The organism is Enterobacteriaceae bacterium ESL0689, assembly GCA_029433525.1.
Taxonomy (GTDB): domain Bacteria; phylum Pseudomonadota; class Gammaproteobacteria; order Enterobacterales; family Enterobacteriaceae; genus JAQTIF01.
This window is the reverse complement of record JAQTIF010000001.1, coordinates 2,249,188-2,306,858: the sequence shown is the minus strand read 5'-3', so window position 1 is coordinate 2,306,858 and position 57,671 is coordinate 2,249,188. Positions and strand designations below refer to the sequence as shown.

The following is a 57,671-nucleotide window of genomic DNA, read 5'->3' as shown; positions in this document are numbered from 1 at the left end:
TCCAGACTGGCTAAGGCTTTCTTCAGTTCGATACGATCATCGCCCTCGATGCGCCGGGAAATGCCCCCGGCACGCGGATTATTGGGCATCAGTACCAGATAGCTTCCCGCCAGGCTGATGAACGTGGTGAGCGCGGCCCCTTTGTTGCCACGCTCTTCTTTATCAATTTGTACAATAACTTCCTGGCCTTCACGCAGAACATCCTTGATATTTGGCCGACCGTGTCCGTGATAGCTGGTGGGAAAGTATTCGCGGGCAATTTCTTTCAGGGGGAGAAAACCATGACGTTCAGCGCCATAGTCAACAAACGCGGCTTCAAGACTGGGCTCAATGCGGGTAATTTTGCCTTTGTAGATATTCGCTTTTTTCTGTTCATGTCCTGGGCTTTCGATATCCAGGTCGTACAGCCGTTGCCCATCGACAAGAGCAACACGCAACTCCTCTTGCTGAGTTGCGTTAATTAACATTCTTTTCATTGTAATTTACTCATTATTCTTACATTGACGATGCAACTGCGGACAGAGTAATTCCTTACCGGGGAAGACCGATGGCCTCGTGTCTGTTTCACGCCGCCAACCTCGCGGTTGTCGTGCGTTTAAGAGGCGCAGTGTGTCGGTTGCCTGTCTTTCAAATGGAAACACAGCGCAGTTAGCAGGGAAATCCTTCTGGATATAACGCCAGTGCAGACTTCTTTTATCTCAATTGTCTTTCACTGAGGTATGAAATTCATCGAGACCTGTACCGATAAGGACTGCCACTTGCAGTCTGTTAATTGTCTGAAAAGTCAATACGTCTTACGCCATTGCTGCGTAGATGATTCATCAGACAAAACTGTTTAATTCGCTGCTTTCTTGCTCTGGCAAGAGTCAACGCGGAAAACGATCTATTATTCCATTGCTAACCTTGTTATAGCAAGTTGACTTTCATTTTTTATCGTCTGTGATTGTCGATAAAAAATGGCGGCTCTCAGCGCACTCAGGCTGGCGATAACGCCAGTGATAAAAAACAGTCAATGATAAGTATAAGCCGATAAAAATGAGTAGCGCTAATACGTCAGGCTAATTAGAATCGCCAGTTATGAAAACTGAGACTATAAGCGTACAAAAGGTTGTTATCACCGCCGAACAGGCGGGGCAACGTATTGATAACTTTTTACGCTCCCGACTGAAGGGAGTGCCGAAGAGCGTGATTTATCGCATTTTGCGTAAAGGTGAAGTGCGGGTAAATAAAAAGCGGATTAAACCGGAATATAAACTGATCGAGGGGGATGAAATCCGTATCCCGCCGGTACGCACGGCGGAACGTGATGCACCAGCGATCTCGGTGCATCTGCAAAAAGTGGCGGCGCTGGCAGCGGCCATTCTCTATGAAGATGATCATATCCTGGTCCTGAATAAACCCTCGGGTACTGCGGTGCATGGTGGCAGTGGTTTGAGTTTTGGCGTCATTGAAGGGCTGCGGGCCTTGCGCCCCGAAGCGCGCTTTCTTGAGCTGGTACATCGTTTAGATCGCGATACATCCGGCGTGCTGCTGGTGGCGAAAAAGCGTTCTGCCTTGCGCGCACTGCATGAGCAACTGCGCGACAAAGGCATGCAAAAAGATTATCTGGCACTGGTGCGTGGTGAATGGCCTTCACATATCAAAGTGGTCAGCGCTCCGTTACTGAAGAATATTCTGCAAAGCGGAGAGCGTATCGTTTGTGTCAGTCAGCAAGGAAAGGCTGCAGAGACGCGCTTTAAAGTCGAGGTGCGTTATCCCCAGGCGACGCTGGTGCGCTGTAGTCCGGTCACCGGACGCACGCATCAGATTCGGGTGCATACACAATACGTGGGGCACCCGATTGCATTTGATGATCGCTATGGGGATCGTGACTTTGATAAGCAGCTTGCAGGCACGAGCCTGAACCGTCTGTTCCTGCATGCGTTAGCGTTGCAGTTTACGCATCCCGCTTCCGGTGAGGTGATGCGTATCGAAGCGCCACTGGATGATGTGATGAAATCCTGCCTGCAATTATTACGTCATCAATCATAAAATAAACGGGTGATGTCATGAATCACCCGTTTACCTTAGCAACGGGTCACAATTTTCACGGCGCAGCATCTGACACAACGCGATCAATGGCAAACCGACCAGCGTGTTGGGATCGCGCCCCTCCAGCTGATCGAATAAGCTAATCCCCAACCCCTCACTTTTAAAGCTACCTGCACAATTCAGCGGTTGTTCTTTATCAATGTAGTTGTCTATTTGTTGTGAACTGAGCCTCAGGAAATGGACATGAAACAGTTCACAGTGGGTCTGTAATCGGCCACTGGCGGAATGATACAGTGCCAGACCGGTGTAGAACGTGACCACCTGTCCACTGGCCTGCGCCAGCTGTTGTCGCGCATTCGCTGCATTATGTGGTTTTCCGGTTATTTTTCCGTCCAGCATGCAGACCTGATCACTGCCAATAATCAAATGCTGTGGGTAATAGGGTGCGAGAGATTGCGCTTTCATCTGTGCCAGACGCAGCACCAGATCAGTGGCCGATTCACCGGTCAGGGGTGTTTCATCAATTTCAGGTGCGGCACAGGTAAAGGGGAGCGCCAGTTTTTGCAAAAGCATTCGCCGCGCCGGTGACGTGGAGGCCAGAATAAGTTCAGACATATTTTTTTATCTTACATATAGCACTTCGTAGCGCATCATTTTAAACTATGCGCCGCAATGTGTGCGAATATAATGGTGAAAGGTCAGCTGAGGCTGCCTTTTTCTTTGACTCAATGAGATTACACAGTTAATATGCGCGCCCTATGCAAAAAGTAAAATTACCCCTGACTCTTGATCCGGTGCATGCGGCTCAAAAGCGTCTTGATTACGCAGGTATTTATTCTCGTAATCAAGTTGAGCGTATCGCCAGTTCTGTAGTCAGTGTGGACAGCGATGTGGAATGCAGTCTGTCATTCACTATTGATAACCAGCGTCTTGTCGTTATTTATGGCGATGCGCAAGTATCAGTAACTCTGGAGTGTCAGCGCTGCGGGAAACCGTTTTCTCATCGTGTGCACACAAAATATTGTTTTAGTCCCGTCACCCGTGGTGAACAGACTGAAGCGTTACCGGAAAGTTATGAGCCGATTGAAGTGAATGAATTCGGTGAAATCGACTTACTGGCGATGATCGAGGATGAAATTATCCTCTCTTTGCCGATTGTTCCGGTGCATGATTCTGAACACTGTGAAGTGTCCGACGCGGAGAGAGTTTTTGGTGAATTGCCTGAAGAGGCGCAAAAACCGAATCCCTTTGCCGTATTAGCTAGCTTAAAGCATAAGTAATTGAGGAGTAAGATCCATGGCCGTACAACAGAATAAACCCACTCGTTCTAAACGTGGTATGCGTCGTTCTCATGATGCGCTGACCGCAATCACTGGCTTATCGGTAGATAAAACATCAGGTGAAAAACATCTGCGCCATCACATTACTGCTGATGGTTACTACCGTGGTCGTAAAGTTATTGCGAAATAATCACGCATTAGCGTGATGGCGCTTAGTGAGCATTTTCCCGACTTAGCGGGAGAAGTCATCGAAGCGGCCAGTGATGATACTGTAACAGGTCTGACGCTGGCGTTAGATGTCATGGGGGGAGATTTTGGCCCATCTGTGATAGTGCCTGCAGCATTGCAGGCACTGAACGCAAGCTCGCAACTCACACTTCTTTTGGTCGGTTGTCCCGACGTGATTATGCCGTTACTTGTCAGAGCGGATCGGCAGCAGCGTGCGCGTTTACAGGTTATTCCGGCACAGTCGGTGATCACCAGTGATATGCCACCTGCAAAAGCTATCCGTTGCAGTCGTGGCAGTTCGATGCGTGTGGCGCTGGAGTTGGTCAAAGAAGGGCGAGCGCAGGCCTGTGTCAGTGCCGGTAATACTGGCGCGCTGATGGGACTGGCAAAGTTATTACTCAAGCCGATTGCAGGAATAGAACGTCCGGCGCTGGTGACGCTACTACCACATCAGCGACAGGGAAAGACGGTGGTGCTTGATTTAGGGGCTAACGTAGATTGCGATAGCACCATGCTGGTGCAGTTTGCGATTATGGGATCGGTACTGGCAGAAGAAATTGTCGGCATTAAGGATCCTCGCGTTGCCCTGTTAAATATTGGCAAAGAAGAAATAAAAGGGCCGGGATGTATCCGCGATGCTGCAGCGGTTTTAGAAGCGTTACCTTCCTTTAACTATATCGGTTATCTGGAAGCCGATGAGTTACTGACCGGTAAAGCGGATGTACTGGTTTGTGATGGTTTTACAGGCAATGTCACATTAAAAACGATGGAAGGCGTTGTCAAAATGTTCCTTTCGCAACTGAAATTGAAGCGCGAAGGTAAAAAATGGTCGCGGTGGTTATTGTTATTGCAGCATGGACTGCAAAAAGGTCTGATGCGTCGATTCAGTCACCTCAACCCCGACCAGTATAATGGCGCTTGTCTGTTAGGATTGCGTGGTTCTGTGATTAAAAGTCACGGTGCGGCGAATCAGCGAGCCTTTAGTGTGGCGATAGAACAGGCAGTGCAGGCTGCGCAGCGTCAGATCCCTCAGCGGATCGCTGCTCGTTTGGAATCTTTATATCCGGCGGGTTTCCCGTTGCCTGACGATAATCATCGCAAAAAATTCCGCTAAACAACCGGGATGAATAAAACAGATGATTGCCCAGGTAGTATGAATGAAAGCCGGGTATATTACCCAAGAGTGACTGAGCGTACATGTATACGAAGATTATTGGCACAGGCAGTTATCTGCCCGAAGAAGTACGTACTAACGCCGATCTGGAAAAAATGATAGATACCTCTGACGAGTGGATTGTCACTCGTACAGGGATCCGTGAACGCCGTATCGCTGCAGTCGATGAAACCGTTGCGACGCTAGGGTTTGAAGCTGCCAGAAATGCGCTGGATATGGCAGGTATTAAGCCAGAACAGATTGGCCTGGTGATTGTGGCGACCACCTCGGGCACCCATGCGTTTCCTGGCTCAGCCTGTCAGATTCAGGCTATGCTCGGTATCCATAATGGTTGTCCGGCGTTTGATGTGGCAGCAGCATGTGCCGGATTCACCTATGCGCTGAGTATCGCCGATCAATATGTAAAAAATGGCATCGTGGAAAATGCGCTGGTGATTGGCTCGGATGTGCTGGCTCGTACCTGCGATCCCACTGATCGTGGCACGATCATTCTCTTTGGTGATGGTGCCGGTGCCGTGGTATTAAGCGCATCTGAGACACCGGGCATTATTTCCACTCATCTGCATGCCGATGGCCGTTATGGTGATCTGTTAACCCTGCCTCATGTCGATCGGCTGAACCCCGAAAATCCCATCTACTTAACCATGTCGGGCAATGAAGTCTTTAAAGTTGCCGTGACGGAACTGGCGCACATTGTTGATGAGACGCTGGCCGCTAATCATCTGGAACGCTCTGCCATTGACTGGCTGGTACCACACCAGGCCAATCTGCGGATCATCAATGCGACTGCGAAAAAGCTGGGGATGTCGATGGACAGTGTCGTGGTGACCCTTGACCGCCACGGAAATACCTCGGCCGCCTCCGTTCCTTGTGCGCTGGATGAAGCGGTACGCGATGGTCGCATTCAGCGTGGTCAACTTATCTTGCTGGAAGCTTTTGGTGGCGGTTTTACCTGGGGCTCCGCACTAATTCGTTTTTAGTATAAGGATTTAAGCATGACGCAATTTGCTTTTGTGTTTCCGGGGCAGGGTTCTCAGACGGTAGGTATGCTGGCTGATATGGCGGCGACCTGGCCTGTGATTGAAGAAACTTTCCGTGAAGCCTCTGCAGCGTTGAGTTATGATCTGTGGGCGCTTGTCCAGCAAGGGCCAGCGGAGGAGCTGAATAAAACCTGGCAGACACAGCCCGCATTGCTGACCGCGTCTGTGGCGTTATACCGTGTCTGGCAGCAACAGCAGGGCAGAACACCACAATTACTGGCCGGTCACAGCCTGGGGGAATATTCTGCGCTGGCCTGTGCGGGAGTGCTTGATTTTACTGATGCCGTGCGACTGGTCGAAATGCGTGGTCAGTTTATGCAGCAAGCGGTGCCGGAAGGAACTGGGGCAATGTCAGCGATTATCGGTCTTGATGATGCATCGATTGTACAGGTTTGTCACCAGGTTGCCGAAGGTCAGGTGGTTTCTCCGGTGAATTTTAACTCACCCGGTCAGGTGGTTATTGCCGGTCATAAAGAAGCGGTTGAGCGCGCTGGCGTGGCCTGTAAGGCTGCGGGGGCGAAACGTGTCATGCCGCTGCCAGTGAGTGTGCCATCTCACTGTGACCTGATGAAGCCTGCGGCGGAAAGACTGGCGATTGAACTACAAAAAATCACTTTCAGTGCGCCGCTTATTCCGGTGGTCAATAATGTTGATGTGCGGTGCGAAAGCACACCAGAGGCGATACGTGATGCCTTAATCCGGCAGCTGTATAGCCCGGTGCAATGGACGAAAACGGTTGAGTTTATGGCTTCACAGGGAATAACATCGCTGTATGAAATCGGGCCAGGTAAAGTGCTTACTGGATTGACAAAACGGATTGCCAATACTCTGACCGCCTCTGCGCTTAATGAACCTGCGACGATGTCAGCGGCGCTGGCACAATAATAATTAGCGAGGAACATCATGAATTTTGAAGGGAAAATTGCGCTGGTTACCGGTGCAAGTCGTGGTATTGGTCGGGCGATTGCTGAAACACTGCTGGCTCGTGGTGCGACAGTTATCGGTACGGCAACCAGTGAAAAAGGTGCGCAAGCGATCAGTGATTATCTCGCTGCCCGGGGAAAGGGCATGGTATTGAATGTGACCGATCCGGCATCCATTGAGTCGGTACTGGAAAATATTCGAACAGAATTTGGCGAAGTGGATATTCTGGTTAATAATGCCGGTATTACGCGCGATAATTTATTAATGCGCATGAAAGATGATGAGTGGAACGATATTATTGAAACCAACTTGTCATCTGTTTTCCGTTTGTCAAAAGCCGTCATGCGTTCGATGATGAAAAAACGTTATGGTCGCATTATTACTATCGGCTCTGTGGTGGGCGTTATGGGCAATGCCGGTCAGACTAATTACGCTGCGGCGAAAGCAGGGCTGATCGGTTTTAGTAAGTCGCTGGCACGCGAAGTCGCCTCCCGTGGCGTGACGGTCAACGTTGTGGCTCCGGGTTTTATTGCCACCGACATGACCCATGCGCTGTCGGATGAGCAGCGTGCCGCTATTCTGACACAAGTTCCGGCAGGTCGCCTCGGTGAGGCTAATGAAATCGCCAGTGCCGTAGCGTTCCTGGCTTCTGACGAAGCGGGTTACATTTCTGGTGAAACCCTGCATGTCAACGGCGGGATGTATATGGCCTGAGCGGAATTTGCGTAAAATATTCCTGTATTGTGTGAGCTATGCGCTATTATGGGTATTTTATGCAAAAAGATTTGCATTTTATGGATAATTAGCCGCAAAATAGCATAAAATCATGGCAAAATCTGCCGGGATTTAGTTGCAAATTTTTCAACATTTTATACACTACGAAAACCATCGCGAAAGCGAGTTTTGATAGGAAATTTAATAGTATGAGCACTATCGAAGAACGCGTTAAGAAAATTATCGGTGAACAGCTAGGCGTTAAACAGGAAGAGGTGACTAACAACGCTTCTTTCGTTGAAGATCTGGGTGCTGATTCTCTTGACACCGTTGAGCTGGTAATGGCTCTGGAAGAAGAGTTTGATACTGAGATTCCGGACGAAGAAGCTGAGAAAATCACCACCGTACAGGCTGCCATTGATTACATCAACGGCCACCAGGCGTAAGTGAGCATCTCCAGGCGGTCACTCGACCGCCTGAGTTTTATCTTTTTCCTACAAGAATTTATATCCCTCCCTGGAGGACAACCGTGTCTAAACGTCGTGTAGTTGTGACCGGACTGGGCATGTTGTCTCCTGTCGGCAATACCGTAGAGTCTACCTGGAAAGCTCTCCTTGCCGGTCAGAGTGGCATCAGCCTGATCGACCATTTTGATACCAGTGCTTACGCAACCCGTTTTGCAGGCATGGTAAAAGACTTTAATTGTGATGACATTATTGCGCGTAAAGAGCAGCGCAAGATGGATGCTTTTATTCAATATGGAATTGCTGCTGGTGTTCAGGCGATGCAGGATTCCGGGCTGGAAATTAACGAAGAAAACGCTCCCCGTATTGGTGCAGCGATTGGTTCGGGGATCGGCGGACTTGGCCTGATCGAAGAGAACCATGGCGCGCTGGTGAAAGGGGGGCCACGGAAAATCAGTCCGTTCTTCGTGCCATCAACGATTGTCAATATGGTAGCAGGTCATCTGTCTATTATGTACGGTTTGCGTGGGCCGAGTATCTCCATCGCCACCGCCTGTACATCAGGTGTACATAATATCGGTCATGCAGCACGGATCATCGCTTATGGTGATGCCGATGCCATGCTCGCAGGTGGGGCTGAAAAAGCCAGTACCCCATTAGGTGTCGGTGGCTTCGGCGCAGCGCGAGCATTATCTACCCGTAACGATAATCCCCAGGCGGCCAGTCGTCCGTGGGATAAAGATCGTGACGGCTTTGTGTTAGGTGATGGCGCGGGGATCCTGGTACTGGAAGAGTATGAACATGCCAGAGCGCGCGGTGCGAAGATCTATGCTGAAGTGGTTGGTTTTGGCATGAGCAGCGATGCTTATCATATGACCTCGCCCCCTGAAGATGGTGCCGGTGCTGCGCTGGCAATGGTTAACGCCCTGCGTGATGCGGCTATTAAGCCGGAGCAGATTAGCTATATTAATGCCCACGGCACCTCGACTCCGGCGGGAGATAAAGCAGAAGCGCAAGCGGTTAAGTCGGTCTTTACCGATGCGGCCAGTCGAGTGCTGGTCAGCTCCACCAAATCGATGACCGGTCACTTATTAGGTGCAGCAGGCGCAGTAGAGTCTATCTTCTCAATTCTGGCATTACGTGATCAGGCGGTTCCACCGACGATCAATCTTGATAATCCGGATATCGGCTGTGATCTGGACTTTGTGCCACGAGAAGCGCGTCAGGTCAGCGGAATGACATACACCCTGTGTAACTCCTTTGGTTTTGGTGGAACCAATGGCTCGCTGATCTTTAAGAAAATTTAAGCCGGGCGCTATTCAGCACCTCACCCGGACTCAGGTCTGCATTGATGGAATGCAGACCTTTTTTCATTCCGTTTTTCTGCTTGCCCTGTGTCACTTACACTGAGACACTGGTGAGCTCTGGATCGGACGCTGTTTCGAGAATAACGGGTTACGGTGCGCGGCGGTGGCTGGCACATGACCGTTTCTGTACGCTTATCATTTGCTAACACCACTGCGTAAGCTGTTGACTGAGTTTATGAAAAAAAAATTACGTTTCATCCTGCCACTCTTGCTCCTGTTATGTGTCGGCATGAGTGCAGTCATATGGAAAATTCGTCAGTTTGCAGATAGTCACCTTTTGCTGAAACAAGAGATGATTTTCATCCTTGCATCAGGCACCAGCCGTCAGGCGTTAAGTACGCAACTTTATGCGGATAAGGTGATTGACCAGCCGCGTGTTTTTCAATGGCTGCTATATCTGGAGCCTGAATTATCCCATTTTAAAGCCGGAACCTATCGCCTGACACCGCAAATGACGGTGCGCGACCTGCTGCAACTCTTTGTCAGTGGCAAGGAAGCGCAATTTTCACTGCGTTTCATTGAAGGGATGAGGGTCAGTGATTATTTGCGTCAGCTGCGAACCGCACCCTATGTCAAACATACACTGACTGACGATGATTATGAAACGCTGGCTAACGCCCTCCATCTTGAGCATAAAGATTGGGTGGAAGGCTGGTTCTGGCCGGATACCTGGATGTACACCGCGAATGCCAGTGATGTCATGATCCTCAAACGCGCCCATCAAAAGATGGTCGATCAGGTGGATAAAATATGGCAGGAACGCATGGATAATTTGCCTTATCAGAATCAAAATGAGCTTCTGACGATGGCGTCAATTATTGAAAAAGAGACCGCAGTTGCCGAAGAACGCAGCCGCATCGCGTCGGTATTTATTAATCGCTTGCGAACCGGCATGCGTTTACAAACCGACCCGACCGTGATTTACGGTATGGGAGAGCGCTATAATGGAAAGCTGACACGACAGGATCTTACGACGCCCACCCGCTACAATACCTATCTGTTTAGTGGGTTGCCTCCGGGGCCTATCGCTGTGCCGGGGAAGGCATCATTGCAGGCGGCAGCGCATCCGGAACAGTCATCCTATCTCTACTTCGTCGCGAATGGTAAAGGTGGCCATACTTTTAATACCAATCTGACCAGCCATAATCGTTCTGTTCAGGTTTACCTGAAAGGGCTTAAGGAAAAAAATGCGCAGTAATTATATCGTCATCGAAGGTCTGGAAGGAGCCGGAAAAACCACCGCACGTAACACGGTAGTCGATGCCCTGGCACAGCATGGTATTCGCGATCCCCTGTTCACGCGCGAGCCAGGAGGAACTGTTCTGGCGGAGAAACTGCGTAATCTGATCCTCGATCTGCAGTCGACAGAGGATGAGCTGATTGACAGCCAGGCAGAAGTGCTGATGTTTTACGCTGCCCGGGTTCAGCTGGTGGAGAAAGTGATCAAACCCGCACTGGCGCGCGGACAATGGGTGATTGGTGATCGGCATGATTTATCCACCCAGGCTTATCAGGGTGGAGGACGTGGTATTGACCAGACCATGCTGACGACCGTGCGTGATGCTGTGCTGGGTGATTTTCGCCCGAATCTGACCTTATATCTGGATGTTGAACCTGAAGTCGGCTTAAAGCGGGCACGGGCGCGTGGAGAACTTGATCGTATTGAGCAGGAGTCGCTGGCTTTTTTCGAGCGCACCCGTGCGCGCTATCTTCAGCTGGCAGCCCAGGACCCGACGATTTATACCATTAATGCAACCCAACCTCTGGCAGCCGTCACCCGCGACATACACAGCTCTATCACCCGCTGGCTCAGGGAACAGCAGCCATGAAGTGGTATCCATGGCTGCGCCCCGCTTTTGAGCAATGGATCGACAGCTATCAGGCGGGTCACCGTCATCCGGCGTTGCTGCTTCAGGCGTTACCCGGAATGGGGGGCGAAGCACTGATCTACGCCTTGTGCCGCTATCTGTTATGTCAGCATCCACAGCAATATAAAAGTTGTGGTCATTGTCACAGTTGTCAGTTAATGCAGGCTGGAACTCACCCCGATTATTACACGCTGATAGCGGAAAAAAACAAAACGGCTCTGGGCATTGATGCGGTGCGCGATGTGAATGAGAAACTGTATGAGCATTCGCATCTGGGCGGCGCAAAAGTGGTGGCGGTGAGTGATGCGCAATTACTCACCGATGCGGCAGCCAACGCATTATTGAAAATTGTCGAAGAGCCACCCGAAAATAGCTGGTTTTTCTTTATCTGCCAGCAGCCAGCGCATTTACTGGCGACATTGCGCAGCCGTTGTCGGCACTATCATCTTGTTCCACCGTCAGAGTCCTGGGCGCTGGCATGGCTGGCACGTGATCTCCCCCTGTCGCAGGATGTGCTGCTGACCGCGTTGCGCCTGAGTGCTGGCGCCCCCGCCGCGGCTCAGATGTTACTTGAGGAAACCCATTGGGCGCCCCGGCAACAATTAATTCAGACCCTGGAAAGCGTTCTCTTTGACGGTGACTGGCTGGCATTATTGCCGATCCTGAATCATGAGCAGGTCGCTTATCGCCTCTACTGGCTGGCATCACTGTTTTTCGATGCACAAAAGCGGCAACAGCGGGTCACTCGCCTGACCAACCCTGATGCCAGCATGCTGATCGATAAGCTGGCGCAAACGCTGTCGATCGCCTGTTTACAGGCCATCAGCAGTGATATCTTTCGTTGCCGTCATCAACTGCTAACGATTGCCGGTATCAATCGGGAATTGTTGTTAACCGAGCGTCTTTTGCGCTGGGAACATTATCTACAACCGGGGGTGGTACTGCCCGCCCCCCATCTCTGAGCGAAATATTATGTTTTTGGTTGATTCTCATTGCCATCTGGATAGTCTCGATTATCAAACGCTGCATAAAGATGTCGATGATGTGCTGGCGAAAGCGGCAGCACGTGATGTCAGGTTTTTGCTTGCGGTGGCTACCACATTGCCGGGATACCGGCAGATGCGTCAGCTGATTGGTCAGCGTGACAATGTCGTCTTCTCCTGTGGCGCTCACCCGCTTAATCTTGATGAAGAGTACGATCCCGCCAGATTGCATACCCTGGCGGCAGAAGAGGGCGTCGTGGCATTGGGTGAAACCGGACTGGATTACCATTACATGCCAGAAACCCGGCAACGTCAGCAGGATGTTTTTCGTGATCATATCCGCGTTGGTCGCGCATTAAACAAGCCGGCGATTGTCCATACCCGTGATGCCTGTGCCGATACGCTGGCTATCCTGGAGGAAGAAAAGGTCATGGATTGCGGCGGGGTGCTTCACTGTTTTACTGAAGATAAACAGGCGGCCGGAAAATTGCTGGATATGGGATTCTATATTTCATTTTCCGGAATTGTGACCTTCCGTAATGCAGAGCAATTACGTGATGCCGCACGTTATGTTCCTCTTGATCGCCTGTTAATCGAAACCGATTCACCCTATCTGGCGCCTGTCCCGCACCGGGGAAAAGAGAATCAGCCCGCCATGGTACGCGATGTTGCCGAGTATATGGCGGTACTGAAAGGGGTATCAACAGAACAACTGGCACAACAGACTACCGCTAATTTTGCCCGTTTATTTCATATTGAGACACTGATCCAGGATCGAACATAACGCGGTATTGAGCTTGAAAGAGATAGCGTCACTCGCTCATACTGTTACAGGAAATGAATATACTTGCCCTGATTGTGACAGGGTCACCAGGACACAGCATAAAATAAATAAGGAGTCACTGATGGCAGAAGAGACCATTTTCAGCAAAATTATTCGTCGCGAGATCCCGTCTGAGATTGTTTATCAGGATCAGCAGGTGACCGCTTTTCGTGATATCGCTCCCCAGGCACCGACTCATATTCTGATTGTGCCGAATACCCTGATCCCGACGATCAATGATGTCACTGTCGAAGATGAACAGGTACTGGGACGGATGATCACCGTGGCGGCAAAAATTGCCCGTGATGAAGGCATTGCGGATGATGGTTATCGCCTGATTATCAACTGTAATCGTCATGGCGGTCAGGAGGTCTATCATATTCATATGCATCTGTTAGGGGGATGCGTGTTAGGGCCGATGCTGGCGACTCAGCGTTAAGGGATGCGGACGGTGCATTTCGCCGCCTCGCGGGATGAAGGGTTGCCCGCAGGGGGGTGGCACCTGATAAAGCGCAGACAGCTCACGCTTCAGCCCCGTCTGTATCTTTATCTGTAAGAGGGAATAATGATGTTAAAAACAGGTCGCTATGTATTGATAGCCTCCCTGACACTATGGCTTGTCGGATGCGGTGATCACTACGCGCGTCAGGCACCGATTGAGAAAGTCAATCCAGCAACCGTCGCACCAGAGCCCCCGCCAGTAACCACCGTGCCTGCCATTCCGCGGATACCTGGGCAACCAGAGGCGGTGCCGGTTACGCCGCCTGTGCGCCATTATCAATGGGAGGCGACGATACAGCCGATGATTGATCAGATGCTGCAGGCAAAGGGGGTTAACCCCGGAAGTGTGTTGCTGGTTGATAACATGAATAACCGCACCAATGGCGCGCTGGATATTGACCAGGCCACCAGCGTATTACGCAATGCCGCAGACAATAACGGTAAGCTGACGCTGGTATCGCCGCAACAATTAACTGCTGCCAGACAGCAACTGGGGCTATCGCCACAGGACAGCCTGGGGGGGCGTAGCAAAGCGATAGGGATTGCCCGTAGCGTCGGGGCGCAATACGTGCTGTATTCCAGTGTGACAGGCAGTGCCAGTCTCCCTGAACTTAAAATGCAACTGATGCTGGTACAAACCGGCGAAATTATCTGGTCGGGTAAAGGTGTTATTCAGCAACAATAAGCTGACATGCGACGAAGTTTTATCGCGTTTTTTTCCGTCCTGGTCACCCGTGATGACACCATACCATCATGGGTTGAGTGGGCGTAGTTGCATTATCAGTGATGGTATACGGCGACGGGTAGTACGCTGGTCAGCATCGTCTCATTCCGCCGTGCGCGCATTTCGCCGTCACTACCGGACATTGTGCCGCTTACCGGCGACCCTCGTTCCCGCTGTCTGTTTTTATTCACCACGTTGTATGGTGGTGACCTATTATGCCGGTGAAGTGAAAAACACCCTGCCGGACAGTCGACAACTGGCCGGATTATTATATCATCTGCACCAACAGCCAGCGCTGGGCTGGCGTATTACCCTGGCACCATTGCTGACCACCTACTGGCAGCAGTGTGATAGTCGGCGACGCACACCGTTATGGTTGCGCTGGCATAAACGCCTGCTACAGTGTGCCGAACCCTCTCCTTTACGCCTGGCACCTCTGCATATGGATGTCCACAGCGGTAATATTGTCCATACCGCCGCAGGATTACGACTGATTGACTGGGAGTATGCCGGAGATGGTGATATTGCCCTGGAGCTGGCAGCGGCAGGGGGAGAGCATCGGTTAGTGAGTGAATATGCCCGGCTGGCAAATATTGATCAACAACAGTTATGGCAACAGGTGCGACGCTGGCGTCCGTGGGTCATCTTATTAAGCGCTGGCTGGTATGAATACCGCTGGCAACAAACGGGGGATCGGCAGTTTATTACCCTGGCCGATGAAACCTGGCGTCAATTATCGACAGAATAACAATAACAGTGGTCTGTTCCATCAGGTGTTATGGATACCTCACGCTGAATAGCGACAGCAGAGGAAAGCGGCTCATACATGACCGATATGAGCGCTGACCGGGGCATACAAGCGTTCTGATGTAGCGGGCACCAGGAGGCGTTTATATGGGTCCGCTGATGCTGGATGTTAATAGTTTTGAATTAGATGCGGAAGAGCGTGAGATTTTAGCCCATCCACTGGTGGGTGGCGTGATTTTATTTAGCCGTAATTATCACGATCCGGCTCAGTTACGCGAACTGGTGCGACAAATTCGTGCCGCTTCGCGCCAGCATTTGCTGGTGGCGGTCGATCAGGAAGGGGGACGTGTTCAGCGTTTTCGCGAGGGATTTACCCGTCTGCCCGCCGCTCAATCGTTTGCTGCGCTGCTGGGCATGGAAGAGGGGGCGGCATTAGCCCGCCAGGCAGGCTGGCTGATGGCCAGTGAAATGATTGTGATGGACATTGATATCAGTTTTGCGCCGGTGCTTGATGTCGGTCACATGAGCAGCGCGATTGGCGAACGCGCGTATCATCAGCAAGCCGATAAAACGCTGATTCTGGCACGCTGTTTTATTGAGGGTATGCATGAAGCGGGGATGAAAACAACGGGCAAACACTTCCCCGGACATGGTGCCGTGACTGCTGACTCCCATCAGGAGACCCCGTGTGATACACGCCCCCGGAAGAGCATCTGGGCGCAGGATCTTTCGGTGTTCCGTGCCCTGATTGCAGAAAATTGCCTCGATGCGATTATGCCCGCACATGTGATTTACCGTCATATCGACCCACGTCCGGCGAGTGGTTCTTCATACTGGCTAAAAACAGTATTGCGGGATGAACTGGGCTTTGATGGCGTGATCTTTTCCGACGATCTGTCAATGAAAGGTGCCGCGATCATGGGGAGCTATATTGAGCGTGGGCATACAGCGCTGGAGGCGGGATGTGACATGATCCTGGCGTGCAATAATCGTCATGGCGCGGTCAGCATTCTCGATAATCTGCCGACCGTTCAGGCCGAGCGTGCCATAAAATTGTATCATCAAGGCACATTGACCCGGCAGGCATTAAGAGATTCCGCGCGCTGGAAGCGTGTCAGTACCCAGCTGGAGCAGCTCTGTGACCGCTGGCAGGCGCTAAAGTCGGCATAATATCAAGTCTGATAGCCAGCATCATCAGCCGCATGATGCTGGCTGAAACGATCTGAAAATCCCATACCGCTGAAAAATAAGACAATGAAATTTGATATATATCAAATTTCATATCATCACGCGCTCGTTCATGGTATGCTTATTTAGCAATAATGTTATTTATGATTATTTTTTATTAAATAATTGTAATATAAATAACTTTTTATCCATTATTGAGCCATTATTCCGATGAGACAGGGGGTTATACCATTGAAAAAAATTGTCATTGTTGGCGGTGGCGCCAGTGGGCTGGAGTTGGCCACTCAATTAGGGCGCAAACTGGGGCGGCGTCAAAAAGCGCAAATCACGCTGGTCGATCGGAATGATACTCACCTGTGGAAGCCATTATTACACGAAGTAGCGACCGGCTCCCTGGACGAAGGCGTCGATGCACTAAGCTATCTCGCCCATGCCCATAATCATGGTTTTCACTTCCATCCGGGGACGATGACCGCGATTAACCGTGAGACGAAAACGATCACGCTATCGGAATTACGTGATGATCAGGGGGCGTTGCTGGTGGCTCAGCGTGAGCTACCGTATGACATACTGGTCATTGCGACCGGCAGTGTCTCCAATGACTTCAATACCCCAGGGGTGAAGGAAAATGGTATCTTTCTTGATAGCCCGCAACAGGCACACCGTTTTCACCAGCAGATGCTGAATCTGTTCCTGAAATATTCCGCCAGCACTGATAGCCTCGGAAAAGTGAATATAACGATCGTCGGGGGTGGCGCGACGGGGGTAGAGCTCTCCGCAGAACTGCATAATGCGGTAAAACTGCTGAGTGCTTATGGTTTCCAGCGACTCACTAACGCCGCGTTAAACGTCACTTTGATCGAAGCGGGTGAGCGCATTCTGCCCGCTCTCCCGGCGCGTATCTCTGCCGCGGCCAGTAATGAGCTGACCAGACTGGGTGTTAAGGTGCTGACAAACACACGGATAACACGTGCCGACAGCCAGGGGTTGTATACCAAAGAGGGCGAGTTTATCCCAGCCGATTTAATGGTCTGGGCGGCAGGAATTAAAGTGCCAGACGTTATGCAAGGCATCGGCGGGCTGGAAAGCAATCGTATTAATCAGCTGGTGGTCAGGCCAACACTGCAAACGAGTGATGATCCTGATATTTATGTGATGGGTGATTGCGCGTCATGCGCGCGTCCGGAAGGTGGCTTTGTCCCACCACGTGCCCAGGCCGCACATCAGATGGCCTCCTGTGTCATGAATAACATTCTGGCGCAACTTGCTGGCAAACCGTTACAACCTTATCACTATAAAGATCATGGCTCACTGGTGTCCCTTTCCAGCTACTCAACGGTCGGCAGCCTGATGGGTAACCTGACTGGCGGAACGATGATGATTGAAGGGCGTATCGCGCGTCTGGCCTATATTTCTCTGTACCGTATGCATCAAATCGCGCTGCATGGCTACTGGAAAACGGCCTTGATGGTGCTGGCCGGTGGTATCAATCGTATTATTCGCCCACGGCTGAAATTGCACTGAATTTTAGGGGGTGTCTCGTAGCCTGTTGCGGGGCAGATTTTTGTAACTAAGTGATCAACATCTCTTTTAAGTCAAATTATAAATCGGTTAATATTGAGTCAATTAAGCCATGTAAATGACAAAGAAATGGAAATGGATCATAAACTGACCCCGGAATTGCTGCAATCAATGGAGCAATCCCCGTTCTCGCTGGAACAACTGGCCGGAATGAATAATGAAACGATTGCAGGTCGCAAAGGAGAAGAGAGGCCGAAGGATTTCCTGTTATCTGTAGAGGTGGCGTAATGGGAAATCGATCCAACTGCTATGGCAGAGGAACAGCACTGGAGGGTGATAAAACAACCACGGGCGCAGAATGTATCGCCTCCATGTCCAATGATACTGAACATGGACGGAGGGTGGTTCGTGTTGGGGATAAAACAACCCCCTGTCCTGAATGTGGTGAGGTAGGGGTTATCGTATCCGGTGAACCCCGTGATACCAATAATGGTAAAATAGCGGCGGTGGATGGTTCAATCGTGCACTGTGGCTGTCCTTCCGGAACTAACCGAATTATCGCACCAGCAGGACAATGGGTTGGCAGAGGCCCGAATCCTTCTATTGCAGCCCTTGCAACCCTGATTGCTGAACGTAAGGCCGCAGAAGAAGAAAGAACTAAACAACGGGCTGAAGAACGTGACCGTAATCGGGTATTCGCCAAATCCTGCCTTCGTGGCGAGGGTTGTAATGATGCCGGTGAAGAGCAGGAACCCCATACTAATTTTGCATCAATGGCATTTTATCAGGCGGTTCCACCTGCTGATCCTGCCCCGGATAATGAAGTGGTTCAGCACGCGCAGGTAGCCAGGAACAAAACATCTGTTGAAGAGATCCCAGAGCCAAAGAAACGCAGCGCGCTGTATAAATGGTGGTTCGGTCATCATGAAGAAATTGAATATCAGCGGGCAATAGCCGCAGCGACGAGTACTGCTAATGTTCAAATGGCGCTTGAAGGTGCCTCCGCGCTTGGTCTGATAGGTGGAAGTGCCATTACGTCAGGAACGTGGGCGGTAAAAGCGGGTGAGATGGCTGCAGGACTCGGAAGGATAGCAACCGGCGGCCCGGGAGCTCCCATCGCAGCCGTTGTATTGGGGATGATGCCCGGCAGGCTCAATGACGGCGAACAGGACTTTATTGACCGGTTGAGACTGGAGCAGATGCATGAAGCGCCCACACGTGTGCGTTATACATGGGAAGATGACAGCCACGGTAACCCGGTTCCTCATGGCTGGCATACGCCACCGGGTCAGGATATGGTGCGTGTGCGTAAAATGGCGTGGGACAGCAGCCGAAAAGCGTATACGTTCACCACAGAGGAAGAGCCGCGTATCACCATCATCTGGACGCCAGACAGTTCAGGTGTCAATGTTCCTTTAAATACAGGCAACCAGAACCCGGTAAGGATACCCAATCCGGTTATGGTTGATCCGCTCCCGGAAGATACCCGTATTGAGGCAACGACCACTCCGGCCCCGGAAGAGAAGCATTTTACGGATTATATTCTTATTCTGCCATTGCCGAATATTCCGCCGGTTTATATTTATATAAACTCGGATCATAAATACTACACTCCTCCGAAAGAAAATCCTCCACTACCTGCATATCCTGATGCAAAAAAAGCGCAAGCTAAAACACCTGTTAAGGGAGGGGGTAAACTACGTAATCGTTGGAAAGATTCAAAAGGAAACATCTATGAGTGGGATTCTCAACATGGCACAGTAGAAGTTTATGATCGTTCAGGTCGTAATCATTTAGGTGAATTTAATCATATCACTGGTGAACAAACAAAACCCGCGGATCCAACAAGAAAGGTGGAGAAATGACAATAATATATACTATTGATGTATATAGTAAAGTGGATGAGGTGTTGCTTCTTGAAATTGAAATCCCAAAGAATAATCTGTCAGATGTGGCTGAAATCATGGGATGGAGCGAGGAGGATAAAAATGAATTTTCATTAGGTATTGGTGTTTATAATATTAATGAAAGCCAGGCGATTAAATTAGAGAAATTACTATGTAAAAAATTCTATTCTTCTGATAATTCTCTACAGATTTCGGGTGGTAGTGTCTAATACCCGGTAGACTGAATGACGGTGAATAGGACTTTATCGACCGGATGCGTCTGGAACAGATGCGTGAAGCCCCCACACGTGTGCGTTATACATGGGAAAACGACAGCCACGGTAACCCGGTTCCTCATGGCTGGCACAGATATGGTGCGTGTACGCAAGATGGCGTGGGATAGCGGCCGAAAAGTGTATACCTTCACCACAGAGGAAGAGCCGCGTATCACGATCATCTGGACGCCAGAGAGTTCAGGTGTCAATGTTCCCTCAAATACAGGCAACCAGAACCCGATAAGGATACCGAATCCGGTTATGGTTGATCCGCTGCCGGAAGATACCCGTATTGAGGCAACGACCACTCCGGCCCCGGAAGAGAAGCATTTTGCGGATTATATTCTTATTCTGCCATTGCCGAATATTCCGCCGGTTTATATATATCTTAGTCAGGGTCGTTCAGGTATTCCTGATAAAGATCATGATTATCATCCAGCACCGGAAACGAGTGAAATTGGTATTTCAGGTCTTAGACAGGCTAAGAAAAGAACACCTAAACAAGGTGGCGGCGGACTCAGAGAACGCTGGGTTGATGCTAAAGGTAAGCGGATTTATGAATGGGATTCTCAGCACGGTGAACTTGAGGAATACAGGGCGAGTGATGGTGAGCATTTAGGGTCTGTTGATTATAAAACAGGTGAGCAGCTAAAATCTCCTGTTAAAGGTCGAAATATTAAAAGATACCTATGAGGTAAAAGATGGGGCTAAAATTAACATTAGAATGGTTTGATAAAGCAGATGAGATTTTGATCAATAAAGAGACTTCTGCGGATCTAGGCCAGGATGGGAGTCTAATCAAAAAATTTAATTTACCCTTTGATGGCAGAATATATGACGGTGGATTTGATGTATTAATTTCGTGGAGAAATGATTTACAACCATTATTTTCACACCACATCGACTTCGATAAATATGACTACCAGCTAGTATTTAAGCGAAATGAATAAAACAATATACGCTTTCCATTCCAGGGCTTAGCAATCAGGGGTTGTTCGGTAGCAGCACATTGTTTCTTATGTGCTGCTCATTTCCGAGCCTCTCCGTGTGCGTTATACATGGGAAGACGACAGCCACGGTAACCCGGTTCCTCATGGCTGGCATACGCCACCGGGTCAGGATATGGTGCGTGTGCGTAAAATGGCGTGGGACAGCAGCCGGAAAGCGTATACCTTCACCACAGAGGAAGAGCCGCGTATCACCATCATCTGGACACCAGACAGTTCAGGTGTCAATGTTCCTTTAAATACAGGTAACCGGAACCCGATAAGGATACCCAATCCGGTTGTGGTTGATCCGCTGCCGGAAGATACCCGTATTGAGGCAACGACCACTCCGACCCCGGAAGAGAAACATTTTGCGGATTATATTCTTATTCTGCCATTGCCGAATATTCCGCCGGTTTATATTTATTTAAGCAAAAGACCTGAAGATCCTATTTGGACTAAGACTAAAACATTAGAGCCAGTTAAAAATGCGTATGAGCATTGGATAAAACATGGACAAGAGTTTAGTGATAAATCATTTAAGAATGCGAAGGATTATGTAGATGCAACTCACGATTTTGTTCGGGCACCATTAAATGGAATCTTAACAAAAACGCGTTTAAATGGAGATGTTCTTTTTTATGACCCTGCGACGAATACTTTTTCTGTAAAAACGAAAGATGGTGTTCCGAAAACTATGTTTAAACCTAAAGATGGAATAGGTTATTGGGAGAAACAAAAATGAGTAGTTCAATACATTTATGCCCTTGTTGCCATAAATATGAGTTTTCGGAAGTTGGGAGCTATGAAATTTGTCCGGTTTGCAATTGGGAAGATGATCCTGTTCAAGAAGAAGATCCAGGTTATGGTGGTGGGGCTAATGTAATGAGTTTGAACGAAGCTCGTAAAGCCTATGCTGAAGGACGTAAAGTCAAATAACAATTAATGCTGATTTATTTAGGCAGCACAATATAACTTGTGTGCTGCTTCATTTCTAATTTTCTCTACGTAATCATTCAGGTGAATTTAATCATATTACTGGTGAATAAACTAAACCTGCGGATCCGACAAGAAAGGTAGAACAATGACGATTATTTATACTATTGATGCTTTCGAACGTGTAGATGAGCTACTCGTCTTCGAAGTCGATATCCCGAAAGAAAAATTCCCTGAAATAGCTAAAATCATGGCCTGGACGGACGAAGACTATAATGACTTTATTACAGGATTGGGGGGGGGGATCTTACCAGCCAGCAGGTTAAGGCAATTGAGAAAATCTTAAATAAAAACTTTTTCCAGCAAAATTTAGATTTTCAAATATCAAGTGGAGAAATATGAAATAGATGAACCTTAAACTATCGTCTGGACGCTGGACAGTTCAGGTGTTAATGTTCCATCAAATACCGGAAACCAGACCCCGGTAAGGATACCCAATCCAGTTGTGGTTGATCCGCTGCCGGAAGATACCCGTATTGAGGCAACGACCACTCCGACCCCGGAAGAGAAGCATTTTGCGGATTATATTCTTATTCTGCCAGTATCGAATATTCCGCCGATTTATGTTTATCTACGAAATAATCCTGGACAGGTTACTGGTAAAGGTCAAAAGGTCAGCGGGATATGGTTGTCGGATGCCAATACCGGTAATGGTTCCCCGATTCCAGGTCAGATAGCAGATAAACTACGAGGCCGAACGTTTGCGAACTTTGACCAGTTCCGCAAGGCATTTTGGTTAGAGGTTTCAGAAGATCCTGAATTATCAGGACAATTTAAACCTCATAACCAGATTAATGTCCGCAATGGTAATTCACCTTTTACACGCGAAGTAGATCGTGCTGGAGGAAGAGAACGCTATGAAATTCATCATATTATTCCAATAAGTAAAGGTGGAGACGTTTATAACGTTGATAATATGGGAGTAACCACTCCGAAGCGTCATATCGAAATTCATTCAATAAGGCAGGGTAGATAATATGAGTGATAAAAAAACATTATCCGACTATTCAGAAAGCGAATTTTTAGATTTAGTTCGTAAAATCTGCAGAGCAGAGGGGCCAACAGAAGAGGACGATAATCGCCGAGTCAGGGAGTTCAGGCGACTTGCTGAACATCCATCAGGCTCCGACCTTATCTTCTACCCAGAGGATGGGAAGGATGACAGCCCCGAAGGTATTGTTCAGGAAGTAAAGCAATGGCGTCAGGTTAATGGTAAACCGGGCTTTAGAGAGTGTTAGAAATGCAGCATTAGTTGCTGAACGTAAGGCCGCAAAAGAAGAAAGAGCAAAACAACTGGCTGAAGAACGTGACCGCAATCAGGTATTGCTGCCAGCGGCTCCGGTGCCTCCATCGCAGCCGTTATGTTGGGAATGATGACCGGCAGGCCGAATGACGGCGAACAGGACTTTATCGATCGGATGCGTCTGGAACAGATGGCGGAAGCACCCACGCGTGTGCGTTATACATGGGAAGATGACAGCCACGGTAACCCGGTTCCTCATGGCTGGCATACACCACCGGGTCAGGATATGGTGCGTGTGCGTAAAATGGCGTGGGACAGCAGCCGAAAAGCGTATACGTTCACCACAGAGGAAGAGCCGCATATTACCATCATCTGGACGCCAGACAGTTCAGGTGTCAATGTTCCTTTAAATACAGGTAACCGGAACCCGGTAAGGATACCCAATCCGGTTGTGGTTGATCCGCTGCCGGAAGATACCCGTATTGAGGCAACGACCACTCCGACCCCGGAAGAGAAACATTTTGCGGATTATATTCTTATTCTGCCATTGCCGAATATTCCGCCGGTTTATGTTTATCTACGAAATAATCCTGGACAGGTTACTGGTAAAGGTCAAAAGGTCAGCGGGATATGGTTGTCGGATGCCAATACCGGTAATGGTTCCCCGATTCCAGGTCAGATAGCAGATAAACTACGAGGCCGAACGTTTGCGAACTTTGACCAGTTCCGCAAGGCATTTTGGTTAGAAGTTTCAAAAGACCCTGAACTATCAAGGCAATTTAAGCGAGGCAACTCCGGTAATATTAAGATTGGTAAAGCCCCGGCACCAAGGGAAAGTGAGCAGGTCGGAGGAAAGATAAAATATGATATTCATCATATTAAACCGATAAGCAAAGGTGGTGAGGTTTATAACGTGGATAATATGGGAATAGTGACTCCGAAACGTCATATAGATATTCACCGAGGCGAATAAAATGAAACAGATTAGTGATTACACAGAGAAAGAGTTTTTAGATTTTGTTCGTAAGTTATTTGACGTCAGTAACACTACAGAAGCAGAAGATATCAAAAATATCCTTGAGTTTAAACGGTTGACTGAACATCCTGATGGCTCGGATCTTATTTACTATCCGAGTGAAGATCGTGAAGATACCCCTGAAGGCGTTGTTCAGGAAGTTAAAGAATGGCGTCAGGCTAATGGTAAACCGGGCTTTAAAGAGTGTTAGAAATGCAGCATTAGTTGCTGAACGTAAGGCCGCAAAAGAAGAAAGAGCAAAACAACTGGCTGAAGAACGTGACCGCAATCGGGTATTGCTGCCAGCGGCTCCGGTGCCCCCATCGCAGCCGTTATGTTGGGAATGATGACCGGCAGGCCGAATGACGGCGAACAGGACTTTATCGATCGGATGCGTCTGGAACAGATGGCGGAAGCACCCACGCGTGTGCGTTATACATGGGAAAACAACAGCTACGGTAACCCGGTTCCTCATGGCTGGCATACGCCACCGGGTCAGGATATGGTGCGGGTGCGCAAAATGGCGTGGGACAGCAGCCGAAAAGCGTATACCTTCACCACAGAGGAAGAGCCGCGTATCACCATTATCTGGACGCCAGACAATTCAGATGTCAGTGTTCCATCAAATACAGGCAACCAGAACCCGGTAAGGATACCCAATCCGGTTGTTGTTGATCCGCTGCCGGAAAATACCCGTATTGGGGATACAACTACCCCAGCAGCGGAAGAGAAGCATTTTGCTGATTATATTCTTATTCTGCCGTTGCCGAATATTCCGCCGATTTATATATACCTGAGCAAACCACCTGTTGAGTTTTTGGAGGTTGAGCTTTACAGTGATTTTATTCGGCGCTCAAGGCAGGGAAAATATGAGGCAGATCATATGCCATCGAAAGCAGCAGTTAAGGCATATCTGAAAGCACATTACCCTGATATGACACCTGAAGATATTGAGCTTGCTTCTCAGGATGTTGCTGCAATAGTGATACCTAAAAAGGTACATCAGCAAATCAGCGAAACCTACGGTGGGAGTAACACATCTACACAAAGGCTTTGTTGAATAAATCGAACTTTCAGGTGACTGGCGGATCTGATAGCTACAGTCATTTCAATATCTGGTCACTATGGCAAAGCAAAAGTTTAAAATAACCAACTGGAATGCCTACAATAACGCACTCAGACAACGTGGCTCACTGACGATCTGGCTTGATGAGGCTGCCATTGCTGCATGGACTGACAGTGCAAAGCCTGAGGGGCGAGGCCGGCCACTTCACTACACCGATATGGCAATTACCACGGTACTGATGATGAAACGCGTGTTCAACCTGCCGCTCCGGGCTTTACAGGGCTTCGTTGACTCGATTTTTAAGCTGATGGCTCTGCCGCTGCGCTGCCCGGACTACTCTCTGCTCAGCAAGCGGGACAGCACCGTTAACATCAGCATAAAAACGCCAGCCCGTGGTGAAATCTCACACCTCGTCATTGACAGTACGGGCCTGAAAGTCGCTGGTGAAGGTGAATAGAAAGTCCGGCAGCACGGGACTGACAAGCGCAGAGTGTGGCGCAAGCTTCATCTGGCCGCAGACAGAGCGACGCAGAAGATAATCTGTGCTGACTTATCGCTCAGCGGAACGACGGATGCGCAGGCACTGGAGGGTTTGATAAACCAGACCCACAGGAAAATCAGGGAAGCTTCGGCAGACGGTGCTTACGACACGCATTACTGCCACGATGCCTTGTTGAGGAAAAAAATCAGGCCACTGATCCCGCCACGAAGTGGCGCGCAATACTGGTCCGGGAAGTATCATGAACGTAACCACGCGGTGGCCAATCAGCATCTGAGCGGCAGTAATGATGTCTGGAAAAAGAAAGTGGGCTATCACCGGCGTTCACTGGCAGAAACAGCGATGTACCGCGTCAAAACGTTGCTGGGTGGTCATCTGAGCCTGCGAGACTATGATGCGCAGGTGGGTGAAGCGATGGCGATGATCAAAGCGCTGAATCGAATGACGTCGTTGGGTATGCCGCATAGTGTCCGGATCGCATAACGGATGTATCCGAGGGAACCATAGACTCCATCGACTGCCTCTGATTTATTCAACAAAGCCGCGGATAATATGAAAGAAATTAGTGATTATACAGAGGGAGACCTTGACGGCGTTGTTCAGGAGGTCAAACAATGGCGTCGGGCGAATGGTAAACCGGGCATTAAGGATGAGTCTTTATTGATATAAAATAGTATTCATCTGCACTTTGGGGAGCGGATTTTCATCAGGGCTCATGAAACCGAATATATGTTTGTGACTACCTTGTCAGAACAGATCTGCCAATGTTTGCATCAGGGAAGTGTCCATATAGCTATTTAGCATAACGCATTAAATACAGAACTATCCGGATCTACAGCCCAATACACCGATGTAATTAACATTTTGTTATCAATATTAAACATAAGCTAAACGAAACTGTTTTTTATTGCACAGAGGTTGAGAATAGTCATAATTATATGATTTATTTATATATATTGTATTTATCTTTAATTAGCACAATCAGGATGTGTTTTAATGATTAAACAAGTAAATATTATTCATCGCATTGATTCCGAAGTCACGACAATACTTTCCTCTGATGGGTTAACCCCGGCGATTCATCAGCATTATGAAAGTTTTAAAGCGATGTATAGCGCTGATCCTGGATTATATAAAATTTTATTAAAAAAGAGTCGCTTTATCCCCTCTGTCATGATTATTGTGCATGCTTATTGTGAGGAAAAGCATCTGATATCAGATATTATCAAAAAATGCCTTATGATTAACATGATGAATGTTAATAGTCTTTATTCATTAGTCGATTTTTTGTACTTGCATAATATCATAAAAAAATCCCCCTCCAGTGAAGATAAAAGAAAACAGCACTACGCGGTTACAGAAAAAGGCGAGTCTGGAATAGTTAAAATGATTACCACGATGGCATCAGCACTATATCAATTAAAAAATAGAGATGTCAGCGTCGATGATAATGGCGGGGTGACAGGCTTTTTGGGGCGTTATAACAATATTATAGATAGCGGGCTGCTATTTTTTCATGACGTTGGCGAGGTGGATGTTTTTATCAATAAAAACGGCGGTCATTTTATTCTGTTATATCTCTACTGTAACCATCAGAATAATGAATTTAATGGATCAGTAGCGAAACTTTCTGCTTATTGTCATGTGTCGCGTACTCATATCGCGAGAATAATATCAGAGGCTATCCATCAGGGTTTACTGGCAAAAAACAGCCAGGGTAAAATTATCCTGTTACCTGAATTTATCGCGATGACTGAAAAATATATGGCAAGGCAATTTTCTTTTGTCATGTATGGACTTGGCTATCTCTGATGACATATGAACTCTCATTGCTGCCTGATGAAAGGGAAAATAGTGTCTGCCATCCACTTTCGCTCAGTGAGATGGCAGTCATCGCAATCGGGTATTGCTGACTGCCGATTGCGCTTTATTCAGCAATACTTATCGTATGCTGCTCTAACTGCTGTATAAACTGCGTCATCCATTCGAGGCGCGCTTTACGCTCGCTGAGATCTTCGCTAAATCGCAACCGTGTCGGGCCATCAAGGCGAAAATGCTGAGGATCTTTTTGCAGCAAGCCGATGAGCCAGGCCGGATTGACGTTATTTTTTTCATTAAACTCAATGACGCCCCCTTTATCATTACTCTCCAGCTTACGGATCCCCAGATTGTGCGCCCGCTGCCGCAATTGAGTGATTGCCAGCAGATTTTTTGCTGCCTCTGGCAGTGAACCGAAACGATCAATTAATTCAACTTTAATTTCTGCCAGCTGATTATCATTTTTTGCGCTGGCAATGCGTTTATAGAGCGAGAGCCGGGTATTCACATCGGGGATAAAATCATCCGGTAGCAGGGAAGGCATACGCAGTTCGACCTCGGTTTGCTGATGGACGAGATCTTCCAGCGAGGGTTCCCGTCCGGCTTTCAATGCGTCAACGGCGTTCTCCAGCATTTCCATGTACAGAGAAAAACCGATCGTCGTCATCTGGCCGCTTTGCTCTTCGCCGAGTAACTCACCGGCACCACGGATTTCGAGATCATGGGTTGCCAGCGCGAATCCGGCCCCCAGATCTTCCAGTGCCGCAATCGCTTCCAGTCGTTTTCTGGCATCGGTCGTCATCGCTTTGGGCGGGGGCGTTAACAGCCAGGCATAGGCCTGATGGAAGGAACGGCCGACCCGCCCGCGTAACTGGTGAAGCTGGGCGAGACCAAAATGATCGGCACGTTCAATGATAATCGTATTCGCGGTTGGGATATCGATACCGGTTTCGATAATTGTCGTACACACCAGCACATTAAAACGTTGATGATGAAAATCATTCATCACCCGCTCCAGCTCGCGCTCGCGCATTTGTCCGTGACCGATGGTGATCCGCGCTTCCGGTACCAGCTCAGCGAGACGGTCGGCGGCCTTCTGGATAGTAGCGACATCATTGTAGAGGTAATAGACCTGGCCGCCGCGCAGTATTTCACGCAGCATCGCCTCGCGCACCACTAACTTATCGTATTCGCGCACAAAGGTTTTCACCGCCAGGCGGCGGGCGGGTGGGGTGGCAATAATCGATAGATCACGCATGCCACTCATGGCCATATTCAGGGTTCGGGGGATCGGCGTCGCGGTTAAGGTCAGGATATCGACATCGGCGCGTAGTGCTTTAATCCGCTCTTTGTGACGCACGCCAAAGCGATGCTCTTCATCAACGATTAATAGCCCTAAATCGCGCAATTGGACATCGTTTTGCAGCAATTTATGGGTGCCGATCAGAATATCGATCTTCCCCTCTTTTGCCTGTTCGAGAATATGCGCCTGCTCTTTGGCACTGCGAAAACGTGACAGCATTTCGATACGTATTGGCCAGTTGGCAAAACGGTCACAGAAGTTGTCAAAGTGTTGTTGTGCCAGCAGTGTCGTCGGAACCAGCACCGCCACCTGTTTATGGTTCTCTACCGCGAGAAAAGCAGCCCGCATCGCAACTTCGGTCTTGCCGAAGCCGACATCACCACAGACCAGACGATCCATCGCCACCGGCTGGCACATATCGCTGAGCACGGCATTAATCGCCTGCGCCTGATCCGCTGTTGTTTCAAAGGGGAAACCGGCGCAGAACAGGCGATACTGTTCACGATCATGGTGAAAAGCAAAGCCCGGTTTGGCGGCCCGCTGGGCGTAAATATCCAGCAATTCTGCCGCCACGTCGCGAACTTTCTCCGCCGCTTTTTGCCGCGCCCGTGACCAGGCGTCGCTGCCGAGTTTATGCAGCGGCGCATTTTCTTCCGACTCGCCGGCATAGCGACTGATAAGATGCAACGATGAAACCGGAACATACAGTCGGGCGTCGTTGGCATAGGTCAGCATCAGGTATTCACCTTTTATCCCGCCCGTTTCGAGGGTGGTCATGCCAGCGTAACGACCGACACCATGCTCAAGGTGTACCACCGGCTGTCCCGGATGCAGTTCTGCCAGATTACGAATTAATGTGTCGGGATTAATCGTCCGCCGTGTATCCTGCTGGCGACGAGAGACCCGCTCGCCCAGTAAGTCGCTTTCACAAATCAGCGCCAGATTATTCTGACTGTCAATAAATCCATGTTCGGCCGCGCCGATCATCAAATAGCGCCCCCGACCCGTGGCGGCGTCAAGGCGCTGAATCGGTGTCGGTGCAATTTTAATCCGCGCCAGCATTTCGTTTAGCGCTTCCCGGCGGCCTTCGCTTTCCACCGAGAAGATCACCGGGCCGCTGAACGTTTCGAGGAAAGCACGTAACTTATCCAGTGGTGCTTTATTCTGCGACTGAATTGCGAGATCGGGCAGCGTCTGATAACCGAGGTTAGTATTGGCGGCTTTTTCTGCCAGATGTGCTGTTTTTAGCTGAATACGCGGCCACTTTTTCAGTTCGCTAAATAGCGCGTCAGGGGATAACCAGAGCGCTTCTGGCGGCAGAAGTGGCCGCATGGGATCGACGCCACGGCTGGTGAAACGGGCGTTGATCTCGTCGCTAAAGCGCTGGGCACTGGCGGTCAGATCGCCGGTATTGACGATCAGCGTGTTGGCCGGGAAATAGTGAAACAGGGGCAATAATGGTGCGTTGAAAAACAGCGGCTGCCAGTATTCGATGCCATTAGGTAAGGTGCCTTTGCTGACCTGCTGGTAAATATGTTCGGCATCACGTTTGATCTCAAAGCGCTCACGCCACTGGCTGCGAAACAGTTCAATCGCGGCCTGGTCGGTAGGAAATTCATGAGCGGGCAACAAATTAATCGCCTCGACCTCTTGCTGTGTGCGCTGATTATCGACGTCGAACAGGCGCAGGCTGTCGATTTCATCATCGAAAAAGTCGAGGCGATAAGGGTGCTCGCTGCCCATGGGAAACAGATCAAGCAATGCGCCACGGGTGGCATATTCGCCATGCTCCATCACCTGATCGACATGACGGTAACCGGCACTCTCCAGCTGCGCGCGCAGATTATCGCGTGATAAGTGCTGGCCTTTTTGCATCATCAGCGCGTGGCTGTGCAGATAACTGTGCGGGCAGACACGCTGCATCAACGTGCTGACAGGCACGATAAGTACCCCTTGTTGCCGGGAGGGTAACTGATACAACGTCGCGAGACGGGAAGAGATAATATCCTGATGTGGCGAAAAACTGTCGTAAGGCAGGGTTTCCCAGTCTGCCAGCTTTATCACCGTACTGTCAGTAAACTGGCGGATCTCATCATACAGACGCAGACTATTTTGCATATCGGGTGCGATCAGAACCACCGGGCCAGGATGACGTTCCGTTATTTCTGTCACTAAAGTGGCGCAGGCAGCACCAGTCAGTTCGCCGAGCTGGCGCTGATCGCCGGCTTTGACCGGCAGCGGGAATCGATATTGTTGAGGCATAGACGGTATCATTATCTCTTTAGCATAGTACGGCGGTGAGCAACATACTGATATTTCTCTGCTGATTATCCGTGATCATTTTAAATTCGCCAACCTGTATCGCTGATCTGCTGGCGGGCAAGAGAATCTATGCCATAACAAAAATAAGTCATTACTTATCGCTGGGATCGCTTATATACTCTTGCCCTGGTAAACAGCAACCTGACAGATGATATGTACCAGCCTGCGGCACTCTTTATTGGCCTTCGTTATATGCGTGGACGCGCTGCTGACCGCTTCGGTCGCTTTGTTTCCTGGCTTTCGACTATTGGTATCATGCTTGGTGTGATGGCGTTAATCACGGTGTTGTCGGTGATGAATGGCTTTGAGCGTGAGCTGCAAAATAATATCCTGGGCCTGATGCCCCTGGCGATTGTCAGCACCCCACAAGGGTCGCTTAATCCCCAGCAATTACCGCAAAGCGCGATTCAGTTAGCCGGGGTGACGGATATCGCCCCGATCACCACCAGCGATGTGGTATTGCAAAGTGCCAGCAATGTGGCGGTAGGAGTGATGCTGGGAATCGAGCCGACGCAGGACGATCCGCTGACCCCTTTTTTAATCAACGTGGCACAAAGCGATTTGCAGCCGGGTCGCTATAACATCATTCTGGGTGAGCGACTGGCAAGCCAGCTGGCGGTAAAGCGCGGGGATCAGATCCGCTTGATGGTGCCCTCTGCCAGTCAGTTCACCCCGATGGGACGTCTCCCCAGCCAGCGTTTATTTCATGTGATTGGCACTTTTGCCGCCGGTAGTGAAGTGGACGGCTATCAGATGCTGGTCAATATCAGCGATGCTTCTCGTCTGATGCGTTATCCAGAGGGAAATATCACCGGCTGGCGTCTGTGGCTTAATCAGCCTTTACAGGTGGATGAGCTCAGTCAGCAACCGCTGCCATCGGCCATGACATGGCAGGACTGGCGTCAGCGCAAAGGGGAGTTATTCCAGGCCGTGCGTATGGAAAAGAACATGATGGGACTGCTGCTGAGCCTGATCGTTGCGGTAGCCGCGTTTAATATTATCACCTCGCTTGGCATGATGGTCATGGAAAAGCAGGGGGAGGTGGCGATCCTGCAAACCCTCGGCCTGACTCCCCGGCAGATTATGCTGATCTTCATCGTCCAGGGCGCCAGCGCGGGAATTATCGGCGCGTTACTGGGGACTTTGCTGGGTATATTACTCGCCAGCCAGTTAAATTATCTGCTGCCGACGTTCGGTTTATTTGCTGGCGGTGGTGAACTGCCGGTTGTCATCATACCTTCTCAGGTGACCCTTATTGCGCTTATTGCCACGGGGCTGGCACTGCTATCGACACTGTATCCCTCCTGGCGCGCTGCTACTATTCAACCAGCCGAGGCTTTACGTTATGAATAAGATCCTGCTGCAATGCGACAATCTCTGCAAACGCTATCAGGAGGGTCAGGTACAGACTGATGTGTTACACCATGTCAGCTTCAGTATCGCTGAAGGGGAGACGATGGCGATTGTCGGCTCTTCCGGTTCGGGTAAGAGCACATTACTACATCTTCTGGGGGGGCTGGACACGCCAACGTCGGGCGATGTGATTTTTTCCGGCCAGTCGCTGAAGCAACTCACCGCCGCCGCGCGTGCTGATTTACGCAATCGCGAACTGGGTTTTATTTATCAGTTTCATCATCTGTTGCCCGACTTTAGTGCGCTGGAAAATGTCGCCATGCCGTTGCTGATCGGGAAACAGCGGGCGTCGGAGATCGAACGCCAGGCGCGGGCGATGCTCAAGGCTGTGGGGCTGGAACATCGCAGCGACCATCGTCCGTCAGCCCTGTCGGGGGGCGAGCGCCAGCGGGTGGCGATTGCCCGTGCGCTGGTCAATAATCCGCGTCTGGTACTGGCCGATGAACCGACCGGTAATCTCGATGCCCGTAATGCCGACACTATTTTCCAGCTGCTCGCTGAGCTTAATCTTGCCCGCAACACCGCTTTTCTGGTGGTCACCCATGATCTGCAACTGGCAAAACGGATGAACCGGCAACTGGAGATGCGCGATGGTTGTCTGAATGATGAGCTGACATTGACCGGAGCCCGCGCATGACCCTGCCATTATCACTGCGTATTGCGCTGCGTTTTAGTCGTGGACGGCGGCGGGGTGGCATGGTGTCGCTCATCTCGCTGATTTCAACCACTGGCATTGCCCTCGGTGTCGCGGTATTGATCATCGGTCTGAGCGCGATGAATGGTTTCGAACGCGAGCTGAATCAGCGTATTCTGGCCGTCGTGCCCCATGGCGAGATTGAACCACAACAACAACCCTGGTATGACTGGCCGCATGCGCTGGAAAAGGTTGAGCAGGTGAAGGGCATCGTCGCCGCAGCGCCCTATATTCATTTCACCGGGCTGGTGGAGAACGGTAATAACATGCGGGCGATTCAGGTGAAAGGAGTGGACCCGCAACAGGAGAGCCGCCTGAGCGCCTTGCCGCGTTTTGTCCTGCATCATGGCTGGCGCGATTTTCAGGCCGGTAAACAACAGATTATTCTGGGTAAAGGAGTGGCCGATGCGCTGCATGTCCAGCCGGGGGGCTGGATTACCATCATGATCCCGAACACCGATGCCGGGCATCAGCTTCGTCAGCCAAAGCGCATCAGATTACAGGTATCCGGTGTGCTACAGTTAAGCGGTCAGCTCGATCATAGTTTTGCCATGATCCCGCTGAGCGATGCGCAACAGTACCTGGATATGGATAACAGTGTCAGCGGAATAGCGATTAAAGTCAGCGATGTGTTTCGCGCTAGTACTCTGGTACGGGCAGCGGGCGAGGCGATCAACAGCAACCTGTATATCAAAAGCTGGATTGGAACTTACGGCTATATGTACCGTGATATTCAGATGATCCGTGCCATTATGTATCTGGCGATGGTACTGGTGATCGGGGTGGCCTGTTTTAATATTGTCTCGACCCTGGTGCTGGCGGTGAAAGATAAAAGCAGTGATATTGCGGTATTACGCACCCTTGGGGCGAAAGATCGCCTGATTCGGGTTATTTTTATCTGGTATGGTTTATTGGCCGGTTCTGTCGGCAGTCTGATCGGTGTGTTGATCGGCACCGTCGGGGCGTTAAATCTGACGGCGATAATGCAGGGCATCGAGCGGCTGACCGGCCACAAACTGCTGTCGGGTGATATCTATTTTATTGATTTTCTGCCCTCTGAACTGCACTGGCGCGACGTATTGTATGTACTGATAACCGCTCTTTTGCTGAGCTTGCTGGCAAGCTGGTATCCCGCGCGGCGCGCGAGTCGCCTTGAGCCTGCGCGCATCCTGAGTGGTCAGTAAGCACCAGCCGATAACATGAGGCAGGGTACGGAAAAGCACTTTTTCGGCCATCATTGTCGCCAGTAGCAGCGTGATTCAGGAAATAGCGGAATCTACCGATGGTAAAGGGTATATCACCGGCATATCCGTCAGCGGGGGATACGGCAGATCGGCTGACGGTGTAGTTTTTCTTTTTGCCTTATTAACCGTCAGGAGTTGTTATGTTATCGCGTCGTTTACAACAATTAAGTCGTTTTCGGCATAAAAAGCGCCGATTGCGTGAACGTATGCGCGAGCAGGTTTTTTTTATTGATAAGGTCATGGCTGCGCTAATGCATAAGCCGTGCGTGGTTATATTAACCGGTGCCGGGATCTCGGCGGAGTCGGGGATCAAAACATTCCGCGCCGCCGATGGACTGTGGGAAGGCGAGCGGGTCGAAGATGTCGCGACGCCACAAGGATTTGTCCGCGATCCGGCACGGGTGCAGACATTTTATAATTCTCTGCGCCGTCAGCTACAGCAACCGGATATCGCGCCGAATCCGGCGCATCAGGCGCTGGCGCATCTCGAAGCGGCGCTGGGCGCTCATTTTCTGCTGGTAACACAAAATATCGATAATCTGCATGAAAGATCCGGAAGCAGGCGGATTATCCATATGCATGGTGAATTACTGAAGGTACGCTGTACCCGGAGCGGAAAGATACAGGAGTGGCACGGTGATGTAATGGCGGAGGATCGCTGTCACTGTTGCCAGCCACCGGCCCCGTTGCGGCCACATATCGTCTGGTTTGGTGAGATGCCGCTGGGGATGGCGGAAATTGACCGTGCCCTGGCGCAGGCGGATATCTTTATTGCGATTGGCACCTCCGGGCATGTGTATCCGGCTGCTGGTTTTGTGCATAGCGCCCGTTTACAGGGGGCGCATACCGTGGAGCTTAATCTTGAGCCGAGCCTGGTGGAGAGCGAGTTTGCCGAAAAGCATTATGGTCCGGCAAGCCAGCAGGTGGTCAGCTTTGTCGAACACTTACTGGCGAGTCTGCCTGCGGGACGGCGCAGTGACGCCGCCGCCCGTGATGATTAATGACCGGCTTTGAGCTTCTGGTAATACTCTTCATAGAGTACGTTGGTACTGCCGACATCATTCTGCCACTCGCCTCTGGCGAAGGTGTCGGCGTCGGGGTAGAGCGATTTATCATTCGCCACTTCCGGAGCCAGCATTTTGCGTGCGGTCAGGTTGGGTGTCGGATAGCCAATGGTTTCTGCCACCTGTCTGGCGATTTCCGGACGTAGCAGAAAATCGATCAGTTTCAGTGCGCCATCGACATTTTTCGCGTTGGCCGGGATCGCCAGGCTATCCATCCAGAAAATCCCCCCCTCTTCGGGCCAGACCACCGTCAGTGGCGTTCCGGACTGGCGGGCAACCCATGCCGAACCATTCCACACCATGCCGAGGTTAACTTCGCCCTCCATATAGGGACTGGCGGGATTATCGGAATTGAATGCCGCGATGTTAGGCATCAGCTTTTTCAGTTCTTCATAGGCGGCAGCAATTTCTTGCGGATTAGTGGTATTACCGGAATAGCCCAGCTTACGTAGCGCAATCTGGAACACTTCGCGGGCATCGTCGGTGAGCAGCAGACTGTTTTTGTATTGTGGCTTCCACAGATCCGCCCAGCGGGTGATGGTTTGCGGATCGATAGCCTGACTGTTGATACCAATGGCGGTGGCCCCCCAGATATAGGGCACAGAGTAGTCATTATTGGGATCAAAAGGTTTGTTTAGCATCAGCGGATCAAGATGGTGGAACTGCGTCAGTTTGCTTTTATCAATTTTTTGCAGCATCCCCTCTTTACGCATCTTCGCGACAAAATAGGTCGATGGCACTACCAGATCATAGGCACCCTGCTGGTAGGTTTTGAGTCTCGCATACATGGTTTCATTCGACTCGTAAGTGGAATAGATAACCTTGATCCCGGTCTCTTTCGTGAACTGCTCCAGCAGTCCTGGCGGTACATATTCGGTCCAGTTGTAGAAATAGAGCGTTTTGCTATTGTCGGCATGAACCGTGTTCATACCGAGCACAAGCGCGCCTGCGGCGAGCAGGAGACGAGGCGATAATTTCATATTGATTTCCCCCGGGTTTTATCACGAGCAATGAGCTGACTGGCAATGACCATCATCAGCGATAGAATTAACAGGATCGTCGCCAGAGCGTTCACTTCAGGTGAGACCCCGACTTTGACCATTGAATAGATCTTCAGCGGCAGGATTTCGTAATCCGGGCCGGTCACAAATGAGGCCACCACCACGTCATCCATTGACAGGGTAAAACTCAGCAGCCATCCGGCAGCCACGGCGGGTAAGGCCAGCGGTAAAATGATCCGGCTCAGAATGGTGGTTTCACTGGCACCAAGATCTTTCGCCGCCTCCAGCATCCGCACATCGAAGCCTTTCAGGCGTGAATAGACGGTAATGACCACGAAGGGCAGGCAGAAGGTGATATGTGAGAACAGCAAAGACCAGAAACCGAGCTGGATACCGATGATCATAAACAGCACCAGCAGAGAGATAGCCATGACGATATCTGGCGACATCATCACCACATATAACATCCCGCTGACGAAGGGTTTACCGCGAAAACGATAACGGTATAGCGCGACAGCGGTCAACGAGCCTGTCAGGGTCGCAAATGTGGCCGACAGAAAGGCGATAGACAGTGAATGTTGTGCCGCCTGTAACAGGCTATCGTTGTGGATCAGCCGTTGATACCATGCGGTGGTGAATCCCTGCCAGTGGATCGCGAAACGAGAGCTGTTAAATGAATTGACGATCAGAATGATGATCGGAATATATAACCAGCTATAGAGGGCGAGCATAAAGCTGCCACGTAATACGCGCCCGGTCATTCCACATCTGCCTTCTGATTTAATAAACGGGCGGCACGCCAGTATATCAACAGCATCAGTCCCATGACTAAAGTCAGGGTAATGCTGGTGGCTGCGCCAAAAGGCCAGTCACGGATATTGAGAAACTGACTTTTAATCACGTTACCAATCAGCAGATTTTTCGCGCCCCCCATCAGGTCAGAAATATAGAACATCCCCATTGCCGGTAACATAACCAGCAGGCAGCCAGCGATAATGCCCGGCATGGTCAGGGGAATAATGATGCGAATAAATGTCTGCAGTTGGCTGGCTCCCAGGTCTCTGGCTGCTTCCAGCAACGGGCGATCGAGTTTCTCGATGCTGGCATAGAGGGGCATCACCATAAAAGGCAAGAGAATATAGGTCAGGCCAATAATCACCGCCAGTGGGGTGTACATGATCCGCAAAGGGGTATCAATCACCCCCAGCCACAACAGAAAACTATTGAGATAGCCATTGGTGCTGAGAAAAATTTTCAGGCCATAGATGCGGATCAGTGAGTTGGTCCAGAACGGGACGATCAGCAAAAACAGCAATAACGGGCGTATCTTGTGCGGCATGCTGGCGATAAACCAGGCAAAAGGATAGCCGAGTAACAGGCAGCTGAGGGTTGCCAGTAGCGCCATATTCAGCGAGTGTAATAACACCTCATAATAGAGCGGATCAGCCAGCCGGGCGTAATTATCCAGGCTAAAGGCCATTTTGACAAAATGGGCATCATCGCGGGTCAGAAAGCTGGTGCCGATAATCATCAGATTGGGCAAAAAAACAAACAGCACCAGCCAGCCGACAATGGTCGCTACCGCCAGATGCTGGAATTTAAAGATGTTCTTCATCAGCCAGTACCACCTCCCAGCTCTCTACCCAGTTAATGGCCATTTTCTGGTTCAGGGAATGATCAAAATCAGGATCGTCTTCATTAAAAAATTCACTGACCGTGACTATTTTGCCATTTTCCAGCTCGACCACCGATTCGAGGGTCATGCCTTTATAATTGCGCTCGCGAATATAACCGATTAACCCGTCCGTTTTGTCGCTGCCGTGAATTTCATCGACACGCAGATCTTCCGGTCGTAGCAAAACATTCAGCGACTGCCCCTTGCTGACCGGAAATTTGACACAGATATTACATTCCCGTCCTTCGACACTGGCCCGGGCATGTTGATCATCAAGAGGTTCAATGACGGTGGCATTGAACACATTGATCTCGCCAATAAATCGAGCGACAAACAGATTGTCTGGCTCTTCGTAGATTTCGCGCGGGGTGCCTTGTTGCTCAATGCGACCTTCGCGCATCACGATAATGCGATCAGACATTGTCAGCGCTTCTTCCTGATCGTGGGTGACAAAAACGAATGTGATACCGAGCTGACGTTGCAGTGCTTTGAGCTCGTTCTGCATCTGTTTACGCAGTTTATAATCGAGAGCGGATAACGGTTCATCTAACAACAACAGACGCGGTTTATTCACCACCGCCCGGGCGATGGCAACACGCTGTTGCTGACCGCCCGATAACTGATGGGGTTTACGTTGCGCGAACTCCGCCAGTTGTACCATCTGTAAGGCATCAATGACGCGGGGAGTAATCTCGGTTGCCGGAGTTTTTTGCATCCGTAAGCCAAAAGCGACATTGTCGAATACCGTCATATGAGGAAACAACGCGTAACTCTGAAAGACGGTATTGACGTGACGATGCTCGGCGGCAACATGGGTGATCTCTTGTCCCTCAAGATCAATACGTCCGTTGTCCACGGTTTCAAGACCGGCGAGTAAACGAAGAACGGTAGTTTTTCCACAGCCTGAAGGGCCAAGTAGCGTCAGAAACTCGCCGTCATGAATGGTCATATTGAGATCCGGAATAACCATTTTATCAGCAAAACTTTTGCGAATGGCTGTCAGTTGCACTAGCGGTGAAAGCGAACGCGGTTGTGTGTTCAATTTTTTATTCAGTACCCTATAAACGAAATGGATGACCGACCCTGATGGGTTAAGTATTGCACAGCATCAATAAGGGCAAGCATTCTACGGCAAACCCGGACAATCGCCAATCCCTGACGTATACAGAACCATAATAGTTATGACATGATGTAACTTTATACGTTAACTTTTTATTCGCCTGGTCGCAGAATCTTAGGCTGTGATTTTCGCTTTTTTCAGGCACTGATTTTGTCATAAAAATGAGGTAGTGACATGGATAAATTACTGGAGCGCTTTTTGCAATATGTTGCTGTGGATACACAGTCAAAGTCGGGAGTGCGCCACGTACCCAGTACCGAAGGGCAGTGGAAACTATTACGCCTGTTACAGCAGCAATTAGAGGATATGGGGCTGGTCAATGTGACACTCAGTGATAAAGGAACCCTGATGGCAACGTTACCGGCAAATATCGACGGTGATATCCCGGCGATTGGTTTTATTGCCCATGTGGATACTGCGCCTGATTTCAGTGGTAAAAATGTCAATCCGCAAATCGTCGATAATTACCGTGGTGGCGATATTGCGCTGGGTATGGGAGATGAAGTCTTGTCGCCAGTGATGTTTCCGGTACTGCATCAGCTGCTGGGTCAGACACTGATCACCACCGATGGTAAAACATTACTTGGTGCCGATGATAAAGCCGGTATTGCTGAAATTATGACCGCACTGACGATCCTTCAGCAGAATAAGATCCCGCACGGCGATATACGGGTCGCGTTTACCCCCGACGAAGAGGTGGGAAAGGGAGCTAAATATTTTGACACCCAAGCCTTTGATGCCCGCTGGGCCTATACCGTTGACGGTGGGGGTGTCGGGGAACTGGAGTATGAAAATTTCAATGCCGCCTCGGTGATCATCAGAATTGTCGGTAATAATGTCCATCCCGGAACGGCGAAGGGGGTGATGGTTAATGCATTGACCCTGGCGACCCGGATCCACGCTGAAATTCCGGCTGATCAAACCCCGGAAAACAGCGAAGGTTATCAGGGGTTTTATCATCTGATGGAGATAAAAGGCACCGTTGATCGTGCCAGAATGCATTATCTGATCCGCGATTTTGATCGTAAACAGTTTGAAGCGCGTAAACGCAAAATGATCGAAATTACGAAAAAGGTCGGCAAGGGACTGCACCCGGCTTGCTATATTGAGCTGGATATGACAGACAACTACTACAATATGCATGAAAAAGTGGTCGCACATCCCCATGTGGTGGATATCGCCCGTCAGGCGATGATCGATTGTGATATTACCCCGATCATCAAACCGATTCGTGGCGGCACTGACGGTGCCCAGCTTTCCTTTATGGGACTACCCTGTCCCAATCTGTTTACCGGCGGCTATAACTATCATGGTAAACATGAATTTGTCACCCTCGAAGGGATGGAAAAGGCGGTACAGGTGATTGTTCGCATTGCGCAGTTGACTGCACAACACAGCGAAGTTTACGCCAGCTGCCAGGATGAAAAATCATGAATACCCGGCACCCGACGGCTTAGTCTTCTGATGTATCGGGTAGCTGGCGACCAAAAATAACCTCCATGCAGGCACCGCCCAGCAGACTATCGCTAATGCGAATATCACCACTGTACTGTTCGACAATATCACGGGCGACGGAGAGCCCCACTCCCTGGCCTGGCCGTAAGGTATCGGCACGTTTTCCCCGATCGAATATTGCCTGGCGCTGGTTGTCCGCAATCCCCGGGCCATCATCTTCCACCAGAATATGCAAATGATTATCGTTCGTCTGACGAACCGACACCTCAACAAACTCAAGACAATATTTACAGGCATTATCGAGCACGTTGCCCAGCACCTCCATAAAATCATTCTGCTCGCCGACGAAACTGATCTCCGGCGAAATATCGAGGGTAATATTCACTCCTTTGCGTTGATAGACCTTATTTAATGCCGAGGTCAGCTTATCAAGCAGCGGCGCAATGGGATGCAGTTTGCGGCTCAGTAGCGTGCCACCACTGCGCATACTGGCGCGATGGAGATAATAGACAATTTGTTGCGAGATACGGTTGATCTGTTCCAGCATCACCGACTCGGCTTCATTGAGATCAATTTTCTCACTGCGCAGCGAACGCAGTGTACTTTGCAGCACCGCCAGCGGTGTTTTCAGACTGTGGGTCAGATCGGTCAACGCGATACGATATTTGTTATAACGTTCACGCTCACTTTTCAGTAATCGGTTGAGATTACTGACCAGCCGGGTAAGTTCACGGGTGGTATCGGGATTGAGCATTTCACGATGGTGCTCTTCCAGTTCGCGCACCTCTTTTGCCAGTGACTCAATCGGCCGCAGACTCCACCATGCGGCCAGCCAGAGCAGCGGGATCACCAGCAGCAGATTAGCGGCCAGCACGTAGATAAACCAGCTCCAGACCATATAAGAACGTTTCAGTTCGACCGGAATAGTATCGATCATCACAATGCTCAACTGTGGCATCTTAGCGGTCGCCGGATAGACATTGATCGCCGCCAGATGGGTCATTTCTGATCCCTCATTACGATGGCGAAGCGCATTGAGCTCAGACTGTATTTTATGATTATTGCGCAACAGCATACTGCTATTGACACTGGATTCAATTTCCCGAAAGCCATTGCTCTTCAGCCAGCCGGGCTGAATATGTTTTGCCAGCCAGGTAACATCACGCTGCATCCAGAGCAATTTCCCTTTCTCGTCATAAATCAGTGCGACGGTGGAGTTCGGAGTATTGAGGCTATCAGGAAGATCGACGGTAAGCTGGTTATTCTCCCAGCGGGATAACATATAAAACAGATTACTTTCGCCACGTAACAGGCGGAACGTCGTTTTATCAAAGCTAACGCTATAACCAATCAAGGCCACCATGCCATAGGCCAGTGAAAGCACCAGCACTACGGCGGCAGTCGCCAGCAGAAAACGAAAGCGCAATGAAACAGGCAGAAAATGGCGTAATGGATTCTTCATTCACGTAATTCGAATAAATAACCCTGACCGCGCACGGTGGTAATCACATCATACGGATGCTGCGTCTGGATTTTTTTGCGTAAACGGCCCATTAATACATCGATGGTATGGCTTTCGCGCAGCTCAGCATCGGGATACAGCTGGAGCATTAATGAGTCTTTGCTCACCACTTTACCGTTATTACGGATCAGCGTTTCTATAATCGTATATTCGAACGCGGTGAGCTTAATCGCTTGCTGGTTGATCGAGAGTTCACGGCGTGATAAATCAACCTGAAAGGGCGGGAGAGAGATAATTTGTGACGCCAGGCCGCTGTTACGGCGCAACAGCGCCTGCATCCTGGCAATAACTTCTTCAATATGAAAAGGTTTAGTGACATAGTCGTCCGCGCCAGCACTGAGGACTTCCACTTTATCCTGCCACCCTTCACGGGCAGTCAGTACCAGGATCGGCAGCGATACCTCATGACTACGCCAGCGACGAATCAGCGAAAGACCATCCTCATCAGGCAATCCCAGATCGATGATCGCAATATCCGGCAGGTGTTCATCCAGATAGTAATCCGCTTCCCTGGCATCTTCGGCGGCATCGACCTGATGGCCTGACTCCTGGAGCTGGACTTTCAGATGATGGCGCAATAAAGCGTTATCCTCAACAATGAGTACACGCATGCCTGTTCTCCCTTTTATTGACATTTAAAGTAGTGTATCGCGGGTTAGATATACTGAGTATAAACGGTTACAGGCGAATATTTTTGATCTGTTCATACCAGATAGAAGATATCCCCTGCCCGAATGAGCAGGGGGAATCGTCATCTTATTGCAGTTTATCAACCAGCGGGGTGGCGAGGCCGGTGTAGTTAGCGGGCGTCATCGCGTTGAGACGGGCTTTTTCCTCTTCCGGCAGGGGCAGATTATTGATGAATTGCTGGATAGCATCGGCATTCACCCGCTTACCACGGGTCAGTTCTTTCAGTTTTTCATACGGTTTTTCGATACCATAACGGCGCATCACGGTCTGAATCGGTTCGGCCAGCACTTCCCAGTTGGCATTCAGCTCATCCTGCAGATGGTCACTGTTAAGCTCCAGCTTACTCATGCCTTTCAGCGTCGACTGCCAGGCAATCAGTGCATAACCGATCCCGACCCCAAGATTACGCAACACCGTCGAATCGGTCAGATCCCGCTGCCAGCGGGAGAGGGGGAGTTTGTTGGCCAGATGTTGCATCATGGCATTCGCCAGTCCCAGATTCCCTTCGGAATTTTCAAAATCGATGGGATTGACTTTATGTGGCATGGTGGAAGAGCCAATCTCACCGGCGAGTGTTTTTTGTCTGAAGTGGTTAAGGGCGATATAACCCCATATATCGCGATCAAAATCGATAACAATCGTGTTGAAACGACGGATACAGTCGAACAGCTCGGCAATATAATCATGCGGCTCAATTTGGGTGGTATAGGGGTTCCACTGAATGCCGAGTGAGGTAACAAACGTTTCGCTGAACTGATGCCAGTCGATATCCGGGTAAGCGGCAAGATGGGCATTATAGTTACCCACGGCACCGTTAATTTTCCCCAGAATCGCGACTTCGCTGAGCTGGCGATACTGGCGTTCCATACGATAAGCGACGTTAGCCAGCTCTTTTCCCATTGTCGAAGGTGTCGCTGGTTGGCCATGGGTGCGCGAAAGTAGCGGCACCGCGCGATACTGATCCGCCCGTTCTTTCACTGCATCAATCAGCTGACGCCAGTAAGGTAAAATAATTTCATCGCGTGCGGTTTTTAGCATCAGCGCGTGAGAAAGATTATTGATATCTTCGGAAGTGCAGGCAAAGTGGATAAACTCGTCAACAGCCTGCAGTTCGCTGACTGCCGCGACCTTCTGTTTGAGGAAATACTCAACGGCTTTGACATCGTGATTGGTCGTCTGTTCGATCGTTTTGATCCGTTGTGCATCTGCAATGCTGAAATCAGTCACGATGCTCTCAAGGAAATCGTTTGCCTCGGGACTAAAAACGGGAACTTCCGCAATGGCGGCGTCGGCCGCTAACTTTTGTAGCCAGCGAATTTCAACCTCAACACGAAATTTCAGCAAACCAAATTCGCTGAAAATCGCCCGCAATACGCTGACTTTATCAGCATAGCGCCCGTCAATCGGAGAAACAGCGGTCAGTGAAGACAATTCCATAGATCACAACTCCGGCGTTAAATGTGTAATAATTTGTCTGGCCTGATTCACCAGACGATGGCGAAAAAACATCAGTTGTAAACGTCCACCCCCCACCTGATGCCAGAGTACGGCCGAGCGTATACCGGCTAACAGGATGGCACGCACTTTGGCTTGTACCTGGTTATTTTGCAGTACTGCCGGTGAACCAGTGACCTGAATGCGCGGCCCTAACGGGCTAATCACATCGCTATAGATCCCGGCTATCGCCCGCAGTAGTGGCTCTGACTGGAGGTCAAAATAGTCAAGCTGACGGTGCAGATCGGTAATACGGTTGCCCAGTGTCTCTTGCGCCGCCTTTGTTGCCGACAATTTACGCTCCAGCATGATCAAATTCAGGATATAACGGGTCAGCTCGACGTGCATATTCTGACGATTGACCGTGCTAAACACCCCGAGCAGAGTATCCAGACCGAGAGAAAGATGTGCTTCACGACCATTAAAAACATCGAGAACGGAAGCGGGGTTCATATCGATAATACTGTTCAGTGAGACATGGAGCGCATCGTCATCACAACGACCCTGATGCGCCAGTTGCTGCACCAGACGTGCTGACTGACAAATACCTGCCAGGGCAAGGGTAATGTCATAATAGTTCTTTGCCACAACTACGGCTTCCTTATTTATTTTAAGGTAATAAAATGATCATACTGCCAGCGGCAGGCGCTGTTCGATAATGCCGCCACCGAGACACAGTTCACCGAGATAGAATACCGCTGACTGACCGGGCGTGACCGCCGATACCGGGTGATCAAAAATCACCTCGATCTGATCCTGATCCATGGTTTTGAGCGTGCAGGGGATATCGGCCTGGCGATAACGGGTTTTGACAGTGCAGCGCAGCGTTTCTGCTGGGATCTGATGATCAACCCAGTCCAGCTGGCGGGCGATCAAACCCACCGACATCAGCCGCGGGTGATCATGCCCCTGAGCGACGATCAGAACGTTATTCGCAACATCTTTATCGACGACATACCACGGCGCTTCATCACCGTTTTTGATGCCACCAATACCCAGCCCCTTACGCTGACCCAGGGTGTGATACATCAGCCCCTGATGTTCACCGATCTGCTGGCCATCGACCGTGATGATCCTGCCAGGTTGTGCCGGTAGATAGCGTCCGAGAAATTCACGGAATTTACGTTCGCCAATAAAACAGATCCCGGTGGAATCTTTTTTGCGAGCCGTCACTAGTCCCAGTTGTTCGGCAATTTTACGGACTTGCGGTTTTTCCAGCTCACCAATCGGGAACAGGCTTTGGGCGATTTGCTGATGGCTGAGGGTATACAGGAAGTAACTCTGATCTTTATTACGGTCCAGGCCGCGCAGCAACTGGCTTTTACCATCGACATCGGCACGACGGACATAATGACCGGTCGCAATATAATCAGCGCCGAGATCTTCAGCGGCAAATTGTAAAAAGGCTTTAAACTTGATCTCTTTATTGCACAAAATATCCGGATTTGGCGTCCGCCCGGCCTGATATTCCGCGAGAAACAGCTCAAAGACGTTATCCCAGTATTCAGCCGCAAAGTTAACCGTATGCAGGACAATGCCCAGTTTATCGCACACTGCCTGTGCATCGGCGAGATCGGCGGCGGCAGTACAATAGTCCTCGCCATCGTCCTCCTCCCAGTTTTTCATAAACAGACCTTCGACCTGATATCCCTGCTGAAGCAGTAACCAGGCAGAAACGGAGGAATCAACACCGCCGGACATGCCGACGATCACTTTTGGTGCACTTTTTAACATGGAATATTGACCACATTGAGCTTCAGGGCGGCGTATTCTAGCATGTCGCTTGCACTCAGGCATCCTCTGTTAATGGCCAGTTAAACGCGCCAGTCAGAGAGAGCGGGTAGCGCGGATCTTCCTGATAGCAGCGGATACTTTCGGCCACCAGCGGTGAGCGCAGATTCGGCGAGCGAAGGATGGTTTCCGCCGGTAGCCATAAACAGCGATCGATATCGCTATCATGAGGCTGTGTTGCGCAAATTTCAGCCAGTTCGATAACAAACAGAAAGCGTAAAAAAGGCGTCTTATCCGGGGCTATCCACTGATGCAGACGGATAAAGTGTTGTGGTGTAGCGTGAATGCCTGTCTCCTCCCACAATTCACGTTCGGCAGCCTGACAGAGCGTTTCATTCGCCTCCAGATGACCGGCAGGCTGATTCCACAGCGCTTTACCGTTAATCGTTTCCTCTACCATCAAAAAGTGCTCTTGCGCATGTACCACGCAGGCAACCGTCACGTGAGGCTTAAACATTGCTCTGACTCCTTACGGGATTATTTGATCTGGCGCCACTCACCGCTGCTTAAGCCATCCAGCGTATAATCGCCGACGGCATAACGAATCAGGCGCAGGGTTGGGTAGCCGGTGTGCACCGTCATGCGCCGTACCTGACGATTGCGTCCTTCATAAAGGGTTATTTTCAGCCAGCGGGTGGGGATATTTTTGCGTTCACGAATCGGCGGATGACGCGCCCACAGCCAGTCAGGCTCCGCCACGAGCTCCACTTCTGCGGGCAGGGTGGGGCCATCGTTGAGAACCACCCCCTGGCGCAGTGCGGCCAGTGCTTCTGGTGTCGGTTCGCCTTCGACCTGGACATAATAAACTTTTCCGGTACGTTTTCCCGGCTGTGTCAGCCTTGCCTGCAATGCCCCGTCGCTGGTCAGCACCAGTAATCCTTCGCTATCGCGATCAAGACGACCTGCGGCATAGACACCGGGAAACGAAATAAAATCTTTTAATGTCCGTCGCCCGCTTTGATCGGTAAATTGTGGCAATACGTCATAGGGTTTATTGAACAAAATCACCTGTTTTGCCCGCGCCGCAGACGACTGACGGCTAATGTGTGGCGAAAGTGATCGCCGGTTATGATATCTTTTCACGCAGGTTTTCGGCATAGTATTTTCAGACCCGGATAATTATCGCATTATACCCTGGTACTGAATGTCTTTCATGAACATCACCATTCAGTCACAGTCAAACTGATTCATTCGACCAACAGAAAGCACTAATAAAAATATTTGCTCAACAAAATAGCCTGGTGGCGGGGCAGAATATTGCCCTGTCCGGCTAAAGATAAAATGCAAAAACACAACTCACAGCGTTCAGAGGAGAGATGAATGAAAAGTAAAGTCAGCATTCCGGAAGAAGGGCAAAAAATTAGCCTGCATGATGGCAGACTGAATATCCCTGATAACCCGATTATTCCCTTTATTGAGGGCGATGGCACGGGTATTGATATTACGCCGGTGATGATAAAAGTGGTCAATGCTGCGGTTGAAAAAGCTTACGCGGGTCAGCGTAAGATCGCATGGATGGAAATTTATGCCGGTGAAAAATCCACCCAGCTTTATGGTTCTGATGTCTGGTTACCGGATGAAACACTGGCGATGATCCGTGACTATCATGTGGCGATCAAAGGCCCGTTAACCACGCCTGTCGGTGGGGGGATCCGTTCGCTTAATGTGGCGCTACGCCAGGCGCTGGATCTCTACATCTGTCTGCGTCCGGTACGTTATTATCCGGGGACACCCAGCCCGCTAAAAAATCCTGAATTAACTGACATGGTTATTTTTCGCGAAAATGCCGAAGATATCTACGCTGGTATCGAATGGCCAGCGGACTCCGCGCAAGCGAAGAAAGTGATCCAATTCCTGCAGGATGAGATGGGCGTGAATCAGATTCGTTTTACTGATCATTGCGGTATTGGCGTCAAACCCTGTTCGAAAGAGGGCACTCAACGGCTGGTTCGTGCCGCCATCAATTATGCGATTGATCATCATCGTGACTCGCTGACTCTGGTACACAAAGGCAATATTATGAAATATACCGAGGGGGCGTTTAAAGAGTGGGGATACCAGTTAATTCGCGATGAATTTGGCGGGAAAGCGATCGATGGCGGCCCGTGGCAGAAAGTTATCAATCCGCATACCGGTAAAGCGATCATCGTTAAAGATGTGATCGCAGATGCTTTTCTGCAACAGATCCTGCTGCGACCAAAGGAATACGATGTCATCGCCTGCATGAACCTGAATGGCGACTATATCTCTGATGCGCTGGCAGCCCAGGTCGGCGGGATTGGCATTGCGCCAGGTGCCAATATTGGCAGTGAATGTGCACTGTTTGAGGCGACTCACGGCACAGCACCGAAATATGCCGGTCAGGATCGGGTCAATCCAGGTTCGATGATCCTTTCGGCTGAAATGATGCTGCGGCATATGGGCTGGACAGAAGCCGCCGACCTGATTGTTAAAGGAATGGAAGGAGCGATTGCCGCCAAAACCGTGACCTATGACTTTGAGCGTCTGATGGAGGGCGCTAAATTACTGAAATGCTCAGAATTTGGCGATGCTGTGGTTAAGCATATGTGAGTTACTCCATTGTAGCGAATGTTAACGGGGGCGAGATGTCCCCGTACTTTTTCTCATCGAAAAAATTCTTCTGTAATGCAGTATAAAAAATGACCTTTTTTTATATTCTGACAACCTTCCATTCTTTATCTTTGCCATCGTTATAACGATCAGTTTGGTGTTTGATATTGGCTTCAGTGGCGATCGTTTTCGCTTCTTCAGCATTTTTCTTCCCTGAATTCCTCTATTGCACAATCCATTAATTGGTGAGTGTGTGCCATTGGTCATACCTCAATATGACCGTCCAACAGGTTAAAGTGCTGGCCTTTGTTGTTGTAGTGAAAATATCAAAAACAGTCAGAGGAGCGCGTCAGGTGGTGTGTCAGTTATTTTAATTGTGCTATTTTTCTGGAGATAAAAACGGCGATGAAGAATGTAATATAGCTGTTTTTTATATTTATTGCATTGGTTATGCAATTTTGTCATTAGTTGGTGCCGTTAATTGACCTACTGAATGGTTAGAGTTATTAAAACAACTCCAGTGTGGAATTTTGGGGGTCGTTTATGGCGCTCAATTTTGCTGCTTTATGGGATGCGTACCCGGGTCTGTTTGGCGATGAAAATCCGTGCAGACTAAAAGACGGACGTGCAAGTTTTGAAAATCAGTGCGCTATCAGGCTGGGTATGGCACTGGTAAAGTGTGGTTATGGCATGACGAAATTGCAGGCACAATTTTGCTGGCACCACCCGAAAAGTGCCGGGCATATACTCAGGGCGGAATAACTGGCCAATGCGCTGAAACGCCAGCCATTACCGGGTATCTTTCCGGCGGTAAAAGTTTCAGTTGAAAATTTTGATAGCGTATTACGGAGCACCACGGGAATTATTTTTTTAAAGACTACTGGCAGCGTAATAATGAGTCGATTGCCAACCGCTCTGGCGATCACATTGACCTGTGGAACGGGACACGTCTTACAGAATACTCCAGTTATTTTCGTATTCAGTTTGGCTTGCACTGGAGAGGCATGCTTAGTGATCTTTTCGAGTCCCGTGAAATTTGGTTCTGGAGAATAATATGAGAGTCATAAAACTGGTTTTCTTTGCCCTTCCTGGCATCACATGTTTTCTGGCGTTCTGGTTTGCTGTCTATCCCTCTGTTTGTGGGATTTTGGTTGGCCCTGTTATGGGCGAAGATCAGATGTCGAAAAATTTTTGGATTTTATTCTTCGGAACCCCGCTGATGGCAATAGCTGGCGGAGTTGTTGGCTGGCGAACTGGCGGATTGTTGCAGGTGTTCCTGTTGGTGATTTTAAACTTTTGCTTTGTCATGGTGACCTGATATTGAAATGACTGTAGCAATCAGATCCGCTAGTCACCTGAAAGTTCGATTTATTCAACAAAGCCGTAAACATCAGTAAACTTACAAGAAAGACAGTGTTTTTGTAACGGAAGGAGCTCGACAGTACCCCTTAATTATTGGTAGAATTTTTACTGTTAATTATTTTTTAACAATCAAAAGGTTGCATTTAGCGTGTTCCCCAAAGGTGCGGGGATGAACTGAACTGCGCCCAGGCATGGTAGCGGGGGTGATGCAGACGGATATGGTGATTGACCGCCAGATGCTCAGTGACATGAAATCATAAGATGGCATACGAATAAATTTTATTGCTAATAAGAAGCTATCCCATCAGGCTATTTTACTTGCCATTTTGTCCCCGGGCAGTGCTCGAAATCCTCACGTACTATCTGTATACTGCAGTTTCTCCGCGCTATCCGAGTACAAAGTGACTACGTCAATAACCCAGTGGGCCAGGCCCTGAGGTTTTTGTTTTATAGCGCTATATGAATGATGGATCTGCTTTATTATTACTTTTTATTGCGGAGGATATATGAAGGAGGATTTCTGGGATTGCTACTGGACAGGCTGGAATAAAACGCTGGTCTTTCAGGGGGGGGCTTCCCGCAAAGAGTTTTGGTCATTTATGTTAGTGAATACACTATTCCTGGTTGCTGTTTTTGCCGGCATTATCTATTGGCTCTTATCACAACGTGATGGCTTTGAGGCGATGCTGGTGGTTTGCTTGTTTTGTCCGCCTGGGTTATTTATTATCTTTTTGTTTTTACTGCCGCCAACGCTCTCTGTTGGTATTCGCCGAATGCATGATATTGGTTATTCCGAATGGTGGTTTGGTGGCATGATGTTACTAAACACGCTGATTATCTTAATCATCTTGTCGGGGTATTTTCTTTACCCCTCCATCCTGATGGATATCTATGACATGCTTATTGCACTTTGTGCCATAGCGGCGGTGATTTCAGTTGGTGTCAGCATACTATGTTGCAAACCAGGAAAAATAAAGGATTGTCAACTACATTCGACTGAGGCAGAATAATTTTCTCTGAGTGTTACTGACGATATTTTTTTATTTTGGAGGATGTATGTCAGAGGGGCTGTGGCATTGTTACTGGCAGGGTTGGCGAAAAACCTTTGTTTACCAGGGAAGTGCTTCCCGACAGGAATTTTGGTCATTTATTCTGGGTAACCTGTTAGTGTTATTAATTATTGCGGCCATGAGTTTCTGCTGGCTGGTGTTGCAGAGTGGAATGGCAATGGTATGGATTTTTTTTATTTTAATGCCATTATCTGCAATAGCATCACTGGTTTTATTTCTCCCCATCCTCTCGCTGGGTATTCGGCGGATGCACGACATTGGTTATTCCGGCTGGTGGTTTGGCGGAATTGTGTTAATCAATCTGCAGATTATTCCGATGGTCATGGCAGGCGTGTTTTATCTGCTCAGTCAAATAATCGACGGAAGAGTCTTGAATGAGATCATGAACGGTATCAGCATAATATTGAATATATTGATTGTTCTCTCAACCATTATTCTTATCTGGTTGTGCTGTAAACCCGGCAAATTAAAAAAATCCTCTTCCTCTTCTGATCCTGATGACCTGAAATGATTCTCCAGGCAACCTTATTGTTATGCAAGATTTAGCGCTTATCTCACCAGGCGCTAAATCATGATATTGATTGTTTTATAACCTGCACTATCCCGTTTATCATCAGAAGGGCTAATGATGATTTTCAATGGCTGAATCGTGCTATCATACGGTGGGCAGCGGGTGTTTATGCATCAGGTAGCACAATATCTGGATATTATTCCGTCAATCAGTACGATAAGCGCTTTCATCGTTATAAGGGTTGCGTTAACGTGAGCGCGGTTGTCGTGGTGGCTGAAAGGCGAGGGAGTAGATTGTGTTTGCTGAGTATGGTGTATTGAATTATTTGACTTATCTGCCAGGGGCTATTTTCATCGTGCTTGTTCCTGGCCCTAATACTTTTTTTGTCCTGAGAACAGGTATTGCATACGGTATCAAAAGAGGATATCTGGCGGCAATGGGCGTGTTTATCGGTGATGCCGTATTGATGTTACTGACGTTTGCTGGCGTGGCAACCCTGATTAAAACAACACCATTACTGTTTAATATCATTCGCTATCTGGGGGCGATTTATCTGCTATGGCTGGGAGTGAAAATATTATATTCAGTTGTAGCTTGTCAGAAAGATGAGGCGGATAGCGGCGCAGAAACGGAGCGAACCATCCTGAAACGTGCGCTGACGCTCAGTCTGACTAATCCGAAAGCAATTCTGTTCTATGTCTCCTTTTTTGTGCAGTTTATCGATGTTCATTCGGCAACCCCTGGCGTGGCCTTTTTTATACTCGCGCTGACGCTGGAGATCATTAGCTTCACTTATATGAGCTTTTTGATTTTATCAGGCTCTGTTGTAACACATTATATAAAAGCGAGAAAAAAACTGGCAAAAACAGGCAATGGCTTGATCGGACTTATTTTTGTCGGATTTGCTGCCCGTCTGGCGACGCTACAATCATAACAAGCGTTCAGTATGGTGACAGGTTTCCCTGCCGTTATGGCAGGCTTTACGTCGCTCAGCCGGCTGCGTGGGATCTTTTTTATAGCGGATAAATAAACTTTCGTTTTATTCGCCAGGGCAGTGCTATCCGCCAATTTCCCGATTGCGGGCAGCCAGCGCTCCCGATACAGCCATAACAACAGCAATCAGCGCAATGGTGATTAATGGAATACGCCAGTCACCATAGAGATCGTGAATTTTTCCCATGATGGGTGGCCCGCCCGCCGCCAGCAGATAACCGACCGTCTGTGCCATTCCTGACAGAGCCGCTGCCTGGGGTGCCGAACGGGTACGCAGGCCGATAAACGTCAAGCCAAGAATCATCGTTGCACCACAGCCGAAGCCAAAAATCAGCGTCCAGATGATGGCCTGTGCTGGCCATAACCACAGGCCGACGGCACTGAGAGTACACATCAGTGCTGTCAGTGCGGCAATCGCACGCTGGTCTTTCAGGCGATGGAGAAGCAGGGGAATAGCCACTCCCGGCACAGCGGTGGCCAGCTGGAGCAAGCCATGCAGCGAGCCTGCCTCAGTTTCACTGTAACCAGCACTTTGTAATATCGCAGGCAGCCAGCCGATGATGACATAATAAACCAGTGAATTGAGACCAAGAAACATCGTCACCTGCCAGGCGAGCGCGTAACGCCAGATCCGCTGTGGCTGCGATGCACCTGAATGACTGGCAGGCGCAGTGGTTTGCTGACGTGCTTGTGGCAGCCAGATTAACAGCGCAACCAGGGGAAACAGTAGCAACATTAACAGCGCGCCTCGCCAGCCTAAGCCTGCCAGCGCCAGCGGAACCACCAGAGCCGATCCACAGGCCGCCGCGATGCCCATGGTCAGAGAGTAAGCGCCAGTCATCTTCGCAATATGATGTGGAAAATCACGTTTAAGCAGTCCCGGTAACAGGACATTACCCAATGCGATGCCACAGCCGATCATCGTAGTGCCAGCAAAAAGCAGTGTGACAGTAGGCAGAGAACGCAAACCAATACCGAGACAAATCAAAATCAGGGCGAACAGCAGGCTGCGTTCTAAGCCCAGACGGCCGGCGATGCTGGCGGCCAGCGGTGAAACCACGCCAAAGGCCAGAAGAGGCAGCGTGGTTAACAGGCCCGTTTGGGCGGTCGTGAGGCCATATTCAGCATGGATCACATCCAGCAACGGCGCCATAGCGGTAAAAGTCACACGCAGCGTGGTCGCAATAGATAAAATGCCGATAATTAATAGCAGATTACGGTGACGGATAGCACAACTCATAGCACGACGCATAGTCATTCCTGGTCAGTGAACGAAACAGTAAAAAAATCATCGCGAAAAATAAATTATTAGACTTTGGCCGCGTCCGGTAAAGCGGACTACGATTTCCCTAAAAATAACGAGACAATACCCGCCGCGATTAACGGACCGACAGGGATCCCCCGGAACAGCGCGACCCCTAATAGTGTGCCGATCAGTAACCCGGCAACCAACTGTGGCTGGACACTCATTAAGGCAACGCCACGGCCACCCAGCCAGGAAACAAGAATACCTACTGCGACAGCCAGCAATGACTTCCAGTTGATCAATGAGTGCAGTAGTGTCGATGGCGGAAGTGTGCCGCTGGCCATCGGTGCCATAACTCCCATCGTCAGGATAATAATACCGACCGTTACCCCCTGTTTTTCAACCCACGGGAAAAAAATATTGAGGGGTGTGATACGGATAATAATTAACGCGAGGATTGAAATGGCGACGGGGGTGTTATGACTTATAAAACCCAGCACCGCGAATCCTGAAAGAATAAACAGCGTGATATCAAACATAAAGAAAAGCCGTTGCCAAAGCGATAATCTTATCATTAGTGCCGGAAAGACTGTACATAAATCATTAGTCATCTGAGTATCGTTGGCCTTTGGTGATGTCCGGGTATCAAATTATTTTCATTTGCCTGATAACTCATGAGACCAGCTCTACTATCGTGATTGTGATCAGCGTTAAATCCCGGATATTTCACTGTGGAATTATTGTTCATTCATTGATAATCATCTGAGTCAGGAATGATTATCGACTGCAAAAATAAACCCAGGAGAACAGAATGACAGAAGTGGATAAAACGCTGGAGGTAAAGCTGGCTTTTCCTGTCTGGAAAGCGGTGCTTGCGGTATTATCCGGGACGATCATCGGGGTGATACCTCCCCCTGTCGGCTTGACGGATAATGCATGGCATATGTTTGCGATTTTTGTTGCGACGATTTTTGCCATTATCCTGAAAGTGCTGCCGATGGGCGCGGTGACGATGATTGCGCTGATCGTCTCCGCCTTGCTGGAGGTCACGCCGCTTTCACCGGGAAACAGTGGTAAAGTGGCCGCTTTATCCGGTTTTGCCAATAACACCATCTGGTTAATTGGTATCGCCATGTTTATTTCGCGTGCCGTTATCAAGACCGGACTGGGGAAGCGCATAGCGTTATGGTTTATTTCCCGCTGTGGCTCAGGCATGCTGGGCGTGGCCTATGGTTTGGCGCTGTCTGATATCGTTTTAGGGCCAGGCATTCCCTCCGCATCAGCAAGAGGAGGGGGCATTATGTATCCCATCACCCGCTCTATAGCCACTATCTATCGCTCAGAGCCTGGAGCGACCGCCAGAAAAGCGGGCGCTTTTTTAATGATCTGTGTGTCACAAATTGACGCTATCGTCTGTACCATGTTTTTAACCGCAATGGCAGGAAATCCGCTGATAGCTGAACTGGCAAAAGAGCAGGGGATTGTGATTACCTGGAGCAACTGGTTTGTCGGTGCCATTGTCCCGGGGATCGCTTCGCTGATCCTGCTGCCACTGGTGCTGTATGTTATTTATCCACCAGAGCTGAAGAAAACACCGGAAATCCCAACGATGGCTAAAGCAGAGCTACAGAATATGGGGCCGATGTCGCTGGCGGAAAAAATTCTGGCTTTCGATTTCGTGTTGCTGATATTGCTCTGGACGGTGGGAGATATTTTCTTCTCCATTCCGCCGACACTTTCTGCGTTTATTGGGCTGATGGTGCTGCTGGTGAGTAATATTATGTCGTGGAAAGATATCATTGCAGAAAAAGCCGCCTGGGATACCATGTTCTGGTTTGCGGTTCTGGTGATGATGGCGAATGCGCTGAATAAATATGGCATGATCAAATGGATATCTCAGTATATTGCTAACTATGTGAGTCACTTTAACGGCATGATCGTTTTGTTGCTGCTGGTACTGGTCTATTTTTACACACGCTATTTCTTTGCTTCTGCAATGGCGCATATCTCAGCGATGTATCAGGCTTTCCTCTCTGTCGCGCTTATCGTCGGTGTACCGCCTCTTTTTGCCGCGCTGGCGCTGGGTTATACCTCCAGTCTGTCGATGGGATTAACGCAATATTCTGGTGGCCCTGGGCCTGCCCTTTTTGGTTCCGGTTATAACACTACCGGGCAATGGTGGGGGGGGAGTTTTATTGTATCGATTGCCTCTCTGGCTATCTGGCTGGTGCTGGGAAGTGCCTGGATGAAGATAATCGGCTTCTGGTAACAAAAACGCCGCATTGATTTGCGGCGTTTTATGGTGCTTATTTCAGTCACCGCCATAGGGGTGGTGACTGATAAAGGCAATTTATTTCGCGATATGCGCGATCAGGTCAAGAACCTTGCAGGAATAACCAGTTTCGTTGTCATACCAGGAAACCAGTTTGACAAAGTTGTCGTTGAGCGCAATACCTGCTTTCGCATCGAATACGGAAGTGCAGGGTTCACCGTTGAAGTCGGTTGAGACAACATCATCTTCGGTATAACCGAGAACGCCTTTCATGGCACCTTCAGAAGCTGCTTTGATGGCTTTCTTGATTTCTTCATAAGTGGCTGGTTTTTCCAGGCGTACTGTCAGGTCAACGACAGAGACGTTAGGCGTAGGAACGCGGAAAGCCATCCCGGTCAGTTTGCCGTTGAGTTCTGGCAGAACTTTACCCACCGCTTTCGCTGCACCAGTCGAGGAAGGAATGATGTTTTGCGATGCACCACGACCACCACGCCAGTCTTTGAGCGACGGGCCATCGACGGTTTTCTGGGTTGCAGTGGTAGCGTGAACAGTGGTCATCAGACCTTCAATGATACCAAAGTTATCATTGATAACTTTCGCCAGTGGCGCCAGGCAGTTAGTGGTGCAAGAGGCGTTGGAAACAATATCCTGGCCTGCGTATTTATCAAAGTTAGCACCTCTGACAAACATCGGGGTATTGTCTTTAGACGGGCCAGTCATCACGACTTTTTTGGCACCGGCGGTAATGTGTTTACGTGCGGTTTCATCCGTCAGGAACAGCCCCGTTGCTTCTGCCACAACATCAACACCCACTTCGTTCCATTTCAGGTTAGCCGGATCACGTTCAGACGTGACACGGATTTTCTTACCATTAACGATCAGGTGGCCATCTTTCACGTCAATTGTGCCATCGAAACGGCCATGTGTAGAGTCATACTTCAGCATGTATGCCATGTAGTTTGCGTCTAACAGATCGTTAATAGCGACAATTTCGATGTCAGAACGCTGCTGTGCAGCACGGAAAACAATACGGCCGATACGTCCAAAACCGTTGATACCTACTTTGATAGTCATATATTCCACCAGCTGTTTGTTAGTGAATAAAAGGTTGCTTGTAAAATTACAAAAACCTTACTCAGCGTCAAGCGGAATCGTGTCAATCATTGTGAAAAGTCGATCCAGGATCCATAGTTAGCGAAATGATTTACCTCTCGTTTATCTGTTCCTCGTTTCTGGTATCATACGGTTAACAGCTGATTTGCGCCGTTATGTTAATGATAACAATACGATGTTCAATACGGTTACGCAGACAGATGTTAGATTAAATGTTAAATAAATTAACATAATTGATGATTTTATTGTTACAATAAAGTTATTGTTTTGCTTTTAACACCCTAAGAAGTCACACGATGTCGAAGACGTTTTTACCGCAAGAGCGCATAAAAAATTTGAGTGAAATGCAGTTTTACGTGACACAGCAGGGGGGGACTGAGCCGC

Annotated in this window: 62 protein-coding genes and 2 pseudogenes (2 of these 64 only partly in view); 47 read left to right on the top strand and 17 right to left on the bottom strand. The window is 49.5% G+C overall.

The features are described 5' to 3' along the window. A protein-coding gene (rne, locus tag PT300_11160) for a ribonuclease E (GenBank protein MDF7681111.1) crosses the window boundary here: on the bottom strand, positions 1–476 show its beginning. Its footprint begins 2,446 nt before the window's first position; the window shows 476 of its 2,922 coding nt (coding positions 1–476); its start codon is at positions 474–476; the stop codon falls past the left edge of the window. 601 nt (positions 477–1,077) lie between these two features. On the opposite strand from rne, the gene rluC reads away from it, so the two are divergent. After that, positions 1,078–2,031: a 23S rRNA pseudouridine(955/2504/2580) synthase RluC gene (gene rluC, locus PT300_11155; GenBank protein MDF7681110.1), complete on the top strand. Its 954-nt coding sequence runs from the start codon at positions 1,078–1,080 to the stop codon at positions 2,029–2,031. A gap of 30 nt (positions 2,032–2,061) precedes the next feature. Here the strand turns inward: rluC and PT300_11150 are convergent, their stop codons facing one another. Then, on the bottom strand, positions 2,062–2,646 hold the full coding sequence (locus PT300_11150) for a Maf family protein (GenBank protein MDF7681109.1): 585 nt from the start codon (positions 2,644–2,646) through the stop codon (positions 2,062–2,064). 143 nt (positions 2,647–2,789) lie between these two features. On the opposite strand from PT300_11150, the gene yceD reads away from it, so the two are divergent. From yceD to PT300_10985, 33 genes and pseudogenes are all read left to right on the top strand, one after another. Then, on the top strand, positions 2,790–3,311 hold the full coding sequence (yceD, locus tag PT300_11145; GenBank protein ID MDF7681108.1) for a 23S rRNA accumulation protein YceD: 522 nt from the start codon (positions 2,790–2,792) through the stop codon (positions 3,309–3,311). Between the two features lie 16 nt (positions 3,312–3,327). Continuing rightward, a complete protein-coding gene (gene rpmF, locus PT300_11140; GenBank protein MDF7681107.1) occupies positions 3,328–3,501 on the top strand; it encodes a 50S ribosomal protein L32 in 174 nt (57 codons plus the stop codon). A 12-nt stretch (positions 3,502–3,513) separates the two neighbouring features. After that, on the top strand, positions 3,514–4,653 hold the full coding sequence (gene plsX / locus PT300_11135) for a phosphate acyltransferase PlsX (protein MDF7681106.1): 1,140 nt from the start codon (positions 3,514–3,516) through the stop codon (positions 4,651–4,653). An 83-nt stretch (positions 4,654–4,736) separates the two neighbouring features. Further along, the gene (locus PT300_11130; protein MDF7681105.1) at positions 4,737–5,693 is read left to right on the top strand and encodes a ketoacyl-ACP synthase III; all 957 of its coding nucleotides are present in this window, start codon (positions 4,737–4,739) and stop codon (positions 5,691–5,693) included. A 15-nt stretch (positions 5,694–5,708) separates the two neighbouring features. After that, on the top strand, positions 5,709–6,638 hold the full coding sequence (fabD, locus tag PT300_11125) for an ACP S-malonyltransferase (GenBank protein MDF7681104.1): 930 nt from the start codon (positions 5,709–5,711) through the stop codon (positions 6,636–6,638). 18 nt (positions 6,639–6,656) lie between these two features. Next, complete coding sequence (gene fabG / locus PT300_11120) at positions 6,657–7,391, top strand: 3-oxoacyl-ACP reductase FabG (GenBank protein MDF7681103.1); 735 nt, start codon at positions 6,657–6,659, stop codon at positions 7,389–7,391. A 209-nt stretch (positions 7,392–7,600) separates the two neighbouring features. Continuing rightward, on the top strand, positions 7,601–7,837 hold the full coding sequence (gene acpP, locus PT300_11115) for an acyl carrier protein (GenBank protein MDF7681102.1): 237 nt from the start codon (positions 7,601–7,603) through the stop codon (positions 7,835–7,837). A gap of 83 nt (positions 7,838–7,920) precedes the next feature. Then, complete coding sequence (gene fabF, locus PT300_11110) at positions 7,921–9,162, top strand: beta-ketoacyl-ACP synthase II (protein MDF7681101.1); 1,242 nt, start codon at positions 7,921–7,923, stop codon at positions 9,160–9,162. A 235-nt stretch (positions 9,163–9,397) separates the two neighbouring features. Continuing rightward, entirely contained in the window at positions 9,398–10,420 is a 1,023-nt protein-coding gene (gene yceG, locus PT300_11105; protein MDF7681100.1) for a cell division protein YceG, read from the top strand. After that, positions 10,410–11,051, top strand: a complete 642-nt coding sequence (tmk, locus tag PT300_11100) for a dTMP kinase (protein ID MDF7681099.1) — start codon at positions 10,410–10,412, stop codon at positions 11,049–11,051. Before yceG ends, tmk begins: the two co-directional genes overlap by 11 nt. Further along, positions 11,048–12,052 carry a DNA polymerase III subunit delta' gene (gene holB / locus PT300_11095; GenBank protein ID MDF7681098.1) on the top strand — a complete coding sequence of 335 codons (1,005 nt, stop codon included), beginning with the start codon at positions 11,048–11,050 and terminating at the stop codon, positions 12,050–12,052. Before tmk ends, holB begins: the two co-directional genes overlap by 4 nt. A gap of 10 nt (positions 12,053–12,062) precedes the next feature. Then, positions 12,063–12,857, top strand: a complete 795-nt coding sequence (locus PT300_11090; GenBank protein MDF7681097.1) for a metal-dependent hydrolase — start codon at positions 12,063–12,065, stop codon at positions 12,855–12,857. A 121-nt stretch (positions 12,858–12,978) separates the two neighbouring features. Further along, the gene (gene hinT, locus PT300_11085) at positions 12,979–13,335 is read left to right on the top strand and encodes a purine nucleoside phosphoramidase (GenBank protein ID MDF7681096.1); all 357 of its coding nucleotides are present in this window, start codon (positions 12,979–12,981) and stop codon (positions 13,333–13,335) included. Positions 13,336–13,464: 129 nt separating this feature from the next. Next, a complete protein-coding gene (gene lpoB, locus PT300_11080; GenBank protein ID MDF7681095.1) occupies positions 13,465–14,082 on the top strand; it encodes a penicillin-binding protein activator LpoB in 618 nt (205 codons plus the stop codon). Then, entirely contained in the window at positions 14,063–14,869 is an 807-nt protein-coding gene (thiK, locus tag PT300_11075) for a thiamine kinase (protein MDF7681094.1), read from the top strand. The genes lpoB and thiK overlap by 20 nt, the downstream gene beginning before the upstream one ends. Before the next feature lie 146 nt (positions 14,870–15,015). Further along, on the top strand, positions 15,016–16,038 hold the full coding sequence (gene nagZ / locus PT300_11070) for a beta-N-acetylhexosaminidase (protein ID MDF7681093.1): 1,023 nt from the start codon (positions 15,016–15,018) through the stop codon (positions 16,036–16,038). Positions 16,039–16,266: 228 nt separating this feature from the next. Beyond that, positions 16,267–17,580 (top strand): NAD(P)/FAD-dependent oxidoreductase, encoded by a 1,314-nt coding sequence (locus PT300_11065; protein ID MDF7681092.1) that lies wholly within the window; start codon positions 16,267–16,269, stop codon positions 17,578–17,580. A 132-nt stretch (positions 17,581–17,712) separates the two neighbouring features. Further along, positions 17,713–17,865, top strand: coding sequence for a hypothetical protein (locus tag PT300_11060; GenBank protein MDF7681091.1), 153 nt, complete (start codon positions 17,713–17,715; stop codon positions 17,863–17,865). Beyond that, the gene (locus PT300_11055; protein ID MDF7681090.1) at positions 17,865–19,442 is read left to right on the top strand and encodes a colicin E3/pyocin S6 family cytotoxin; all 1,578 of its coding nucleotides are present in this window, start codon (positions 17,865–17,867) and stop codon (positions 19,440–19,442) included. The genes PT300_11060 and PT300_11055 overlap by 1 nt, the downstream gene beginning before the upstream one ends. Beyond that, positions 19,439–19,693 (top strand): hypothetical protein, encoded by a 255-nt coding sequence (locus tag PT300_11050; GenBank protein ID MDF7681089.1) that lies wholly within the window; start codon positions 19,439–19,441, stop codon positions 19,691–19,693. The genes PT300_11055 and PT300_11050 overlap by 4 nt, the downstream gene beginning before the upstream one ends. A gap of 62 nt (positions 19,694–19,755) precedes the next feature. Further along, positions 19,756–20,431: pseudogene (locus PT300_11045) on the top strand (colicin E3/pyocin S6 family cytotoxin). An 8-nt stretch (positions 20,432–20,439) separates the two neighbouring features. Continuing rightward, a complete protein-coding gene (locus tag PT300_11040; protein MDF7681088.1) occupies positions 20,440–20,688 on the top strand; it encodes a colicin E3-like toxin immunity protein in 249 nt (82 codons plus the stop codon). Positions 20,689–20,785: 97 nt separating this feature from the next. Next, a complete protein-coding gene (locus PT300_11035) occupies positions 20,786–21,469 on the top strand; it encodes an S-type pyocin domain-containing protein (GenBank protein MDF7681087.1) in 684 nt (227 codons plus the stop codon). Beyond that, positions 21,466–21,663: a CPCC family cysteine-rich protein gene (locus PT300_11030; GenBank protein MDF7681086.1), complete on the top strand. Its 198-nt coding sequence runs from the start codon at positions 21,466–21,468 to the stop codon at positions 21,661–21,663. Before PT300_11035 ends, PT300_11030 begins: the two co-directional genes overlap by 4 nt. Positions 21,664–21,808: 145 nt before the next feature. Then, on the top strand, positions 21,809–22,006 hold the full coding sequence (locus PT300_11025; GenBank protein MDF7681085.1) for a hypothetical protein: 198 nt from the start codon (positions 21,809–21,811) through the stop codon (positions 22,004–22,006). Between the two features lie 87 nt (positions 22,007–22,093). Beyond that, a complete protein-coding gene (locus PT300_11020; protein ID MDF7681084.1) occupies positions 22,094–22,696 on the top strand; it encodes an S-type pyocin domain-containing protein in 603 nt (200 codons plus the stop codon). Between the two features lies 1 nt (position 22,697). Then, positions 22,698–22,958: a bacteriocin immunity protein gene (locus tag PT300_11015; protein MDF7681083.1), complete on the top strand. Its 261-nt coding sequence runs from the start codon at positions 22,698–22,700 to the stop codon at positions 22,956–22,958. Between the two features lie 123 nt (positions 22,959–23,081). Further along, positions 23,082–23,936 (top strand): S-type pyocin domain-containing protein, encoded by an 855-nt coding sequence (locus PT300_11010; GenBank protein ID MDF7681082.1) that lies wholly within the window; start codon positions 23,082–23,084, stop codon positions 23,934–23,936. A 1-nt stretch (position 23,937) separates the two neighbouring features. After that, complete coding sequence (locus PT300_11005; protein MDF7681081.1) at positions 23,938–24,189, top strand: bacteriocin immunity protein; 252 nt, start codon at positions 23,938–23,940, stop codon at positions 24,187–24,189. A gap of 123 nt (positions 24,190–24,312) precedes the next feature. Continuing rightward, complete coding sequence (locus PT300_11000) at positions 24,313–25,038, top strand: S-type pyocin domain-containing protein (protein ID MDF7681080.1); 726 nt, start codon at positions 24,313–24,315, stop codon at positions 25,036–25,038. A 64-nt stretch (positions 25,039–25,102) separates the two neighbouring features. Continuing rightward, a pseudogene (locus tag PT300_10995) lies at positions 25,103–26,026 on the top strand (IS5 family transposase). Between the two features lie 69 nt (positions 26,027–26,095). Then, a complete protein-coding gene (locus tag PT300_10990) occupies positions 26,096–26,212 on the top strand; it encodes a bacteriocin immunity protein (GenBank protein ID MDF7681079.1) in 117 nt (38 codons plus the stop codon). Positions 26,213–26,539: 327 nt separating this feature from the next. Beyond that, positions 26,540–27,355, top strand: coding sequence for a MarR family winged helix-turn-helix transcriptional regulator (locus PT300_10985; protein MDF7681078.1), 816 nt, complete (start codon positions 26,540–26,542; stop codon positions 27,353–27,355). Between the two features lie 115 nt (positions 27,356–27,470). On the opposite strand, the gene mfd is transcribed toward PT300_10985, so the two are convergent. Continuing rightward, positions 27,471–30,926, bottom strand: a complete 3,456-nt coding sequence (gene mfd, locus PT300_10980; GenBank protein MDF7681077.1) for a transcription-repair coupling factor — start codon at positions 30,924–30,926, stop codon at positions 27,471–27,473. Positions 30,927–31,139: 213 nt separating this feature from the next. Here mfd and lolC point away from each other — a divergent pair, with 213 nt between their 5' ends. The 4 genes from lolC (at position 31,140) to cobB (ending at position 35,338) form a co-directional block, all read left to right on the top strand. After that, entirely contained in the window at positions 31,140–32,339 is a 1,200-nt protein-coding gene (gene lolC, locus PT300_10975) for a lipoprotein-releasing ABC transporter permease subunit LolC (protein ID MDF7681076.1), read from the top strand. After that, on the top strand, positions 32,332–33,036 hold the full coding sequence (gene lolD, locus PT300_10970) for a lipoprotein-releasing ABC transporter ATP-binding protein LolD (GenBank protein MDF7681075.1): 705 nt from the start codon (positions 32,332–32,334) through the stop codon (positions 33,034–33,036). Before lolC ends, lolD begins: the two co-directional genes overlap by 8 nt. Next, entirely contained in the window at positions 33,033–34,277 is a 1,245-nt protein-coding gene (lolE, locus tag PT300_10965; GenBank protein MDF7681074.1) for a lipoprotein-releasing ABC transporter permease subunit LolE, read from the top strand. The genes lolD and lolE overlap by 4 nt, the downstream gene beginning before the upstream one ends. A 200-nt stretch (positions 34,278–34,477) precedes the next feature. Continuing rightward, positions 34,478–35,338, top strand: coding sequence for an NAD-dependent protein deacylase (gene cobB / locus PT300_10960; protein MDF7681073.1), 861 nt, complete (start codon positions 34,478–34,480; stop codon positions 35,336–35,338). Here cobB and potD read toward each other — a convergent pair. From potD to potA, 4 genes are read right to left on the bottom strand one after another with little or no spacing between them, the layout of a single operon-like run. After that, the gene (gene potD / locus PT300_10955; GenBank protein ID MDF7681072.1) at positions 35,335–36,381 is read right to left on the bottom strand and encodes a spermidine/putrescine ABC transporter substrate-binding protein PotD; all 1,047 of its coding nucleotides are present in this window, start codon (positions 36,379–36,381) and stop codon (positions 35,335–35,337) included. The two genes, cobB and potD, sit on opposite strands and share 4 nt — an antisense overlap. Continuing rightward, complete coding sequence (gene potC, locus PT300_10950) at positions 36,378–37,163, bottom strand: spermidine/putrescine ABC transporter permease PotC (protein MDF7681071.1); 786 nt, start codon at positions 37,161–37,163, stop codon at positions 36,378–36,380. Before potC ends, potD begins: the two co-directional genes overlap by 4 nt. Next, positions 37,160–38,017 (bottom strand): spermidine/putrescine ABC transporter permease PotB, encoded by an 858-nt coding sequence (gene potB / locus PT300_10945; protein ID MDF7681070.1) that lies wholly within the window; start codon positions 38,015–38,017, stop codon positions 37,160–37,162. Before potB ends, potC begins: the two co-directional genes overlap by 4 nt. Then, positions 38,001–39,131, bottom strand: coding sequence for a spermidine/putrescine ABC transporter ATP-binding protein PotA (potA, locus tag PT300_10940; protein MDF7681069.1), 1,131 nt, complete (start codon positions 39,129–39,131; stop codon positions 38,001–38,003). The genes potB and potA overlap by 17 nt, the downstream gene beginning before the upstream one ends. A 240-nt stretch (positions 39,132–39,371) precedes the next feature. Between potA and pepT the strand changes: the two genes are divergently transcribed. Further along, positions 39,372–40,631, top strand: coding sequence for a peptidase T (pepT, locus tag PT300_10935; GenBank protein ID MDF7681068.1), 1,260 nt, complete (start codon positions 39,372–39,374; stop codon positions 40,629–40,631). Between the two features lie 19 nt (positions 40,632–40,650). Here the strand turns inward: pepT and phoQ are convergent, their stop codons facing one another. The 7 genes from phoQ to rluE form a co-directional block, all read right to left on the bottom strand. Then, the gene (gene phoQ, locus PT300_10930) at positions 40,651–42,114 is read right to left on the bottom strand and encodes a two-component system sensor histidine kinase PhoQ (protein MDF7681067.1); all 1,464 of its coding nucleotides are present in this window, start codon (positions 42,112–42,114) and stop codon (positions 40,651–40,653) included. Next, positions 42,111–42,785: a two-component system response regulator PhoP gene (gene phoP / locus PT300_10925; GenBank protein ID MDF7681066.1), complete on the bottom strand. Its 675-nt coding sequence runs from the start codon at positions 42,783–42,785 to the stop codon at positions 42,111–42,113. Before phoP ends, phoQ begins: the two co-directional genes overlap by 4 nt. A 145-nt stretch (positions 42,786–42,930) precedes the next feature. After that, the gene (gene purB / locus PT300_10920; protein MDF7681065.1) at positions 42,931–44,301 is read right to left on the bottom strand and encodes an adenylosuccinate lyase; all 1,371 of its coding nucleotides are present in this window, start codon (positions 44,299–44,301) and stop codon (positions 42,931–42,933) included. Between the two features lie 3 nt (positions 44,302–44,304). Next, positions 44,305–44,946 (bottom strand): high frequency lysogenization protein HflD, encoded by a 642-nt coding sequence (gene hflD, locus PT300_10915; GenBank protein ID MDF7681064.1) that lies wholly within the window; start codon positions 44,944–44,946, stop codon positions 44,305–44,307. Between the two features lie 39 nt (positions 44,947–44,985). After that, complete coding sequence (gene mnmA / locus PT300_10910) at positions 44,986–46,092, bottom strand: tRNA 2-thiouridine(34) synthase MnmA (protein MDF7681063.1); 1,107 nt, start codon at positions 46,090–46,092, stop codon at positions 44,986–44,988. Positions 46,093–46,147: 55 nt separating this feature from the next. Beyond that, positions 46,148–46,606, bottom strand: a complete 459-nt coding sequence (locus PT300_10905) for an NUDIX hydrolase (protein ID MDF7681062.1) — start codon at positions 46,604–46,606, stop codon at positions 46,148–46,150. Between the two features lie 20 nt (positions 46,607–46,626). Continuing rightward, the gene (gene rluE, locus PT300_10900) at positions 46,627–47,247 is read right to left on the bottom strand and encodes a 23S rRNA pseudouridine(2457) synthase RluE (protein MDF7681061.1); all 621 of its coding nucleotides are present in this window, start codon (positions 47,245–47,247) and stop codon (positions 46,627–46,629) included. A 222-nt stretch (positions 47,248–47,469) separates the two neighbouring features. Here rluE and icd point away from each other — a divergent pair, with 222 nt between their 5' ends. From icd to leuE, 6 genes are all read left to right on the top strand, one after another. After that, positions 47,470–48,720 carry an NADP-dependent isocitrate dehydrogenase gene (gene icd, locus PT300_10895; GenBank protein MDF7681060.1) on the top strand — a complete coding sequence of 417 codons (1,251 nt, stop codon included), beginning with the start codon at positions 47,470–47,472 and terminating at the stop codon, positions 48,718–48,720. Positions 48,721–49,263: 543 nt separating this feature from the next. Then, positions 49,264–49,482, top strand: coding sequence for a hypothetical protein (locus PT300_10890; GenBank protein MDF7681059.1), 219 nt, complete (start codon positions 49,264–49,266; stop codon positions 49,480–49,482). A 292-nt stretch (positions 49,483–49,774) separates the two neighbouring features. Next, positions 49,775–50,038 (top strand): hypothetical protein, encoded by a 264-nt coding sequence (locus tag PT300_10885; protein ID MDF7681058.1) that lies wholly within the window; start codon positions 49,775–49,777, stop codon positions 50,036–50,038. A 550-nt stretch (positions 50,039–50,588) separates the two neighbouring features. Continuing rightward, positions 50,589–51,092, top strand: a complete 504-nt coding sequence (locus PT300_10880; GenBank protein ID MDF7681057.1) for a DUF805 domain-containing protein — start codon at positions 50,589–50,591, stop codon at positions 51,090–51,092. 46 nt (positions 51,093–51,138) lie between these two features. Then, the gene (locus tag PT300_10875) at positions 51,139–51,663 is read left to right on the top strand and encodes a DUF805 domain-containing protein (protein MDF7681056.1); all 525 of its coding nucleotides are present in this window, start codon (positions 51,139–51,141) and stop codon (positions 51,661–51,663) included. A 295-nt stretch (positions 51,664–51,958) separates the two neighbouring features. Beyond that, the gene (leuE, locus tag PT300_10870) at positions 51,959–52,597 is read left to right on the top strand and encodes a leucine efflux protein LeuE (GenBank protein MDF7681055.1); all 639 of its coding nucleotides are present in this window, start codon (positions 51,959–51,961) and stop codon (positions 52,595–52,597) included. A gap of 123 nt (positions 52,598–52,720) precedes the next feature. Here leuE and PT300_10865 read toward each other — a convergent pair whose 3' ends face one another. Both PT300_10865 and PT300_10860 read right to left on the bottom strand, forming a co-directional pair. Then, the gene (locus PT300_10865; GenBank protein MDF7681054.1) at positions 52,721–53,896 is read right to left on the bottom strand and encodes an MFS transporter; all 1,176 of its coding nucleotides are present in this window, start codon (positions 53,894–53,896) and stop codon (positions 52,721–52,723) included. A 98-nt stretch (positions 53,897–53,994) separates the two neighbouring features. After that, positions 53,995–54,441: a DUF441 domain-containing protein gene (locus tag PT300_10860; protein MDF7681053.1), complete on the bottom strand. Its 447-nt coding sequence runs from the start codon at positions 54,439–54,441 to the stop codon at positions 53,995–53,997. A 272-nt stretch (positions 54,442–54,713) separates the two neighbouring features. Between PT300_10860 and PT300_10855 the strand changes: the two genes are divergently transcribed. Beyond that, on the top strand, positions 54,714–56,171 hold the full coding sequence (locus PT300_10855) for a DASS family sodium-coupled anion symporter (protein MDF7681052.1): 1,458 nt from the start codon (positions 54,714–54,716) through the stop codon (positions 56,169–56,171). Positions 56,172–56,252: 81 nt separating this feature from the next. On the opposite strand, the gene gapA is transcribed toward PT300_10855, so the two are convergent. Continuing rightward, complete coding sequence (gene gapA, locus PT300_10850; GenBank protein ID MDF7681051.1) at positions 56,253–57,248, bottom strand: glyceraldehyde-3-phosphate dehydrogenase; 996 nt, start codon at positions 57,246–57,248, stop codon at positions 56,253–56,255. A 335-nt stretch (positions 57,249–57,583) separates the two neighbouring features. Here gapA and msrB point away from each other — a divergent pair, with 335 nt between their 5' ends. After that, positions 57,584–57,671, top strand: the beginning of a protein-coding gene (msrB, locus tag PT300_10845) for a peptide-methionine (R)-S-oxide reductase MsrB (GenBank protein MDF7681050.1). The gene runs 326 nt beyond the window's last position; 88 of the gene's 414 nt are visible here — the first part of the coding sequence; the start codon lies at positions 57,584–57,586; its stop codon lies beyond the right edge, outside the window.

Excerpts from the sequence above, each read along its gene's own strand:
- PT300_11090 (MDF7681097.1), top strand. The coding sequence starts at position 12,063 with ATGTTTTTGGTTGATTCTCATTGCCATCTGGATAGTCTCGATTATCAA.
- PT300_11030 (MDF7681086.1), top strand. The coding sequence starts at position 21,466 with ATGAGTAGTTCAATACATTTATGCCCTTGTTGCCATAAATATGAGTTT.
- hinT (MDF7681096.1), top strand. The coding sequence starts at position 12,979 with ATGGCAGAAGAGACCATTTTCAGCAAAATTATTCGTCGCGAGATCCCG.
- mnmA (MDF7681063.1), bottom strand. The coding sequence starts at position 46,092 with ATGTTAAAAAGTGCACCAAAAGTGATCGTCGGCATGTCCGGCGGTGTT.
- yceG (MDF7681100.1), top strand. The coding sequence starts at position 9,398 with ATGAAAAAAAAATTACGTTTCATCCTGCCACTCTTGCTCCTGTTATGT.
- PT300_11055 (MDF7681090.1), top strand. The coding sequence starts at position 17,865 with ATGGGAAATCGATCCAACTGCTATGGCAGAGGAACAGCACTGGAGGGT.
- PT300_11065 (MDF7681092.1), top strand. The coding sequence starts at position 16,267 with ATGAGACAGGGGGTTATACCATTGAAAAAAATTGTCATTGTTGGCGGT.
- acpP (MDF7681102.1), top strand. The coding sequence starts at position 7,601 with ATGAGCACTATCGAAGAACGCGTTAAGAAAATTATCGGTGAACAGCTA.
- nagZ (MDF7681093.1), top strand. The coding sequence starts at position 15,016 with ATGGGTCCGCTGATGCTGGATGTTAATAGTTTTGAATTAGATGCGGAA.
- fabG (MDF7681103.1), top strand. The coding sequence starts at position 6,657 with ATGAATTTTGAAGGGAAAATTGCGCTGGTTACCGGTGCAAGTCGTGGT.
- PT300_11040 (MDF7681088.1), top strand. The coding sequence starts at position 20,440 with ATGGGGCTAAAATTAACATTAGAATGGTTTGATAAAGCAGATGAGATT.
- PT300_10860 (MDF7681053.1), bottom strand. The coding sequence starts at position 54,441 with ATGTTTGATATCACGCTGTTTATTCTTTCAGGATTCGCGGTGCTGGGT.
- PT300_10865 (MDF7681054.1), bottom strand. The coding sequence starts at position 53,896 with ATGAGTTGTGCTATCCGTCACCGTAATCTGCTATTAATTATCGGCATT.
- PT300_11015 (MDF7681083.1), top strand. The coding sequence starts at position 22,698 with ATGAGTGATAAAAAAACATTATCCGACTATTCAGAAAGCGAATTTTTA.
- PT300_10890 (MDF7681059.1), top strand. The coding sequence starts at position 49,264 with ATGGCGCTCAATTTTGCTGCTTTATGGGATGCGTACCCGGGTCTGTTT.
- lolD (MDF7681075.1), top strand. The coding sequence starts at position 32,332 with ATGAATAAGATCCTGCTGCAATGCGACAATCTCTGCAAACGCTATCAG.
- PT300_10885 (MDF7681058.1), top strand. The coding sequence starts at position 49,775 with ATGAGAGTCATAAAACTGGTTTTCTTTGCCCTTCCTGGCATCACATGT.
- phoP (MDF7681066.1), bottom strand. The coding sequence starts at position 42,785 with ATGCGTGTACTCATTGTTGAGGATAACGCTTTATTGCGCCATCATCTG.
- purB (MDF7681065.1), bottom strand. The coding sequence starts at position 44,301 with ATGGAATTGTCTTCACTGACCGCTGTTTCTCCGATTGACGGGCGCTAT.
- PT300_11150 (MDF7681109.1), bottom strand. The coding sequence starts at position 2,646 with ATGTCTGAACTTATTCTGGCCTCCACGTCACCGGCGCGGCGAATGCTT.
- fabD (MDF7681104.1), top strand. The coding sequence starts at position 5,709 with ATGACGCAATTTGCTTTTGTGTTTCCGGGGCAGGGTTCTCAGACGGTA.
- phoQ (MDF7681067.1), bottom strand. The coding sequence starts at position 42,114 with ATGAAGAATCCATTACGCCATTTTCTGCCTGTTTCATTGCGCTTTCGT.
- pepT (MDF7681068.1), top strand. The coding sequence starts at position 39,372 with ATGGATAAATTACTGGAGCGCTTTTTGCAATATGTTGCTGTGGATACA.
- rluC (MDF7681110.1), top strand. The coding sequence starts at position 1,078 with ATGAAAACTGAGACTATAAGCGTACAAAAGGTTGTTATCACCGCCGAA.
- potD (MDF7681072.1), bottom strand. The coding sequence starts at position 36,381 with ATGAAATTATCGCCTCGTCTCCTGCTCGCCGCAGGCGCGCTTGTGCTC.
- lolE (MDF7681074.1), top strand. The coding sequence starts at position 33,033 with ATGACCCTGCCATTATCACTGCGTATTGCGCTGCGTTTTAGTCGTGGA.
- rluE (MDF7681061.1), bottom strand. The coding sequence starts at position 47,247 with ATGCCGAAAACCTGCGTGAAAAGATATCATAACCGGCGATCACTTTCG.
- PT300_11010 (MDF7681082.1), top strand. The coding sequence starts at position 23,082 with ATGTTGGGAATGATGACCGGCAGGCCGAATGACGGCGAACAGGACTTT.
- mfd (MDF7681077.1), bottom strand. The coding sequence starts at position 30,926 with ATGCCTCAACAATATCGATTCCCGCTGCCGGTCAAAGCCGGCGATCAG.
- tmk (MDF7681099.1), top strand. The coding sequence starts at position 10,410 with ATGCGCAGTAATTATATCGTCATCGAAGGTCTGGAAGGAGCCGGAAAA.
- PT300_10905 (MDF7681062.1), bottom strand. The coding sequence starts at position 46,606 with ATGTTTAAGCCTCACGTGACGGTTGCCTGCGTGGTACATGCGCAAGAG.
- potC (MDF7681071.1), bottom strand. The coding sequence starts at position 37,163 with ATGACCGGGCGCGTATTACGTGGCAGCTTTATGCTCGCCCTCTATAGC.
- rpmF (MDF7681107.1), top strand. The coding sequence starts at position 3,328 with ATGGCCGTACAACAGAATAAACCCACTCGTTCTAAACGTGGTATGCGT.
- icd (MDF7681060.1), top strand. The coding sequence starts at position 47,470 with ATGAAAAGTAAAGTCAGCATTCCGGAAGAAGGGCAAAAAATTAGCCTG.
- PT300_11025 (MDF7681085.1), top strand. The coding sequence starts at position 21,809 with ATGACGATTATTTATACTATTGATGCTTTCGAACGTGTAGATGAGCTA.
- PT300_10985 (MDF7681078.1), top strand. The coding sequence starts at position 26,540 with ATGATTAAACAAGTAAATATTATTCATCGCATTGATTCCGAAGTCACG.
- gapA (MDF7681051.1), bottom strand. The coding sequence starts at position 57,248 with ATGACTATCAAAGTAGGTATCAACGGTTTTGGACGTATCGGCCGTATT.
- PT300_11000 (MDF7681080.1), top strand. The coding sequence starts at position 24,313 with ATGTTGGGAATGATGACCGGCAGGCCGAATGACGGCGAACAGGACTTT.
- holB (MDF7681098.1), top strand. The coding sequence starts at position 11,048 with ATGAAGTGGTATCCATGGCTGCGCCCCGCTTTTGAGCAATGGATCGAC.
- potB (MDF7681070.1), bottom strand. The coding sequence starts at position 38,017 with ATGAAGAACATCTTTAAATTCCAGCATCTGGCGGTAGCGACCATTGTC.
- PT300_10855 (MDF7681052.1), top strand. The coding sequence starts at position 54,714 with ATGACAGAAGTGGATAAAACGCTGGAGGTAAAGCTGGCTTTTCCTGTC.
- PT300_10990 (MDF7681079.1), top strand. The coding sequence starts at position 26,096 with ATGAAAGAAATTAGTGATTATACAGAGGGAGACCTTGACGGCGTTGTT.
- yceD (MDF7681108.1), top strand. The coding sequence starts at position 2,790 with ATGCAAAAAGTAAAATTACCCCTGACTCTTGATCCGGTGCATGCGGCT.
- PT300_11130 (MDF7681105.1), top strand. The coding sequence starts at position 4,737 with ATGTATACGAAGATTATTGGCACAGGCAGTTATCTGCCCGAAGAAGTA.
- lolC (MDF7681076.1), top strand. The coding sequence starts at position 31,140 with ATGTACCAGCCTGCGGCACTCTTTATTGGCCTTCGTTATATGCGTGGA.
- lpoB (MDF7681095.1), top strand. The coding sequence starts at position 13,465 with ATGTTAAAAACAGGTCGCTATGTATTGATAGCCTCCCTGACACTATGG.
- PT300_10880 (MDF7681057.1), top strand. The coding sequence starts at position 50,589 with ATGAAGGAGGATTTCTGGGATTGCTACTGGACAGGCTGGAATAAAACG.
- PT300_11050 (MDF7681089.1), top strand. The coding sequence starts at position 19,439 with ATGACAATAATATATACTATTGATGTATATAGTAAAGTGGATGAGGTG.
- PT300_10875 (MDF7681056.1), top strand. The coding sequence starts at position 51,139 with ATGTCAGAGGGGCTGTGGCATTGTTACTGGCAGGGTTGGCGAAAAACC.
- PT300_11060 (MDF7681091.1), top strand. The coding sequence starts at position 17,713 with ATGGATCATAAACTGACCCCGGAATTGCTGCAATCAATGGAGCAATCC.
- PT300_11005 (MDF7681081.1), top strand. The coding sequence starts at position 23,938 with ATGAAACAGATTAGTGATTACACAGAGAAAGAGTTTTTAGATTTTGTT.
- cobB (MDF7681073.1), top strand. The coding sequence starts at position 34,478 with ATGTTATCGCGTCGTTTACAACAATTAAGTCGTTTTCGGCATAAAAAG.